Genomic DNA, 57,018 nt, shown 5'->3' with positions numbered 1-57,018 from the left:
GTTCTTCGGCGCGAAGTTCGCCCGTCACGTCGAGGAATTGCTGGTTTCGCCCATGCCCAACTGGCTGATCATCGTTGGCTACGTCGCCGGCGGCGTGGCGCGCGGACTCACGGTCGGTGGGGCAGTGACGCTGGTCGCGCTGCTGTTCGCCGAGTTGTCGGTCCACAGTGTGCTGAACCTGTTCGGCGTGGCGTTGATGACCTCGATCCTGTTCGCCTTGGGCGGGCTGATCAATGCCGTCTACGCGACGCACTTCGATCACATCTCGATCGTGCCGACCTTCGTGCTGACACCGCTGACCTATCTGGGTGGGGTGTTCTACTCGATCAACATGCTGTCCGAGTTCTGGCAGCAGGCCTCGCTCTACAACCCGGTGCTCTACATCATCAATGGCTTCCGTTACGCGATGCTCGGTATCAGCGACGTGCCGGTGTGGAGCACCTATGCCATCCTCGCCGTCGGCATCCTGCTCGCCTACCTTTACGCCCTGCGCCTGTTCCGCAAGGGCATCGGCTTGCGCGGCTGAGGCGCTCTCAGGCAAGGCGCTTTTCCCTCACTCGCTGAGGTAATCGGCCAGCACGATGGCGTGGTTATGCTCCTGGTCCTTCGCCGCGTAAAGCAGCGTGACCGTCCGCTCGGCGGCAATCTGGGCCAGGCGCTCGGCTTCCTGGTTGCCCTCCAATTCCTTGCGGTAGCGGCGGGCAAATTCATCGAAGCGCTCGGGGTCGTGCCCGAACCAACGCCGTAGGGCACCGGACGGGGCGACGTGCTTGAGCCACTCGTCGTGCTCCAGGTCGGTCTTCTTCACGCCCCGGGGCCAGAGCCGATCGACCAGTACCCGGTAGCCATCCCCGCGCTCGGCCGGGTCGTAGACCCGTTTCGTGCGCACCTTGCTCATGGCGTCACCCCCGGATCGTCACCCCTTTGGACCGAACAACCACCAGATGATCAGGCCGAGGACCGGCAGGAACAGGATGATCACGATCCACAGCGCCTTCATGCCCGCCGAGGCCGAACTCTGCGCCACCTTGATGATCGCGTAGATATCCAGGAACAGGATGATCAGGCCGAGCAGGCCGCCAAAGGGAAGTTCGAGCATCGCGTTCTCCTTGCGTGTCGATGGGTGAAGGTCAGAGCGCGCCGGCGCGCCGCTTCTCGAGGTAACGCTGGTGATAGTCCTCGGCCGGCCAGAAGGCCGAGGCCGGGGTGATTTCCGTGACGATCGGCCGGTCGATGGTTGTCTGTGCCTCGTCGCGCACCCGTTCGGCGATCGCGCGTTGTTCATCGCCGTGGGTGAAGATTGCCGAGCGATACTGCGTGCCCACGTCCGGCCCCTGTCGGTTGGGCGTGGTCGGGTCGTGCATGGCAAAGAAGGCGCGCACCAGGGTCTCGTAATCGACCCGGTCGGGGGCGAAGCATACCTCCACCGCCTCGGCATGCCCGGTTTCACCGCTGCAGACCGCCCGATAGTCCGGGTGGTCGACGTGCCCGCCGGTGTAACCCGAGATCACGTCGATCACGCCGGCTACCTGGCGAAAGCGGTCTTCCACTCCCCAGAAACAGCCGGCGGCGAAGGTGGCGACATCGGTTTGCATGATCACGGCCCTGTCCTCGAAATGGGTACCATGCCCAGACGATAGCGCATCCAATCGTGCCGCGCGCATCGAGTCGTGCAGAGTTTCCCAATAGGAGAGCCACGTGCCCGAGCCGACGTTTGATTCACTCGCCGACTGCCTCGACTGGGTCGAGCCACGATTGCTCGAGGCCCACCAAAATAAGCTCGAGCGGGGCCAGCCTGCCGAAATGCCCACGGATATGCCGTGGTGGCCAGCGGGTTACGCGCACGACGCCGAAGCGCGCGCCTTCGAGATTGCCGTCGGTGCCGTGCTAACGCAAAACACCAACTGGAACAACGTCGAGAAGGCGCTGGCCAACCTGCATGCCGCCGAGGTACTGGCCGCCGATCGCATCCTGGCCCTCGACGACGAAACCCTCTCCGACTTGATCCGACCCTCCGGGTTCTTTCGTATCAAGACCCGCCGGCTGCGCGCCATGACCGAGGCCTGGCAGGACGCCGGTGGACGGGTCGGCCTGCAGGCCCGTCCCACCAACGAATTGCGGGAGTGGCTGCTCGGCATCCACGGCGTCGGTCATGAGACCGCCGACGACATCCTCCTCTACGCGCTGGAACGTCCCGTCTGGGTAATCGACACCTACACCCGCCGCTTGTTCCACCGGCTCGGCTTTCCCGAGACCGCCACGAAAAAATACGACCGGTTGGCGGATGACTTGCTGACGCACACCCTTGAGCCAACCGCCCCGCGCCTTGCCCGCTGGCACGGCCTGATCGTCGAGCACGCCAAGGCGCATTGCCGGGTCAAGCCGGTTTGTGGGGACTGCCCGCTGATCGAGCGGTGCGCTTATGGGAGCGGGTTGGAAAAAGGCGAATGACTCCCGCGTGGCGGTTCGAGTCGGACTGACGTCGTGCCTTTGGCAACGAACGGGGGTTCTTGCGGTGTTTGCTGCAGCCGTTGAGTCTTCTGGATTCGCGCGAAGACGGGAGTCCAGCGACTGAATCGGCCGTAGCGTACCTAGAGCCGATACGAATCAAGCGGACCCGGTCCGCCCATCCCCCGCTACAACCAAACCATCCGACCCAACTCGTAGGGATGCAGCAAGGTCTCGTGCGTCGGGACAATCCGCAGCCAATAATCGACTTCGCCGGCCAGATCCTCCGGCAACTGGATTCGATGTCGTCCGCGTATCGGCTCGTCGGTCGATTCGATCAGCTCGCCCACAACGATGCGTCGAAACGCCCCATCACCCAATACCGCCTCACAGCGAAGCGACTGGGGCGGCAGGCCCGGGCTCGTGGTCTCGATCTCTATGGTCAATGAATCGCCTTGCCGCATGATCGATCCGGGCGCGCTGATTACCTTCCCCTCCACACCCGCCCAGTGGGTGGCAAGTCGCTGTTCGACGTCGGCACGCGCTCTAGCGGCCCGATAGCCGTCTTGCGCCAGCAATCGCCCCGCGTCGATGGCCCGTCGGTAGTGACGTTCGGCGTAATCGCGCACCATGCGCGAGGCATTGAACCGCGGCAGGATGGTGGCGATGGCATGTCGCTGCCAGGCAATCCATTCCAGCGGCAGTCCTTCGGGGACATTATCGGCAGGCGCCTCTCGGCGATCGAACAGCGGGATCACCTCGGTCTCGAGCAGCGTCAGCAGGTCATCGGCCTCGCGCACGTCGCGGTCGGCCGCCCCCGGCGTCGGTGAAATGGACCAGCCATTGGCAACCCCCTCGCGGTGATCATGGCCCTCGGCCCACCAACCATCGGCCACGGACAGGTTCAGCACGCCGTTGATACCCGCCTTCTGCCCGGAGGTGCCGGAGGCCTCCATGGGAAATTCCGGCGTGTTCAGCCAGACATCGCAACCGGCTACCAGCCGGCGCGCCAGCCCCATGTCGTAGCCCTCGATCAACAGCACGTGCCCGGCAAAGCGCGGATCAGCGCTTAGTTCATGGACCTCCTTCAACAGCGCCTGGCCCGGCTCGTCGGCGGGGTGGGCCTTGCCGGCAAAGACGAAGACCAGCGGCCGCGGGCTGGTCTCGATCAGGCGGGCAAGCCGTTCGCGCTGCCGAAAGAGCAGGCCGGCCCGCTTGTAGGTGGCGAACCGCCGCGCGAATCCCACCATCAGGAAATCGTCGACCGGCTGCTCCAGTACACGGCAACGTTGCTTGAGGCGCACGTGAGCCTCGCCGAACCGTTCCGATTGGCGCTGCAGACGTGCCTTCAGGTCATCGACCAGATGCGCCTTGGCCGACAGGTGCATGGACCAGAGGCGCGCAGGATCGATGCGCTCGACCAGCTCGCCGATGCCTGCCTCGTGCAGATGGTTTCGCCAGTCGCGGCGGGTGGCATCGAACAGGCGGGTCAGGTCCCGGTTGAGGAAGGTCTCGACGTGAACGCCATTGGTCACGTGCGTGAGGGGATTCTCTTCGGCTGGCACCTCGGGCCAGAAGGCCTGGCTCATCTGCGCGGCAACCGTGCCATGCACCCGGGAAACGCCGTTGTGCTGACGTGAGCCACGCAGGGCCAGGGCGGTCATATTGAAGTGCTTGCCATCATGGGCCGGGTCGGTGCCCAACGACAGCACGGTGGGTGCATCGACACCCAGATCGGCCAGAAACGGTTGGACATGCGCCTCGATCAGATCCGGGGCGAATGTGTCGTGCCCGGCGGGTACCGGCGTGTGGGTGGTGAACAGGGTCGCGGCGGCCACGGCGTGACGGGCCGGATCAAACGCCAATCCGTCCCGTGTGAGCTCCCGCACCCGCTCGAGAATCGAGAAGGCGGCATGCCCCTCGTTGATATGCCAGGCCGACGGCATGATGCCCAGCGCCCGCAAGGCGCGCACGCCGCCCACACCCAGCAGCATCTCCTGCTCGAGCCGACGGCGGCGGTCACCGCCGTAGAGTCGGTGGGTGATCTCCCGGTCCGCGGCCGTGTTGTCGGCCACATCGGTATCCAGCAGGTACACGACCACCCGCCCGACCCGCACTTCCCAGACCTGCGCCGTCACCATCCGTCCCGGGAATTCCACACGCACCTCGACGGGCGCGCTGCCCCGAGTGGCTGGCCGAATCGGCAGGTGGGAGAACTCCAGGTCCTCGAAGCGCGGGTGCTGGCGGCCCTCGGCATCGATGCACTGCTGGAAATAGCCCTGCCGGTACAAGAGCCCCACGCCGACCAACGGCACGCCCAGGTCCGACGCCGCCTTGCAGTGATCTCCCGCCAGAATCCCCAGTCCGCCCGAATAGATGGGCAACGACTCGTGAAAGCCGAATTCCGCGCAGAAATACGCCACCGTCGCGTCCGCGCCGATCACCGAGTCCAGCGCACCGACCCGCTGATCGGCGCAGTGCTCCTCGAACCCCCGCCAGGCCGCCGCCAATTCCGCCAGAAACGCCGAATCGTCCGCCGCTCGATCCAGAGAGGCTTGCGGCACCAATTGCAGGAACCGCACCGGATTACCTTCCACCTGCGCCCAGGTGACCGCATCTACGCGATCGAACAGGTCTCGCACCGCCCGTGAGCGGCTGTAGTGGAGATTGCCTGCCAACTCGTTCAAATGCGTGAGCGCAGGCGGAAGGGAAGGACGAACTTCCATGTGGCGAATGGTGGGCACGGCACGCGTTCTCGATGTGGTGGTTGGCAGAGTGTAGTGCGGCTTTATGACGCCTCGGTAGCGGTCGTCGACGTGGTCGCGGCAAGGAGGGAGAGGTCGGCTGGATGACGAAGCTAAAGTTTCCGCGAGTGGCGCCGATACCTTCCACGGATGCCAGATCCGGGAGTCGAGACCAACCGGCCCGAAGCCCGAGAAAAGCCGAAAAGGCATCCAGCGAAGATCGGATGAAAATCGAGGCTAAAGTTTCTCGCAACTCAGCCGATAAGCTCAGCAAGGCGACCTGAAAGGCGTCTTGTCCAACAAAGGCCAAGGGCCGGAATTTACGCAACGTCGTAAGGGGTTATCATCATGGCAAGTGTCATTAACACCAACATCTTCTCGCTGCAGGGTCAGAACGCACTGCGCGACACCAACAACCAGCTGCAGACTTCCCTGGAGCGTCTGTCCACCGGCCTGCGCATCAACAGTGCCAAGGACGACGCCGCCGGTCTGGCAATCACCAGCCGATTGACCACTCAGATCCGTGGCTCCGAAGTCGCCGCTCGCAACGCGAACGACGGCATCTCCATGGCGCAGACCGCGGAAGGTGCACTGGGTGCACTGACCGACACCATGCAGCGCATGCGTGACCTCGCTGTTCAGGCGGCCAACTCCACCAACAGCGCGAGTGACCGTGAGAACCTCCAGTCGGAGTTCAAGCAGCTCCAGGACGAGCTGGGCCGTATCGTTACCAACACCGAGTTCAACGGTCAGAAGGTTCTGAACGGTGCGATCTCCAACGGCGCAACCTTCCAGGTCGGCGCGAACACTTCGGCCAACAACCAGATCGTGTTCAGCCTTGCCAACGTCTCCACCACCATCGGTGCAGCCCTGTCCACCGCGGCTGCCATCGGCTCGGGTGCCAGCTTCGGCGACATCATGTCCACCATGAGCGCCCTGGACGCGTCGATCACCGCGGTCGACACCACTCGTGCCCAGCTTGGTGCGATCCAGAACCGCTTCGAAGTCACGATCGACAACCTGAACAACTTCATCGTGAACGAGTCGGCTGCCCGCTCGCGGATTCAGGACGCGGACTTCGCCAAGGAAACTGCCAACCTGTCCAAGGCGCAGATCCTGCAGCAGGCCGGTACTTCGGTACTGACCCAGGCCAACCAGGCGCCGCAGTCGGCACTGAGCCTCCTCGGCTAAGATCCGATAGGGAATGGGATGGGCCGGTGACCCTTAAGGGAGCCGGCCTTTTCATCAAAGCGGTGGGATCCTCCGGATTCCCGACAGTCACACCGGAACCCAAGTCGAGAAAATTTGAGTTTGTGTATGCTGTAGCCGCTTGATGCTTGAGGACGAACCCATGAGTTCGATCAACCAGATTTCCATGACGGGCATCCCGTCCGCGATGAGCGGACCGGATGCCTTTTTGTCTTCAGAAAGGGCAAAATCGACCCCGATGGAGTCGAAGGCGCCGACGGCAGCTCCATCGGAGCTGCCGAAGCCCTCGTCCGACCCATCACCTGTCGAGGTCGCGCGCACCAAAAGTGCCGATACTCAGGCAGAAGGGGAAAGAGACAAGTTAAGAGAGGCCATCGAGGCCATACAGGAGAAGCTCAAGCCTGGACCCAGGGCCCTGGACTTTTCCGTTAACGACAAACTGGGGGACGTGGTGGTCAAGGTGGTCGACCCGTCCAACAAGCAGGTGATCCGGGAAATCCCTCCCGAAGAGATCATCGCGATGCGTGAACGTCTCCGCGAGTTCAGCGAGTTGAATCTTTCGGACGTTCTGCCGGCAGGCAGCCTGCTGTCAGACATTTCTTGATTTGAGGTACGACCATGGCAAGTTCCAGCGGTCTTTCCATTTCCGGCGTTGGTAGTGGCCTGGACATCCAGGGCATCGTCAGCCAGCTCGTTCAGGCAGAGGGTGCTCCTCGACGCAATTTGCTCGCCAGCCGCGAGGCCTCCTATGAGGCCACGCTGTCGGGGCTGTCGAAGCTGAAGAGTGCAGCCTCCGAGCTGAGCTCCGCTGCCTTCGATCTGCGCAGCCTGGACACCTTCCGCTCCCGCGCGGTGACGTCCAGCAACGAGGACATCCTGACGGCCACGGCCTCGCCGGGAACGGCGCTGGGGAAATACCAGGTCGAGGTAGGGCAGCTTGCGACGGCGCAGAAGCAGGCCTCGGCCGGCTTTGCCGATTCGACTGCAACGGTGGGTTCGGGGCAGCTGACATTCGATACCAGCAGCAGCTCGTTCAGTGTGGCCGTGGCGGCAGGCGACTCTCTGGCCACCATTCGCGACAAGATCAACGGCGCGAGTGGCAATGACTCGGTGCAGGCCTCGATCCTGAATGTCGACGACGGTGCCGGCGGCACCGAGGCTCGGCTGGTGTTCTCCGCGCGGGAGACGGGTACGGCCAATGCGGTGACCGTCACGGCGACCGATGACGACGGCAACAACACCGATGCCGCCGGTCTCTCGCGGCTGGCATCGGCCAACCTGACCGAGCTTACCGCTGCGCAGGATGCCCAGGTGACGATCGACGGGCTGTCGGTCACCAGCTCCACCAACCAGGTGGACGGGGTGATCGAGGGCATGACCCTGAACCTCAACCAAGCCCAGCCCGGCACCAAGGTGGAAGTGGCCGTCGAGGGTGACAACGGTCCGGTGCTCGAGGCGCTGAACAGCTTTGTCGAGAAGTACAACGCCCTGAACAGTACCTACCGGAATCTGACCGCCTACAACGCGGAGACCGAGCAGGGTGGCGTGTTGCAGGGCGATGCGACCGCGAATGGCATCAACCGTGGCTTGCGGTCGTTGCTGGGCGGTAATATCGGAACGGGCACTATCGATAATCTGGCCGAGATCGGTATTCAGATCGACTCGGAAGGGAAAATGACCCTGGACGAAGCGAAGGCCGAGGAAGCCCTCAACAGCGACAGCCAGGCGGTCAAGGACTTCTTGACGGATCCGACCAACGGTCTCTCGCAGCAGGTGGACGAGCTGCTGCAGCCGTATCTGAGTTTCGACGGCATCATCGACAACCGGACCGACAGTCTCAACCGCTCGATCGACCGTATTGAAGATCAGCGGGCCGCGCTGGACCGTCGTATGGAGAACTATCGAGACAGCCTGACCACGCAGTTCACCGCGATGGATAAGATCGTACAGAACATGCAGTCGTCGGCCAGCTACCTGAGCCGGATCGGCATCAACGTTGGCTCCTGATGCCGATTGATCTTTGCCTGGACCGGCTCAAGTTTTCGCGTCGGTGGCCGATTAACTTGGGTAGAGCGAGGAACGGTAGTCACCCGTTTTCACGCTCGGCGCGACCAGCCAGATAAAAGATATTGCAGGAGACAGTCATGCGAGCCAATCCCTACGCGCAGTACCAGTCCATCGATCTCGAGGCGAAGGTCGAGTCGGCATCGCCGCACGGTCTGATTGGCATGTTGTATGAAGGATTTCTCACGCGGGTCGCTCAGGCTAAGGCCGCGATGCTTGCCGGAAACTTCGAGCAGAAGGGCATCAACGTGACCAAGGCGCACAATATCCTCGGTGGACTCAAAGACGGCTTGAACCCGGAACACAGCCCAGAACTGGCCGAGCGTCTCGGCGAGCTGTACGACTACTGTCAGCGCCGTCTGCTCGACGCCAGTGCCCAGCGCGATGCCGAAGGGTTCGACGAAGTGGCATCGCTGATCCGCGATATCAAGGAAGCTTGGGATGCCATCGAGCCCGAGGTCGCCCAGATGGCCCAGGCCAGCTGAAAGGACCGGGTCGACTAGTCGGGTGCATCCCGGTACGGTCCGGTGAAACTGGGTCCACGCTGATCCGAGGACGGGGCTTGTATGACGAACGCAGTGTCGATTGACTCATTCATCGACGAGCTCGATGGGCTCGGGCGTTCTTTGGACCAGATCGCCTCGCTTCTCGAGGCGGGGCACCAGGAAGAGGCATTGAGCGAGATGGCCGACGGCCTCGATCGGGCCGAGTCGCAGATTGCCGAATTGGTGCTTGAGGCGGAATCGCGCCAACAGCTTGGCGACCCGAGGCTTATTGCCCTGAAGTCGGACTGGCTCGGCCGGTTCGAACGCTTCTTCAGCCTGGTCGAACGAACCCGGCATCAGTTGGACGGTGAAGCCGAGTTACGCTTGTCACGCCACCGCGCAGCAGATGCCTATCTGAAGAACCAGGCTTCCTAACCGGCGCCGCCGGCCGTGCCGCACTTGCACGAGCCGCCGTCCTGCGAGGACGGCGGCTTTTTTGTCTCAGCTTGACTCGCCGGGTGATTCCAGAGCGTTTCGGGCGTCTTTCAGGAATGCCTCGAGTTCGAGCCGGGCGGCCGGCGCGCAGTAGGGCAGATACTGCTCGCAGAACGGGACCCCGTCAGGGATTTCCAGCGCCACGAACAGGCGCACCATCTGCTTGACCCGCTCCACGTCGCCCGGGAACTGCTCGAGGTGGCGCGTCAGGGCGGTGATGCCGGTTTCTGCATCATTTTCCAGCAGGGCCAGTCGAGCCACGAGTCGCCAGTGGCCCGGATTGATACTGGCGGCGGTTTGCAAGACCGTCAGTGCCGTGGCGGGGTCGTTTGCCTCGAGGTTGATATGCGTCAGGCGTAGCAGCGCGTGCTCCAGCAGGACGATGTCGTGCTGCGTGTCCACCTGATCGATCACGCGAGCATGTTGTTCGGCCGCCTCGGGCAGTTCCCCGTCCAGCTCGTGCTTCAAACCGTGCGCATAGTGTGCGTAGGGTCGGGCCGTTTCAGCGTCCTGGTGTCGATCCAATGATTCCGCCAGCGACCGCAACCCTTCCGCTTTTCTACTCGAAAACAGGCGTTCGATCTGTCGCAGGGAGGCTCTTGGCGAACGCTTTTCCCAGTTACGTTGTCGATCCTTCTCGAGCAAACCGTCGATAAGAGTGGCGTAGCTCGACTGCGCTTGTTCGATAGCCGAGGATGCGACCGTGGCTCGATTGGCTTCAAGCCAACGAACACGCTCGGGTTCGTCGTGTTCGACGTATCGGCGGGCGATTTCGTCCGCGGATGCGTTCTGGTCATGCTCCAGCAAGCGGGTGGCCACCCGTTCACGGGCAAGTGCTATTGTGCCGGTCAGGCGGCGCGCTTGCTCCCGAATCGCATCGTAGTACTGGCTGGCGAGGCTCTCGGCCTGGTGGCGGTCGAGTGCAAAGAAGTCGTGTGGCAGCGCGGTTCGCATGATGGCTCGTTTGGCCGCCTGCTGGGCCAAGCGCGCCGCACGCCTGAACCGGCCTTCGAAAAGCCGGTCGATGGCTTGCATGCGGCGTTTGTGGCGTTTCTGCCGGTCAGGGTGGGTGAGGTTGAAGTACGCCTGGTTTGATTCGAGACCCAGTTGGGCGAGGTTGGCCACCTTGCCTAGGTCATTTTCGATGGTCTCCAGGCTTTCGGCCAGCGCGTTCAGGTGGCGTTTGCGTGCCTCGTTGTCCGTGTCTTGCCGCATGCGGTCCAACGGATCACGGTCGAAAGCGGTTGTCGGGACGGCGATGCGGTCCAGCGGGACGTGTTCGATGCCATCGATCACGGCAGCATTGGTGCTCGGATTGATGAATCGGACGGTGTTGGATTGTTCGGCAATTTCCGACATGGCCTGGATGCCGGCAAAGTAGTCCGGCGTGGTCCAGGCCGACTCACCGCTGTTGGTCACGACCGGGAGAGCGCTGAATTCCATGATGGGCCCGGCGGAGGCCTCGCTGCTTCCCGCCGCGTGGGTGCGTCCGTCCGGCGTGTGGCACAGGTCTAGCCCGCAGAAGATGACTTCCCTGAACCCCATGTAGCCGGCGAGCTGGGCGGCCATGTGGGTCACCGTCGGGCCGGCCGAGGAAAGGGCATCCCGGTCGTTGACGGAGTCGTCCGGCCAGGGGACCAACGGCCCCGTGCAGAACAGGGAGTGTGGCCAGCGATTCGTAATGCGGGGGTAGGGATGGCTGCTGGCCATCAGAACGGTCTGTTCCGGGAAGTCAAACATTTGACGACTGACCGTTAGGCTGATCGGGAACGGGTCCACGGTGACCACGATATCCGGCGTGATGCCGACATCCTGCAGTCGGCCGCTGACCCGGGAAACGGCAATAATGAACAGGGTGTCTCGATGCTCGAGCAGCCAGTCGATCTGGTCGTCAAGTGACGGGCCGCCGGCGATGATGACGGCACGTTGGCCGGCAAACAGGTTCTTGAATCGGTCGATACCCCCGTGGAAATTCGGTGCCGAGAGGATGTTGGGCTCGATGAAGGGAGCCAGGTTGAGTTCGGCTGTCTTGCGGAAACGCTCGGCCGTCAGGTGCGCATCGAGATGGGCGGTCAGCTCGATATATTGTGGATCGGTGCCGTCGAGCGCCCCCAGCGAGCGCTCGAGTCTGACGCCGTCGATACGGAAGTAGGCCGGCAGTTGCAGCAGGGCGGCCTGTTCCTGCCATTCGTTGAAGCCGACCAGCTGGACGAAATCATCACAGAGCGCACTGATGGCGGGGTTCTGGCGCAGCGTCTGGAGAATGTCCTCGGGTTCGATGATCAGCCAGCGACTCCCCCGCGGCATGGGGGCGTGTTCGCGGATATAGCGCAGCAGCTGGCCGGAATCGCTGCCGATGATGACGTACAGTCGATCTTCCTGGTGCAGTCGGTCGCCGAAGTGTTCCGCCAGAACCAACTGGGCATGGCTCTTGCTTCTCTTGTCACCGGTCTCCGGCGTGGCACCTTGCTGTGCACCGAAGTGGCGGGCATTGATGGACGGCAATATCCAGTCGCCCTGCTGCGTCTGGAGCCATTCACGGGAGGACGTCAGGCTGCCCCGGTAGTCGGGAGTTGTTGTCGACGAGCGTTCGGCGGTCGTCATGTATGGTTGTCCCTGTGCTGATCGTTCAGTGCGGCCGGACGCCGGCCGAGACGGGCCATGTCCGCGGCCCGGTCCAAGGTCAAGGATACATAACCCGCCGTTGGGCAAGGGAACACTTAAGGAACACGACGAGCGATGTTTGAGGATAAATCGATTTTGATCACCGGGGGCACCGGCTCCTTCGGCCAGCTCATGGTCTCCACGCTGCTGGAGCAGCACAGTCCACGTCGTGTGATCGTCTATTCGCGGGACGAACTCAAGCAGTTCGAGATGCAGCAGCGCTTTACCGACTCGCGCATGCGTTTCTTCCTCGGCGACGTGCGCGATCGCGAGCGCTTGCAGCAGGCGATGCAGGGGGTGGACTACGTCATCCATGCCGCCGCCCTCAAGCAGGTGCCGGCGGCCGAGTACAACCCGACCGAATGCATCAAGACCAACGTGCACGGCGCGGAGAACGTGATTCAGGCTGCCCTGCAGAACGATGTTCGCCGGGTGGTCGCCCTGTCGACCGACAAGGCGGCAAACCCGATCAACCTCTACGGCGCGACCAAGCTGGCCTCGGACAAGCTGTTCGTCGCCGCGAACAACATGGCCGGCGGCCACCCGACGCGCTTCTCGGTGGTCCGGTACGGCAATGTCGTGGGCTCGCGCGGTTCGGTGGTACCGTTCTTCCGTCGCCTGATCGCCGAGGGTGCCGATCACCTGCCGATCACGCACGAGGACATGACCCGCTTCTGGATCACGCTGCAGGAGGGTGTCGATCTGGTCATCGATGCATTCCGGCGCATGCACGGTGGGGAGATTTACGTCCCCAAGCTGCCGTCGGTGCGCATCACGGATCTCGCCCGTGCGTTGGCACCCGACTTGCCGCAGCGAATCGTGGGCATCCGCCCCGGCGAGAAGCTCCACGAGATCATGTGCCCGGCGGACGACTCGCACCTGACCCTCGAGTTCGACGACCACTTCGTCATCCGGCCGACGATCACCTTCACCGGACGTAACAACGATTTCGAAACCAATGCGGTAGGCGAGACCGGGCGCCCGGTCGAGATCGGCTTCGAGTACAACTCGGGCAGCAACGATCACTTTCTCGACGAGGACGAGATTCTCGCCTTCAACGAGAGGGCGGGCGTGTGATCCCCTACGGCCGTCAGGATATCCGCCAGGAGGACGTCGACGCGGTCGTGGAGGTGCTCCACTCGGATTTTCTCACCCAGGGGCTGGTGGTGCCGCGCTTCGAAGAGGCGGTGGCCCGGCGGGTGGACGCCCGTTACGGGCTGGCGGTCAACAGTGCCACCTCAGCGTTGCATGTCGCCTGCCTGGCGCTCGGGCTGGGCGAGGGCGACTGGCTGTGGACCACGCCCGTGACCTTCGTGGCCTCGGCCAACTGCGGTCTCTATTGCGGGGCGAAGGTCGACTTCGTCGACATCGATCCGGCCACCCACAACCTCTCTCCGCAAGCGCTGGCGGTCAAGCTCGAGGCCGCCGAGCGTGAGGGGTGCCTGCCGAAGGTGCTGGTGGCCGTGCACCTCAGCGGCCAGCCATGCGACATGGCGACAATTCACGAGCTGTCCCGGCAGTACGGTTTCCGCATCATCGAGGATGCCTCGCATGCCATCGGCGGCCGGTACCGTGACGAACCGATCGGCAACGGTCGTTACAGCGATGTCAGTGTGTTCAGTTTCCATCCGGTCAAGATCGTCACCACCGGCGAGGGCGGCATGGCCGTCACCAACGACGAGGCGCTTGCCGAGCGCATGGCCCTGCTGCGCAGCCACGGCGTGACCCGGGATCCGGATCGCATGACGCACGCGCCGGACGGTCCCTGGTACTACCAGCAGGTCGAGCTGGGCTTCAACTACCGCATGACCGAAATGCAGGCCGCATTGGGACTGTCGCAGATGGAGCGGCTGGATGCGTACGTGGCCCGTCGTCACGAGCTGGCCGAGCGCTACGACCGCCTGCTTGCCGGCCTGCCGGTGATCACGCCATGGCAGCACCCGGACGGTTATTCGGGTCGGCACCTTTACGTCATCCGCCTGGAGCTCGATCGCATCGAACCCGGTCATCGGGCGGTGTTCGACTCACTACGGGAGCAGGGTGTCGGCGTCAACCTGCACTACATCCCGATCCACCTGCAGCCGTGGTATCGGCAGTTCGGCTTCGAGCCGGGCGATTTCCCGCAAGCCGAGCGCCATTACGCCGAAGCGATCAGTCTGCCGTTGTTCCCGACCATGACCGAGACGCAGCAGGACCAGGTGGTCGCTGCGCTCAAGAAGGCGCTCGCCGCATGAGAGTGGCCGTCATTCCCGCGCGCGGCGGCAGCAAGCGCATCCCGCGCAAGAACATCCGACCGTTCTGCGGCAGGCCGATGATTGCCTGGTCGATCGAGGCGGCGCTGTCCAGTTGCTGTTTCGATCGGGTGATTGTTTCCACCGACGATGACGAGATCACCGCGATGGCCGAGCGCCATGGGGCGGAGGTGCCGTTCCGGCGTCCACAAGCCTTGGCCGACGACTACACCGGCACTGTCCCGGTGGTCGCTCACGCGGTCGAATGGCTGCAGGAAAACGGCTCGGCACCCGATGCGGTCTGCTGCCTTTATGCCACGGCTCCCTTTGTCCGTGCGACCGATTTGCGACGGGGGCAGAAGGCCCTGGAACAGTCGGGTGGCGATTACGCCTTTTCCGTGACCAGTTACGCTTTCCCCATCCAGCGCGCCCTGCGGATTACCGACGCCGGTCGAGTCGCCATGTTCCAGCCCGAATACGCCACGACCCGTTCCCAGGACCTCGAGGAGGCCTGGCACGACGCCGGTCAGTTCTACTGGGGGCGAAGCGAGGCGTGGCTCGCGAACAGGGCGATCATGACAGCCGATGCCGTCCCGGTTGTCCTGCCGCGGGAGCGCGTGCAGGACATCGATACCCCCGAGGACTGGCGCCGGGCTGAATGGCTGTTCAACGCGATGCAGGCCGAGTCGGGCGAGGGGCGATGACCGATCGGGAGGCCATCGTCTTTCGCACCGATGCCTCGGTGCAGATCGGTACCGGACACGTGATGCGCTGCCTCACGCTGGCTGACGCACTCCGCGATCAGGGGCGGGAGTGCCACTTCATTTGTCGGGAACATCCCGGCCACCTGATCGAGTCCATCCGATCGCGCGGTTTTCCGGTGCATGTCCTGCCGGTTTCCAACGAGACGCGTGAGCAAGACGTGACACTAGGGACTGCCCATGCCATGTGGCTGGGTGTCCCTTGGGATATCGATGCCGAACAAACCGCCGACGTCGTCCGTCGGCTCCATCCGCGCTGGGTGGTGGTTGACCACTATGCGCTCGACGCTCGTTGGGAGGCGTTGGTGGTCCCACAGGGCAGTCGGCTGATGGTGCTGGACGATCTGGCCGACCGTTCTCACCAGGCCGACGTGCTGCTCGACCAAAACCTGGGCCGCCAAGCGGATGATTATGCCGATCTCGTGCCCGAGCGCTGCCGGCCCCTGATCGGGCCGCGCTATGCGCTGTTGCGCCCGGAGTTCGCCCGTCTGCGCGAGGACAGCCTGCGGCGCCGGCGGTCGCCTCGGCTGAAGCGGCTACTGGTCAGCATGGGCGGTATGGACAAGGACAACGTCACCGGCAAGGTCCTCGACGCGCTTCGCGCCGCGCCCCTGTCGGCTGATTTACAGATCGACGTGGTGATGGGCGGTAACGCCCCGTGGTTACGACAGGTTCGGGATCAGGCTACCGCCATGCCGTGGCCGACACGGGTGATGGCCGATATCCCCGACATGGCGCAGCGGATGGTCGAGGCGGACCTGGCCATCGGTGCGGCGGGCAGCACCTCCTGGGAGCGTTGTTGTCTTGGCCTGCCGGCCGTGATGGTGGTGCTGGCCGAAAATCAGCGGGGTATCGCTGCGGCATTGGCCGCAACCGGTGCCTGCATCTGCCTGGATGATGCAGGCGCGTTGACGGAGCTTCCCGAGCGCTGGAGCGCATGGGCCCAGCCGGGCACGCTGCGCGCCATGTCCCGGGCCAGTGCCTCGGTTACCGACGGCGAGGGAGCGGCAAGAGTGTGTCAGCAGCTGAACCAGGAGGCGTGATGTCGAGCGAATCGGGTAGTGGTGGTCTGAGGCGCATGCATGCCGGGGATCTGGACCGGGTCCTCGCGTGGAGGAATCACCCCGAGGTCCGTCGATACATGTACACCCAGCATGTCATCGGCCGGGACGAGCACCAGGCGTGGTTCGAGCGTGCCCATGCCGACCCGAGCAAGCACCTGCTGGTCTTCGAACGAGAGGGGCAGCCCGGCGGGTTCGTCAACGTGACGATCGTGGACGAGATCGCCCGGCGGGCGGAATGGGGTTTCTACCTGGCGCCGGACGCTCGCCGGGGGAGCGGCAGCCGGCTCGGAGAACAGACGTTGGCTTACGTGTTTGGTGACCTGAAGCTGCACAAGCTCTGTGGCGAGGCGCTGGCCTACAATGAGCGCTCGGTTCGCTTTCACGAACGCCTCGGCTTCCGGCAGGAGGCCCGGCTGCGTGATCACCATTTCGACGGCAGCCGCTATCACGATGTGATCGGTTTCGGGTTGCTGGCAGCGGAATGGTTACGGGGATCAGGATCTGAGGTCCGATGAGAATGCCAAGTATTGAAATCGCCGGTCGCCGCATTGCGGTGGACGAACCGCCCTATGTCATCGCCGAGCTCTCGGCTAACCACAACGGTCGCCTCGACACCGCTCTCCGGATCATCGACGAGGCCAAGGCGGCCGGGGCCGATGCGATCAAGTTGCAGACCTACCGCCCGGATACCATCACGCTCGACAGTGACAGTGCCGACTTTCGCATCGAGGGAGGTCTGTGGGACGGACGCACCCTCTACGAGCTGTACGAAGAGGCCCACATGCCCTGGGAGTGGCACCAGCCGCTGTTCGAGCACGCCCGCAAGCTCGGGATTACCATTTTCAGTTCGCCGTTCGACGCCACAGCGGTCGACCTGCTGGAGGATCTCGGTGCGCCGGCCTACAAGATCGCCTCGTTCGAAGCCGTCGATCTGCCGCTGATCGACTATGTCGCGCGCACCGGCAAGCCGATGATCATTTCCACGGGCATGGCCGATGCAGAGGAAATCCGGGAGGCGATCGATGCTGCCCGTTGCGCGGGCTGCGAGCAGCTAGCCATCCTGCACTGCGTGAGCGGCTATCCCGCTCCGCCGGGAGACTACAATCTGCGCACCATCCCCGACATGATCGAGCGTTTCGGTCTGGTCACTGGCCTGTCCGATCACACCATCGCCAATACCACCGCCATTACCAGCGTCGCACTTGGTGCCTCGATCATCGAAAAGCATTTCACCCTGGACAGGAACGGCGGTGGTCCGGATGACAGCTTCTCCCTGGAGCCTGCCGAGCTCAACGCCCTGTGTCGGGATGCGCGGATCGCGTGGGAAGCATTGGGAGAAATCGACTATGGCAGGAAGTCCAGCGAGCAGGGCAACGCGCAGTTCCGCCGCTCGCTCTACTTCACACAGGACCTGCGTGCCGGGGATACGGTGTCAGCCAATGCCGTGGCAAGCGTGCGGCCGGGCTTCGGCCTCGCGCCCAAGCACCTCCACAAGGTGATTGGCTGCCGGGTGGACCAGGACGTGCAGCGGGCCACCCCGGTGGACTGGGCGGTACTGGACGACGGCGAGCGGGAGTAATTCCGGTCCATCGGATCCCCGGCCGGGGATCGTAGCGACTCAGCCGGCCTGTTTCGCTGCTACGTCGGCAATGTGAGGCATGGCCACATTCAGCTTCCTGGCCTGCGACAGCGCCCTCTCCATCCGCTGCGGCGCGGACCGGCCCATGCACTGGTGCCGTGGGTCGCCGTCGAAGCCTTTCACCATGCCCTTGATCAGGCGCTCGTGGTCGAAGGTCTTGCCTACCTTCGCTTCCTGCAGGGCGATGACGTCCGCCGCGATGTCGCGGGCCAGTTGCTGGTGGTTGGTCCACAGGTCCTCGACGTCGCCGCCGGTCTCGAGTCCGGCGATGTTGGTGGTCAGGATGTAGACGTTCTTGATCACCAGTTCCTCAAGCATGTCGCTGCTGTCATCAACGCGATGGGCGGGGATGTCGAGCGATTGCATCGCGGCGACCAGCGCGTCGGCCCTGGAGCCGTGGACCGGCGAGGAGATCAGCGGCTTGACTGGTTTGCCGGGCTTTTTCTCGAACCAGATCGAGGCGACGGTGGGCGTCTCGATGCCGTGCTTGCGCCAGTCGTCGGGCAAGAGTTCGTTCTGGATCAGCACCAGGCGGTCGTACCACGCGTGGGGTATCTGTTCGAGCACCGAATCGAGGTCTTTTTCGCCGACGGCGACCAGCAGGCCATCGAGGAACGGGCGGGCGGAGAGTGCGGCCTGGATGTTGAAGTCGCGACCGATCGGGAAGACCGGGTGACCGGTTTTCAGCAGACCGTGGGCGAGCACGCCGCCGATCTCGCCGGCGCCGATCAGACCCCATTCGGTGGCAAACGACTGGGTCATGGAAGTCTCCTTTTAGTCTTGTTCGTCTTCGTCGGGGATCAGTAGCTGCCCCGCGGTCAGGATCTTTTCCAGCAGGATGCGTGCGCTGGCGTTGCTGGCGCGCTCGGCGAGTGCCTCGCCGGAGACGTGGACGTGTTGAGTCAGCAGGCGGGCGAGTGGCAGGGACTCGGCGTCGAGTTCGTGACTCTGCCCGTCGATGCACAGGTGGCCCGGGTCGTCGCCCCCGGAATCGGCCACGGGTTCGAGCAGCAGCCAGCGCGAGGCCGGGGTGCGCTGCAGCTCGCTGATCTCGTGCAGGTGGTCGAGGATGCCGACGATCTCCTCCTCGTGATAGCGCGGATAGAGGTCGGCGTGATCGACGGGGCGCTCGGTCAGCGTCTCCGCGATCAGGCGGTCAAGCTGGTTGGCATCGGCCGTCATCGCCTCGAGCACCCACTCGCGCAGTCGCTGGCGCGTGGCCGGATCGAGTTCGCCGGGGTTGTCGCTCGGCGACAGATCGGGGTCACGGTAGCGAACCTCGGGGGCAAGCGTCGCCAGTCGGTCGCAGACGCCGCCGACGAGGTCGGCCTGGGTGGGGGCACGGAATCCGATCGACCAGGTCATGCAGTCGTCGAGCGCGACGCCGTGATGGGGGATGCCGGGTGGCAGGTAGAGCATGTCGCCTGGTTCGAGCACCCATTCGTCCGTCGGGGTGAAGTCGGTCAGGATTCGTACGTCCAGTCCTTCGCGGTAGGCGGTGTGGACCGGCGGGTTCTCGATTTGCCAGCGGCGACGGCCGTGGGCCTGAAGCAGGAACACGTCGTAGTCGTCGATATGCGCGCCCACCGAGCCGCCCGGCGGGGCATAGGAGATCATCAGGTCGTCGATGCGCCAGTCGGGGACGAAGCGGAACCGCTCGACGACCTCCATCAGCTCGGGGACCAGCTTTTCGCAGTCGGTGACCAGCAGGGAATAGCCGTCGTCGGGGAGGGCGCGGAAGTCGTCCTCGGTGAACGGGCCCATTTTCATTCGCCAGTCGCGCTCGTCGCCGTGTTCCAGGATCAGGCGCGAGGGGGCGTCCGCCTCGCAGGCCAGTCCGGCCAGTTCCTCCGGAGAGATCGGGGTCTCGAAGTCGGGGAAGGCGCCGCGGATCAGCACCGGCTTTTTCTGCCAGTAATCCCGCAGGAACGTCTCGATGCTGAGGTCGCCGAGGACGTGATTGCTGGAGTCGTGCGTCGATGCGGACATGGCCATTTCCCTGCGAGTGGGTGGGTGTGCGCAAGTCTAACGGATAACGCTGGCCGTTGAGAGCATGCGCCCATGGCGGGCGCGGCTTTTGGGGCTGAGCCGTTGTGTGGCAAGAAAAAGGCGCGCTCGAGGCGCGCCGTTGGTGAAGTCGCATCGGCTCCTCGATCAGACCGATCGTTACTTCTCCAGCCGGTTCAACCCGATCGCCCGCATGATGTACTTCTCGTACAGCGGCTCGGAGGTGCCCTTCTTCATCTTGCGGATAAAGTATTTCTCGAAGGCGATCTTCGCCAGGTGCACCCAGCGGCCGGCGGCGAACCAGTTGACGTTGCGCGGCGGGATCTGGGGCAGGGCGATGAAGGCCGCGCCTCGGTCACCGAAGTCGGCCAGGCAGATGGCCTGCCAGGAGCCCTTGGAGTTGGGCTCGCCCTCGCCGGTCAGTTCCGCCTTTATGTTGTGAACGATGGCCGTCACCATCGACTCGATCATGTAGCCGGTCTTGGGCGCGCCGGTGGGCACGGTGGTCTTCTCCACCGGCGGGATGGCGATGGCGACCCCGGCGGCGAAAATGTTCTTGTGGTTCGGGTTGCGCTGGTAGTCGTCGACCTGCACGAAGCCACGCGGGTTACACAGCCCCTCGACGTTCGCTACGCAGTCGACGCCCTTGAAGGCGGGCAGCATCATCGAGTGGTGGAACGGCAGGGCATGGGTCTGCCTGACCTCGCCGTCCTCGTTGAGCTCCTCGACGTGCATGGTGCCGTCTTCGACCCGCGTGGTGCGAGCGTTGGTGATCCACTTGATGTCGTGGGAGCGCATCTCCGATTCGAGCATGCCCTTCGAGTCGCCCACGCCACCGAGCCCCAGATGCCCGATGTAGGGTTCGGCGGTGACGAAGGTGATCGGCACCTTGTGGCGCAGCTTTTTCTTGCGCAGCGCCGAATCGAGGATGAAGGCGTACTCGTAGGCCGGCCCGAAGCAGCTCGCACCCGGCATGGCACCGACGATCACCGGGCCGGGGTTTTCCACCAGTCGCTTGAAGTCATCGTAGGCCTGCTCGGCGTGATCGATGGTGCAGACCGATTCGGTGTGCCCGCCATGCGGGCCGGCGCCCTCGACCTCGTCGAACATCAGCTTGGCGCCGGTGGTGATGATGAGGTAGTCGTAATCCACCGTCTCGCCGTCGGCCAGCTCCAGGCGGTTTTCCTCGGCATCGATGCGCTCGACCGACTGGGCGATGAAGCCGATGTGCTTGCGTTCGAGATAGGGCGCGATCGGGAAGGTGATGTCGTCGCGGTTGCGCCAGCCGACCGCCACCCAGGGGTTTGACGGCACGAACTGGAAGTAGGGTTCGGCGTTGATGACCGTGATGCGATGTTCGTCGCCCAGTGCCTCGCGGGCCTCGTAGGCGGCGGGCAGGCCACCGATGCCGGCGCCCAGAATGACGATATGTGCCATGACGTGCTCTCCCTGTTCGTGACGATCTTTTTGCGATCGATACCGTTGTCCCGATTGTTCCCCCGTGGCCCGGGAAAAACAAGGGTTGGTCTACAAGGATTGCAATTTGGGCTGGTCGGATGATTGCAACGTCATGTATCTGCGCTGGTTTTCTGCCCCGACCGAATATTAGTATTCAATAATTAGGTGGTTTCCTCGCCGCGCCACTGGCCGAGCTGTTCGCGCTTGAAGGCGACGATCGACGACGGCGCCGGTGAGAGGTCCACCCAAAGTCCGTGGTGTCCGGGCCAGCGCTGGTCGAACCAGTGCCGGCCGTTGCCCATCTCGATGAAGATCCAGCCGCCGGGGGAAAGGTGGTCGGCGGCCTGGTCGAGCAGGCGTTCGACCAGTGCCAGGCCCTGGTCGGGGGCGAACAGGGCGCCGGCCGGTTCGTGATGGTATTCGTCGGGCAGGTCCTCGGCCTCGTCGGAGTCGACGTAGGGCGGGTTGCTGACGATCAGGTCGAACACCAGCGGCTTGTCGTCGGCATCCAGCAGCTGGTCGAAGCCGTCGGACTGGATCAGCTCGACCCGGTCGGCGAGCTGGTAGTCGGCGACGTTGTGCGAGGCGACCGCCAGGGCGCCGAAGTCGATGTCGCTGCCCACCACATCGGCTTGCGGAAAATGCTCGGCCAGCGCAATGGCGATGCAACCCGAGCCGGTGCCGATATCGAGCAACCGTTGCGGTGCGGGGTTGCGGGTCAGCAGTCCCTTGAAGTCGTCGCGGATCAGGTCGCCGAAGGGCGAACGCGGGATCAGCACGCGCTCGTCGACGTAGTAGGGCCGGCCCAGAAACCACGCCCGGTTGAGCAGATAGGCGGTGGGTGTGTGGTCGAGGCAGCGCCGGCGGATCAGTTCGACCACGGCGCTGCGCTCCTCGCTGGTCAGGCGCGCCTGCCACCAGTCATGCCCCAGATCCGGCGGTAACCGCAGCCCCTCCAGTACCAGCCAGGCGGATTCGTCCAGGTAGCTGTGGGTGCCGTGGCCGAGGAACACGCCGTGTTCGTCCATGCGGCTGGCGGCCCAGCGGACGAAATCGAGGATGGTCTCGAGGTGGTCGTGGTTGCCGAGTGCTTCGGGCGCATCGGAGGGGGCGTGGGCGTGGCTCATGCGGTGGCTCATCGGAAAGGCGTGTTGAAGGGCGTATGGTGCAATCGCTGCTCTGGCACAATAGTACCTTCACCGCGACCGAGGCCGGGAGAGCCCGGCCCGTATCCAGGCCAACACGAGGCAACATGACAAGCCCAAGCAATACCGTGAAATGGCAATCGCGCCTGTGGGCGCGTGTCCAGTACGTCCTGCCGCACCACCTGATCTCCGGGCTGGTGTTCCGGGTGACGCGTTGGCGCGCGCCCTGGACGACCTGGCTGATCCGGCGCTTCGTCAAGGCCTTCGGGGTGAACCTCGGCGAGGCGGCCAAGACCGACCCGGCCGATTACCCGACCTTCAATGCCTTCTTCACCCGGGCGCTGGCGGAGGGCGCCCGGCCCATCGAGGGCGAAGCGCAGGCGTGGATCAGCCCGGTCGACGGGCGGATCAGCCAGATCGGTCACATCCAGTCGGGCAATATCTTCCAGGCCAAGGGCCGGGCCTACACCGCCACCGAATTGCTGGGCGGCGACGAGGCGCTGGCCGAACCGTTCAAGGACGGCTCGTTCGCCACACTCTACCTCTCGCCCTCGGACTACCACCGCATCCATATGCCGGTGACCGGCACGTTGCGCGAAATGATCCACGTGCCGGGCCGATTGTTCTCGGTTTCGACCGGTACGGTGGCCGAGGTGCCGCGCCTGTTTGCCCGCAACGAACGCCTGGTCTGCCTGTTCGACACCGACGACGGGCCCATGGCAATGGTGCTGGTCGGGGCGATCAACGTCTCGGCCATCGAGACCGTCTGGGCCGGGCTGGTCACGCCGACACCGCAGCGCCAGATCGGCCGCTGGACGTATGGCGGGGAGACCGGGCTGACGATCCGCCTCGAGCGCGGGGCCGAGATGGGACGCTTCAACATGGGCTCGACGGTGATCCTGCTGACCGCCAAGGGCGTGGAATTCGATGCCGCCTGGCAGGCGGAGATGCCGATCAAGCTGGGGCAGCGGTTGCAAGCGAGCGAGATTGCCGGTGAGGGCGAGGTGAAGGCCGAAGGCTAGGGTGCGCCTGTCATTTCTGGCCGAAGAGCGTCAGGGCTACTTGGTTAGGCGGCTGCTCCACGTGTCGTGCCGTGGTTCCCTGGATTCCCGCGTTCGCGGGAATGACGGTTTTTTTCGGGCTTGTTGGTTAACCGTTGGTGACGTTCGGTCGCGGTGGTGACGCACGCTGCCGTGAATGGATGGCAGCGGGGGCAAAGGTAGCCGTCAAACGTCGAAAGCCCCCCACCCGGCGTCATTCCCGCGAACGCGGGAATCCAGTCATCGGAGCCGCCTGGCCCTGCTGTGATCGACGTGCCTCTTTGGTTCCCCTAAACCCGTCTTGCCGAAAACGGCAGCACGGCGTCGATATCCTCCGCGCCCGTCAGCCACATCAGCAGGCGATCCACGCCCATGGCCACGCCGCTGCACTCGGGCAGGCCGTGGACCAGCGCGGCGAGGAAGCGTTGTTGGCTGGGTGACGGCTGCCGTGAGCCGGCCGAATCCAATCGGCGGGCCTGCTCGTCGGGATCGACGAGTTCGTGGTAGCCGTTGGCCAGTTCCAGCCCGCCGCCGTAGACCTCGAAACGAGCCGCGGTGGTGATCGCCTGCCCCTCGAACGAGCCGGTCTCGAGGCGGGCCATCGCGGCCTGGCTGGCCGGGTAGCCCGTCACCACGGTCAGTGCCGCCGGGTCGAGCCGCGGTTCGATCACCAGGCTCATCAGCAGGTCCAGCCAGTCGTCGCGGGCCATGTCGGCGGGGTCGGCGACATCGATACCGTGATGCGCGGCTGCTTGAGCCAGGGTGTCGGTATCGGCGTGGTAGGGATCGAGGGCGCCGTGACGGCGAAACAGCGCGCCGTAATCCTGGCGCTCGACCGGCGCGGGCGACAGGCCGAGCGCCTCTCGGGCCGACTGGATCAGCGCGAGTGTGGTCGCGATGGCCGACTCGAGCGTGGCGCCGTTGTCGTACCACTCGAGCATGGTGAACTCGGGATTGTGCCGCCGACCGGCCTCATTGGCGCGGAAGACCGGGCCGAGGTAGTAGGCCCCGGGCAGGTCGGGGCAGGCGGCGAGCAGGCGCTTCATCGTCAGCTCGGGCGAGCTGTGCAGGGAGCCGGCTGGAGTGCCGTCGGGAAGGGTCGCCCGGAAGAGGGCGATGTTGGGTTCGAAATCGGGGCTGTCGATCAGGACGGGGGCGTCGATCTCCAGCCAGTCACGCGCATCCAGCGTCTCGCGCAGCAGGCGCTTGAGCCGGGCGCGCTGGCGGAGCGTGTCGGCACTGGCGCCGGGACGCCAGTCCACCTGCTCCGGGTCGGTCACGTCGTGGATCAGTTCTTGACGCGCGAGAGGTATTCGCCGGTGCGGGTGTCGCAGCGCAGCACCTCGCCTTCCTCGATGAACAGCGGCACCTTGACCACGGCGCCAGTCTCGAGGGTGGCCGGCTTGGTGCCGCCGGTGGCGGTATCACCGCGCAGGCCCGGGTCGGTCTCGACCACCTTGAGCTCGACGTGGTTGGGCGGCAGAACCTGGATCGGCGCGCCGTTGAACAGGGTGACCTGGCACATGTCCTGTTCCTTGAGCCACTGGGCCGAGTCGCCCACGGCGTCCTTGGTCGCCATGATTTGCTCGAAGGACTCGGGATCCATAAAGTGCCACTCCTCGCCGTCGGAGAAGAGATACTGCATTTCCTGCTCGTGGATGTCGGCCGCCTCGAGCGAGTCGCCCGACTTGAAGGTGCGCTCGATGGTCTTGCCGGTCTTGAGGTTCTTGAGCTTGGTCCGGTTGAACGCCTGGCCCTTGCCGGGCTTGACGAACTCGTTCTCGACGATGGTGGCCGGATCGCCGTCGAGCATGACCTTGAGACCGGCGCGGAATTCGTTGGTGCTGTAACTAGCCATGGGAACCTGCAAGTTAATCGAAGTCGGTGGAAATGGCCGCGATCATACCTGATAACCCCTCATCGTCCCAGCATGCCGCGCGTCCCCGTCGCGATGCCGACTTCGTCGAGCTGACCACGTCGACGGTCGAGGCACAGATCGATGCCGCCGACCCGGACGATCCCGTGGCGCGCCAGTTCCGGCTCGATCCGCGCGAATCGCTCGAGGTGCCCGGTTTCGATGCCGATCCGGTCGGCGATCTCGCCGCCAACGCCGTGCCCGGCGTGCTGCACAAGTACCGCGGTCGGGCCTTGCTGGTGCTGACCGGCGCCTGTGCCGTGCACTGTCGTTACTGCTTTCGCCGCCACTTTCCCTACGGCGACCAGCGGCTCGACGAGGACGCGCTCGAGCGGGCGCTGGATTACCTCGCCGCCGATCCGGAGATGACCGAGGTGATCCTCTCCGGCGGTGATCCGCTGGTCTTGGGCCCCCGGCGCCTGGCGGCCGTCATCGAGCGGCTCGCCGCCTTGCCCCAGCTGCGCCGGCTGCGTATCCACAGCCGCATCCCCACGGTGTCGCCCGAGCGGATCGACGAGTCGTTGTGCCAACGGCTGGCGAGCTTTCCCGGCCAGGTGGTGCTGGTCGCGCACGTCAATCACCCGCGGGAGCTGGGGCCGCAGAGCGCCGCGGCGTTCGGCCGGTTGCGCGAGGCCGGGGTCACGCTGCTCAACCAGGCGGTATTGCTCGAGGGGGTGAACAACGACACCGATGTGCTTGCCGAGCTCTCCGAGGCGCTGTTCGCCCAGGGGGTGCTGCCGTACTACCTGCACCAACTCGACCCGGTCGCCGGTGCCGCCCACTTTGCGGTCGACGCCGCGGTGGGGCGAGAACGGATCGAGGCCTTGCGCGCCCGCCTGCCCGGCTATCTCGTGCCGCGGTTCGTGGTCGAGCAGGCCGGCGAGCCGAGCAAGACGCCGATTGCCTGACCCGATCTCGTCCGACGGTTTCCGCCCCGCCAGGCGCCGGCCAGCGGGCGTCAGGCGTAGATTGGGGCGGTCACATTGAATACAGTATGATCGTACGCCCCCGACGTCCGGGTGCACGGAAGCAAGATCCCGTTCGGGATGCGATAAGGAGTTCGTCGATGGCCGATTCGTCTCAGCCACCCCAGTCCCATGCCGTGGATGATCTCGAGACCCTGCTCGAGCGGGTCCCGATCGTGGGTCCCACCGAGGCGGCCAGCCTGCTGGCCGGCTTTCTCGGCCGGACCGATCTCGAGGAGATCAGCGACGAGGCGCTCGATGGCCTGATCGCGCGGCTCGAGCCACAGGTCGAGCGCACGGCCAAGGCACTGCGGCGCAGCCTGAGGCAAAGCCCGCTGCCGATGTCGAGCCAGGCGCGCGAGCAGTTGTCGGCACTCTTTACCCTGTATCGCGCGGCCCAGTCGCTTGCCAACCTGCGCCTGGGGCTGGTCGAGGCCGGCGATGCCCGCCAGGCACGCGCGACCGCCCATCGCCAACGGGTCGAGTGGGCGGCGCGCCTGATCCTCGATTGTTACCAGCTCTACGTCGGCGTGCCGCAGCCGCTGTACGCCGACCTGCATCAGTTCGCCCGTGCGGCCTGCCGCGACCTCGAGTCGGCGCAGCCCGAGGCCTGGGGCGAGGTGCGCGACGTCTACGTGGCCGTGCTGCTGCTCGCGATGGTCAATCCGTACGCCCTGACGGTCGAGGAGATGGCGGTGCTCTACCCCTGCCTGCGCGAAGTGGGGCGGGTGGTCGAGATCACCGCCGACCGGCCCGGCGGATCGGCGCGCTTCGTCGACATGACCGGGCGACTCGCCCCGCATATCGCCATCAGCGGCGGCAAGGCGAACCCCGACGGGGCCGTGTACGTCGGCGTCGATGCCCTGTATCGGCAGGAGACCATCGAGGGCCTCGATGCGGAGTGCCGTCTGGCCCTGCGCGGCTTTCTGCGCCGGTTGCAGTTTTTCCTGAATTCGCGCGAGGCGCGTCGCCACGACCACCTCGAACGGAAGATCGGCGAGCGCTCGCTGATCACCATCGGCTTTCACAGCGTGCACCACCGGCTGCTCGATGACATGCTCTACAGCCTGCGCGCCTCGCAGCACCTGACCTTTTCCGGTCTCGACTGGGAGGGCCTGGAACGCCCGGTGCACGGCCAGGTCAAGGACGGCCCGAGCATTCACGACTTCAAGCTCGAGATCGACTCGGGCGCGCGCGACGACGTCGACTGGGAGGCGATGCCCGACGCCAACGGCCGTCCCGCGACCCCGCGGCTCAACGAGCCGGCGACCTGGGACGTGGTCAATCTCTCCGAGCGGGGGTTGCGACTGCACTGGCGACTGGCCGACAACAGTCGCGCGGCGGTCGACGAGCTGATCCTGATCGAACGTGACCCGATGGAGGAGGTCGGGGGGCTGGCCGCCGTCGTCGGGGTGGGTATCATCCGCTGGGTACGTCACCTCGACGAGGGCAATCGCACCATCGACATGGGCGTCGAGCGACTGCCGGGCGACTGGATGGCGTATTTCGCCCACCCGGCCGACGAGTCGCCGCACGCCGCTGGCACCTGGCCGGTGCTCGCGCGCCTCGAGGGGGATCGGATCGATCAACTGATCCTGCCGCCGGATCTGGCCGATCGCGGCCGTCGCGTGACGGTGATCCGCGAGCGGGGCCAGGACGTGCCCCTGAACCTCGAACGCATCGTGATGGTGGGCTCCCACCTGGTCGTGATGGAAACCAGCCCCGACAAGGGAGGCAATAAGTGACGCCCGTCGAAACCGTCGAGAACACCCCGTTTTCCATCCTGCACGTGATCGGGTCGGTCAACGACTCGATTGCCCTGCGTGGCGAGTTGCGCAACGCCGGGCTCCAGGCCTCGGTGCACAATGCCGCCGATTTCGATGCCGCGCGCCACGAGATCACCGCCACCCCGATCGACGTCGTCTACATCGAGTACGGTGCGAATGCCCTGGAGATGCTGACCGCCCTGCACGAGCTCGCCGCGCGCGAGCCGGCGCTGGCCGGCGTGCCGATGGTGGTCTACGACGACATCGGCGGCGTCGAGGAGATCGAGGCCTACCTCGAGGCCGGCGCGTTTTCCGTGATTACCCACGAGTCGCTGGTCGAGCCGATCCTGATGCGGGCCGTGGCCTTCGCGTTGCTCTACCAGGATCGTGAGCGCAAGGCCGCCCAGCTGTCGAAGTCCGAGCTGCGCTGCCAGAAGCTGATCGACGGCTCCTCCGAGGCGGTGGCCTACCTGCAGGACGGGCTGCACATCTACGCCAACCAGGCCTACCTCGACCTGCTCGGCTTTGCCAGCATCGACGAGTTGCGCGAGGAGCCCATCCTGGACCTCGCCGCCGGCGATTCCGCCCAGCGCCTGAAGGCCTTCCTCAAGACCGAGGACGCGGAGGACACCTTCACCCTCAGGACCAACGGCGGCCACGAGATCGAGGTGCGGATCCACAGCACCGCGGCCTCCTTCGACGGCGAGCCCTGCCTGCAGGTCTTCGCGACGCAGGTGAAGGAGGACGTGGCCGACATTTCCGAGCAGCTCGAGTACTTCGCGCGTCGCGATCTGCTCACCGGCTTGTATAACCGCAACTACCTGTTCGAGCAGATCGAGGCCCGCCGGGCGGAGATCGTCAGCGGCGACGAGGAGGAGACCGGCGCGCTGCTGCTGCTCGAGATCCTCAACCACGACGAGATCAAGCGCCACATCGGCACCACCGGCATGGACAATCTGCTGACCGAGTTCGGCAAGAAGGTTGAGGAGCGGGTCGGTGGTCAGGGGCTGGTCGCGCGCCACGGCGCGTTCTCCTTCCTGATCCTGCTGGGACGGCTCGACCGCCACGGCACCGCCGAGTTGGCCGAGGTGCTCAACGAGCTCGCCCGCGATTACGTCTACACCCAGGGCACCACCTCGGTGACCGTCTCCACCTCGGCGGGTTATCTCGTGCTCGACGAGAACTCCCCGCCCAATGCCGCCGAGCTGGTCGACCGGGTCGAACGCGCATCCAACCGCGCCGCGCAGGAAGGCAAGTACCAGGCCCGTCTGTACGAGCCGGATCTCAAGACCGCCTCGGAGCGCGAGCAGGACGAGGCCTGGGCGCGCAAGATCAAGACGGCCCTGCGCGAAAGCCGATTCTCGCTGGTGTTCCAGCCGATCGTTTCGTTGACCGGCGATCGCGAGATCAGTCGCTACGAGGTGTTCGTGCGCATGCTCGACGAGGACGGCAGCCTGATCTCGCCGGCCGAGTTCCTCTCGCAGGCCGAGCGCGGCGACCTGATCCAGTCGATCGACCGTTGGGTGGTGCTTTCGGCGGTCAAGCAGATCCACAACGGCGTCAAGAACGGCGAGAAGCCCAAGCTCTACATTCGCATCAGCGACGCCTCCCTGCATGACCCCGAGTTCACCAAGTGGCTGACCCAGCGTCTGCAGATGACCCGTCTGCCGGACACCTTGCTCGCCATCCAGGTGTCGGTCGACAAGGCCGGCCACGCCTTGCGTCACCTGGCGGACATGCAGCAGGCGCTGCATCCGCTGGGCGGCGAGCTCATCCTCGACGGCTTCGGTTCCGGCGACGACGGTTTCCGCATCCTCGACCACCTGCCGGTCTCGACCATCAAGATCGCCCGGCCGCTGTTGGAGCATTTCGCCCAGGAGAGCGCCAACCAGGATCGCGTCGGCGAGGTGGTCAGGCACGCCAAGGACGCGGAGATGGCGGTGATCGTGCCCAACGTGGAGAACGCAGCCAGCCTGCAGATCCTCTGGCCGATGGGCGTGGATTTCGTGCAGGGCGACTTCATCCAGGCGCCGCAGGAAAGCCTCGAGTTCGACTTCGCGCAGTTCTGACCCTCGCCGCGCCGCCCTGCAAAAGGGGGTGGATCCGGGCTACCATTGGCGCCGCCCGGCACGCGCCCGGGTGCCCCATCCACACCCGAGAGCCGACGCCGTGACGGACGCCGACCAGCCGCTTGCCCCGCCCCTGCCGACCACGCTGCCCACCGACCGTATCCTGGTGCAGGGCCTCGAGTTCGAGACCATCATCGGCATCCTGCCCGCCGAGCGGGAGACCCCGCAGCCGGTGCGCATCGATCTCGTCCTCGAGGTCGAGTCGTTCCGGCAGGCGGTGCTCAGCGAACACATCGACCAGACGGTCGACTACGCGGCCGTCTCCCGGCGCGTCACCGAGATCGCGCGCGAGGGACGCTTCCAGCTGGTCGAGACCCTGGCCGAGCGCTGCTGCGAGGTGCTGCTGACCGAATTCCCCATTCGCCGTGTCACGATGCGCGCGATCAAGCCGCACGCCCTGGCCGAGGCGGCCGGCGTGGGGGTCGAGATTACCCGTGAAATGACGCCGGAGGCGGCGGCCGGGGAGGGCGCATGAGCGCCGGATCTCGCCACGAAGGGTTCGAGCTGCCGGCACCGTCACCGGCCGACCAGGCCAAGAGCCTCGCGTTGATTGAGCCGCTGGTCGAGCGGATGCATGAGGGCCCCATCCCGTTCGCCGAGTACATGGCCACCGTGCTCTATCACCCGACGCTGGGCTACTACGGCAGCGGCCAGGTCGCCTTCGGCGTGGGCGGCGATTTCATTACCGCCCCGGAACGCTCGCGTTTCTTCACCCACGGGCTGGCCTACGAGTGGCACCAGGCGCAGGCCGCCGGGCTGGGCGGCGAGATCCTCGAAATCGGCGCGGGGTCGGGGCGTCTGGCCATCGATCTCCTCGACCGGCTGGCCGCGGACGAGGCGCTGCCCGCGCGCTACACCATCCTCGAGATCTCCCCGGCACTGGCCGAACGCCAGGCCGAGAACCTGCGCGCGTCATTGCCACCGGCGGTGGCCGAACGCGTGCGCTGGATCGATTCGTGGTCGGATCTGGGGTGGTCGGGCGGCATCGTGATCGCCAACGAAGTGCTCGATGCCATGCCGATGGAGCGCTTTCGCTGGTGGCCGGGCAAACCGGAAACGGCCGAGCGCCTGTTGGTGGGCTTCGACGGCCAGCGATTCGTCTGGGAGGAACGGCCCGCCGACGAGGCGTTGCGGGCCACGGTCGAGGCGATCGGCGCGCGCATCGAACGCCCCATCGTCACGCCGCGCGAGACCGTGCTGGCCGAATACAACCCGGATCTTGCCGGCTGGCTGGGCGAGATGCACGCGTCACTCGACGCCGGTGGCGAGACCTGGATCTACCTGTTCGACTACGGCAGCCACACCGCCGATATCTACCGAGCCGATCGCGACGAGGGCACGCTCAAGTGCCACTACCGGCACCTGGCCCACGAGGATCCGTTCGTCTACCCGGGGCTGCAGGACATCACCGCCTGGGTGGATTTCCAGGCCGTCGAGCAGGCCGCGCGACAGGCGGGGTTCGCGATCGACGGCGAGCGCAGTCAGGCGCAGTGGCTGCTGGGCACCGACGTGCCACAACGGGTCGAGCGCGAACTGCAGTCCCGCGATTCCCTCGCGGATCAGGCGCGTCTCGCACAGGAATTCCGCGAATTGGTCATGCCCACCGAGATGGGCGAGCGGTTCCGGGTGATGCGGCTGCGTCTGGATCAGGCCGAGGCAGGCGCCTCGTCGAGGCGTTGAATCGCCCCCGATTCGCCGTGTTCCAGCCAGTCGAGCAGGGCGGGCATCACCGCGCAGGGCGGCTGGCGGTCCTGGGTGAGCTCGCCGGGGAAGCGCGCGTGGCGCAGGCGGCTGTTGACCGCGCCCGGATCGAAGCCGGTGATCCACACCCTCGGCGTCTCCGCGGCCCACTGGCGGATCATCCGCTCGATGCCGGCGTGGGCGATGTCATGCGCGCTGCCGTAGGCATCGGTGCCGCGATCGGTGAAGAACAGCACGCGCGGCCGACTGGCGCGCTCCAGCAGTGGCCATGCGCTGCGGGTGAGGGCAAACGGCGCGGTGAGGTTCACGTGTAGGCTTTCCTGGAACTTCATCAGGTCGGCCTGGGCGAGCGGGGCGAGTTCGCCGGCCGTGCCCATGGCATGCACCAGCAGGTCCAGGCGGCCGAAGGCCCGCTCGATTCCCTCGACCAGCGTGGCGTAGTCCTCTGGCGCGGCCCCGGAAAAGTCCACCGGCTGGATTACCGGCGGTTCGCCGCGGACCTCGGCAGGCACCTCGGGCAGCACCCGTTGGTTGATGTCGTCGGCCAGCCGGTCGAGCTGATCGAGCTTGCGTCCCAGCAGGATCACGGTCGCGCCGCGGGCGGCCAGCGTCTGTGCGGTGGCGGTGCCCAGCGCGCCGGTCGCGCCGTTGATTAGCACGACCTGCCCGGCAAACGAGGTATCGATCGGCGTGTCGGTGGAAGGGGAGTCGGTCATCGGGATGTCTCGGCAAGGTGAGCCCGCCATCATTGCCATGATCGGGCCGGAAAGGGTCGGGTTAGCCGTTGGGGTTACCAGGAGGCGCGCCAGGCAAGCCACCACTGGCGCACGGGACTGATTTCAACGCGGCCGCCGGTGAGTTCCGCGGGTGTTTCCTGCATCAGGCGCAGGTGCTCGAGGTCGACGGCGCGCAGAATGCGGAACAGACGCGGCGGTCGGCCACTCGCCGGCCAGTCGCTCAAGCCGGCGCGAATGCGGTCGAGTTCCTCGCGGAACAGGGCCTCGCGATCGGCCGGCGCCGGTTCGCGATAAAGGTCGGCCTCGTCCAGGCCGAAGCGATTCAGCGTGTCCTGTGGCAGGTAGACGCGGCCGATGCGCGCATGCCGCCCCAGCAGCCGCGCGCGGTCGAGCCGACCATGCCAGCGCCCCAGCCGTGCCGCGGCCTCGATCTGCTCGGCGGGCAGGGCCAGCAGGCGGCCGTACAGGGCGAACAGGCTGGCGTAGCGCGCGTCGAGAAAGGCCTCGAGGTCCGCCTCGCCGGCAAAGCCCTCGTATTCGAGCTCGATGCGCGCTGCCCCCAGACGCTCCTCCAGCCGGCCGACCAGCGGCGAGTCCTCGCGACGGGCCTCTTCGCCCAGGCCGACCTCGTCGAGCCCCGCGGCGAGCGACTGGATGACCGGGTGCTCGGCCCGCCCCTGGGTCATGCCCAGCAGCGCCTCGCGCCACCAATCGAGCTTGGCCATCGCGACCTGCGGTTCGCTGACCGTCTCCGGGATCTCGGCCAGCGAGACGTCCAGCGCGCGCAGGGCCGTCACCGCCCGCTGTCGGGCCGGGGATAGCTTGAGGCTGGCCAGCCGGAAGGCGCTGCCTACCGGACGGGCGAGTCGCTCGCATTCGGCGGCAGCCAGGTGGGGCTCGACCGAGGGGCGGGTGGATTCGGCGTTCATGGGCGCCGATTCTACCAGTTCCCTGCCTTCTGCCCGGGATCGCCCGGCGCGAACCGTCCCCCCGGATCGGCCAGCGATGGCCCCTCAAGAAATCGTCCCACTGACCGATAACCGATCAGGCGTCTATCCTGTTGCGCCATCCACTTCGAGCCAGGTGCCATCCAATCATGAGTCAGCCCAGCATCCTGCGTCGCCTGAAATGGTCCTTTGTCGGCATGGGCGTTGTCATGGGAGCGATCTTCCCGGTATTCGCGTCGTTCTTCGTCGAGTTCCGCGAGGGCATGCTGGGCTGGTTCGTGGTCGGTTGCCTGGGCGCCGGACTGACCGTGGGCTTCGTCAACTACGGGCTGGCCCACCTGATCCTGTTGCGCCGCATGGGCGCGCTGGCGCGTCTGGCCGGGGCCGTGCGCGACGGCAACCTCACCGAGAAATGCCAGATCGTCAGCCATGACTCGCTCGGCGAGATTGTCGCCAGCGTCAACGGCATGATCGACCAGCTGCATGCCCAGATGGGGAACCTCAACCGCAGCAGCGAATCGCTGTCCGCCGCCGCCGGCAGTCTGGATGAGAGCGTGTCCAGCGTGATGACCGCGCAGGGGCGGGTCCAGGCGCAGCGTGAGCGCACGCTCGGCGAGGCGCGCGAAGTGGCCGACGGCGGCGGGCGACTGGTCGAGGCAATCCTCGAGGCCGGTCACCAGGCCGGCGAGATGCAGTCGCGGGCCGAGCAGACCCGCCACGAGGTAGGCGAGAGCGTCGCCTCGATCAGCCGTTCGCAGCAACGCGTCGAGGAAACCGCGGCCCTGATCACGTCGCTGGTCGCTGCCCGCGACCGCATCAGCGGCATGACCGCGACCATCGATGCCGTGGCCGAGCAGACCAATCTCCTGGCCCTGAACGCCGCCATCGAGTCGGCCCGGGCGGGCGAGCATGGTCGCGGTTTTGCCGTGGTTGCCGACGAGGTGCGCAAGCTCGCCGGGCGCAGCGCCGAGGCGGCCCGCGAGATCGGCCTGGTGATGGAATCGCTGGGGCGTGACGTGACGGCCGCCGACGAGAAGATGCAGGAGGCCAGCCACTACTCCGCGGATGCCGAACGCTCCCTGCAGACCGCTTCCGGCGGGCTCTCCGAGATGCTCGGGGCGGTGGCCGACACGGTCAAGCTCACCGACGAGGCGGCCAGCCACGGCCAGCGTCACCAGGCGGCGATCGAGCGGCTCACCGAGGACCTGAATTCGCTGATCGAGGTGGTCGAGCGCAATGCCGAGACCATGCAGTCCGCGAACCAGGCGGTCGACTCGGTCAATCGCGAGGCCGAGCGCCTCGCCGGCCAGGTCGCCCGTTTCCGGCTCTAACCCGGGATCGGTCCGGTCCGGGTGCTTGTCACCCGACCGGCGTGGCGGCATGCTGCCGATTGAGCCGGCATGACGCGGCCGAGTGGCGTTCTGCCAAGGTGGCCGGTTGCCGATGCCGTTGGAGACCCCGAACCGATGATAGGCCCATGAATCGACGTGACGTGCTCAAGGCCGGTGGGGCGGGCTTGCTGCTGGGCGGGGCCGGCTTCCCGGCGATCGTGCGCGCCCTGGATCGCAAGCCGACCTTGCGGGTGATGGGAACGCACGTCACCCTCCAGGAGCCGATCCGCCGTCGCGCCGAGGCCGAGCTGGGATTCAACATCGAGTTCCACCCCGGCGGCAGCGCCGAGGTGCTGCAACGGGCGGCCACCGATCCGGGGTCGTTCGATCTCTACGAGCAGTGGTCGAACAGCATCCGGGTGCTCTGGCAGGCCAACGCCATCCAGTCGATTGACGTCGAGCGCCTGACGTACTGGGACGAGATCAACGATCTCCCCAAGACCGGCCGCATCACCCCGGATTCGCCCATCGGTCGGGGTGATGCGCCCCACAAGCTGTTGTTCGTCCAGGAGGATGGCCGGCTCGGCGCCACGCCCTCCGGCCGGCTCAGCTTCCTGCCCTACGTTCACAACGCCGACTCCTTCGGCTATGACACGCGCGCGATCGCGCCGGGCATTCCCTACGAGACCGAGAGTTGGGGGTGGTTGCTCGACCCGGCGCATCGCGGACGCGTGGCGGTTGTGAATGCGCCCAGTATCGGCTTGTTCGATCTCGCCCTCGCCGCCGAGGCGAACGGGTTGATGCGCTTTGGCGAGATCGGCCGGATGACCCGCGAGGAGATCGACGACCTGTTCGCGCTCCTGGTGGACTTCAAGCGCCGTGGGCATTTTCGCGGCGTGTGGTTTTCCGTGCCGCATTCGGTCGATCTGATGGCGCGTGGTGAGGTGGTGATCCAGAGCATGTTCTCGCCCGCTGCGGCCCAGCTGCAGGGCATGGGCATCCCTTGCCTCTACGCGGCGCCACGGGAAGGCTACCGCGCCTGGTTCGGCGTAATGTGCCTGTCCTCGGCCGTGGACAGCGAGCGCCAGGCGATGGCCTATGCCTTCATGAACTGGTGGCTGTCGGGCTGGCCGGGGGCATTCATTGCCCGACAGGGCTACTACATCGCCAACCCGCAGCGTTCGCGCCCCTTCATGACCCCGGCCGAGTGGGACTACTGGTACGCCGGCAAGCCGGCCGCCCACGCCTTGACCGGCGTTGACGGCCACCGGGTCGCCGCGGCGGGCGAGGTCCGTCGCGGCGGCAGTTACGAAACCCGTTTCGCCAACATCGCGGTGTGGAACACGGTCATGGATACCTACGAGTACACCCTGACCAAGTGGCAGGAATTCCTGCTCGCATGAGCCGTCGACGTTCGGCTCCGCGGCGTCGGCTCAAGGCGCGCATCTTCGGCAGCTTCGGCGCGATCGGGCTGGCCGGCTTTCTGATCAGCCTAGTACTCGCGCTGACGATCACCCGCATCTACGCCGACTTCCAGCGCCTGACCGACATCAGTGAACGGGTCGAGATGGGCGGCGAGGTCGCCCTGCAGATGGTCGAACTCCAGCGGCTGTCGGGCGAGTTCGTCCAGTCGGGGCGCTCGTTTCCCGCCGACCAGGCCGGGATCGTGTTCGAGCGTGCGCGCGGGCTGCTCGAGCAACTCGGCGAGGGGGCGAGCGAGGCGGTGAGCGACCGCGTCGAGCGGATGGAGGAATACCTTTACGGTTTCCGCGAGGCCTTCGTCGAGGTCAAGCGGCTCCACGACCGCCAGAGCTGGCTGATCGACCAGGGTATCGACTCGCAGGCCCGCCGCTACCAGGACCTGCTGGGCGCCTTTGAGGCCACGCTTCCTGCCAGTCGGGCAGAGACCATATCCGGCCTCGAGCGACTGCGCGGCGCGGCCCTGCGGATCGACAGCCTGACGCGCAACTACTTCGACTCGCTCGACAACGCGCGTATCCGCGAGGTCAATGTCGAGGTGCGCGAGTCCCGCCGGCGACTCGACCGGCTGGCCGAGTCGAGCGAGGACCCGGCGGATGGTGCGGTGTTTCGCGAGATGGGCAGTGCCCTGGATGACTATCAGGAGGCCATCCTCGACGCCGTGCAACTGACGCGCGGTTATCTCTACCTGGTCAACGTCGTCATGGCCGGCGAGACCTACGAGGTGCTCTACCAGTCCGACCAGCTTTCCGCGGGCTTGCACAAGGAGATGGAGCAGATCGAGGCGCAGACCGCCGAGACGATTCGCCAGGCCGTGTGGACGGTTCTCGTCGGTATCGCCCTGACCCTGGCCCTGATGGTGTTTCTGCCCTATCGGCTGGGGCGCAGCGTGGTCGCGCCGATCGAGACCCTCACGCAGACCTTCCGGCGGTTGTCTCGCGGTCAGGATGCCGCCGACCTTGACCTAACCGAGGCGGGTTACGAGTTTCACGAGCTGACCCGTGCGGCGCATGTCTTCCGGGAAAAGAACGAGGAAACCGAGCGCCTGCTGCGCGAATACCAGGAGCTCAACGAGGTGCTCGAGCAGCGCGTCGAGGAACGCACCGAGGCCTTGCAGGCGGCCAACGCCCAGCTGGAGACACTCTCGCGCACCGACGGCTTGACTGATCTCGCCAACCGGCGCGCGTTCGAGGAGGTGCTGGAACGGGAATGGGCCGTGGCCGTGCGCACCAAGATGGCCCTGAGCATGGTCATGCTCGATGTCGACCACTTCAAGCCGTTCAACGATCGTTACGGGCACCCGGCCGGCGACGAGTGCCTGCGGCGTATCGCCCGGGTGCTGGAGGGGCCGGTGCGGCGCAGCAACGACCTGGCGGCCCGTTACGGCGGCGAGGAATTCGTACTGATCCTGCAGGACAGCGACCGGGACGGCGCCTTGACGGTCGCCGAAGGGCTGCAGCGCGCCGTGCGCGAGCTGGCCATCCCGAACGCCGACTCCTCGGTGGGCGTGGTGACGGTCAGCGTCGGTGTCGCCACCCGGCTCCCGGATGACGCCGGGCAAACGCCTGCCGATCTGGTGCGACGCGCCGACGAGGCGCTCTACCTGGCCAAGCGCGAGGGGCGGGACCAGGTCCGCTTCATGCCGTGAGCCCTGGCGTTGGCCGATGGCGGCGCCGGGGGTCAGCCGCGGCCGGTGAGTACCCGCCAGAGGATGCGCAGCGAGGCCGTTCCCCACGCCACCGGCGAGCGCCGGGGCTCGTGATCGAACCATAGCGCCGGGTCGACCTGCCGTTCGCGCAGGATCTGCTCGACCCGGGCGATGGTCAGCCGATAACGCCAGCCGGCCAGCCACGGGCGACCCAGCGGGGCCGCTCCCTGCAGGATGCCCCGGATGCGCCCGGCGAAGCGTTCGTTGAAGCGCCGGAAGGCGAAGTCCACCTGCTGCTCCCGCCAGTGGGCATCGGTGACTCCCAGTTGCGCCAACTCGTTGGCCGGCAGGCGCATTGCCTGGCCGGCCTCGCGATCGGCCGCGGCGTCCAGCCACCCGTCGACCAGCAGCACCGCCGTGATCAGCCCGTCGACGCGGGCCTGGTCGGTCTCGGACAGACGTTCGAACGCGGACGGACGGAAGGCATCCAGGCGCTCGCGGTAGAAGGTGATCAGCTCGCCCATGTCGGTGGGCGTCTCGACCGGCGAGAGCGGTGCGTTGCGCAAGCGGGCCTCGACCGGCCAGGCGAGCAGCGAGGTGACGCGCGGAATCATTTGGCGTCCACCGTTTCGGTGTGCGTGGCGTCTTGGTCCGCCCGGCTCAACAGATGCGCGATGTCCTCGGGGTTATCGATCACGACCGTCGCCCCCCAGGACTCGATCGGCCGCTCGCCGTCGAGGTAGCCCCAGCGCCCGGCGACGGTGGGCATGTGGGCGGCATTGCCGGCGACGACGTCACGCTCGTGATCGCCGATGTACCAGATGGCATTGGGCGGCAGGCGCAGCTTGCCGGCCGCGAACAACAGCGGGTCCGGGTGGGGCTTGGCCCGGCGGAGGTCGTCACCGCAGACCACCACCGCCGGGGTGATCTCCAGCGCCTCGAGCAGGCGTCGTGTCAGCTCGCCGGGCTTGTTGGTCACCACGCCCCAGGGCAGGGCGCGTTGCTCGAGTGACTCGACCAGTGCCTCCAGGCCCGGAAACAGGCAGGTGTGTACCGCCAGGTCCTCGGCGTAGAGCGCGAGAAAGCGCTCGCGCAACCCCTCATAGCCCGAGTCGTCCGGCGTGATGCCCAGCCCGATCCCCAGCAGCCCGCGCGCCCCGTTGGAAACATGCGGGCGGATCGCCTCGAACGGCATGGGCTCGAGGCCCTGCTCGGCGCGCACGCGATTAAGCGCGGCGGCCATGTCGGGGGCGGTGTCGAGCAGGGTACCGTCGAGGTCGAATAGGATTGCCTTGGGGGCGGGCAGCATCAGGACTCCTTTAGGAAAATCTGCATGATTCGATGGCATCTCTGGCTCGCGGGTTTGTTCGCAATCAAGGCGCCGGCCCGAAGGCGGGCTTGTTGCCCGCCGAGGGGCGGCAACGCCGAGTGCGGGCAAACCCGCGAGCCCCGTCCGGGCGGGTCTCCAAGGGCCCATCTGCGGCGTTGCAGCCCTTGCAAAGGGCGACGGCCCTTCACGGCGGACTGCGCCTTGCATCTGGACCCTTGGAGTCCCGCAGAGACGTCATCGAATCATGCAGAGTTTCCTTTACGAACGCCATCAGGTAATTGACGTCGAGATCGCGGTCGTTGAGCGAGAACTCGCGGGTGAGCGGGTTGTAGACGATGCCGGTCGAGGCGATCGGCTTGAGCCCGGCGGCACGACCCATCCGGGCGAGTTCGCCGGGGCGAATGAACTGGCGGTGGTCGTGCGTGCCGCGTGGCACCATGTTCAGCAGGTACTCCGCGGCGACGATCCCCAGCAGCCACGACTTGGCGTTGCGGTTGAGCGTCGAGAGGAACACGTGCCCACCGGGGCGCACCGCCGTGGCCAGGGCCTCGATGATGCGAGCGGGGTCCTCGACGTGCTCGAGCATCTCCATGCAGGTGACCACGTCGTACGTGCCGGCGTGCTCGGGGGCGAAGCGGGTGACGTCGGCGACCCGGTAGTCGATCCCGAGTGTGTCCGGCGCATGGTCGCGGGCGACCGCAATGACGTCCTCGGCGAGATCCAGCGCGGTGACGGCAGCACCGCTGCGGGCCAGTGCCTCGGCCAGTATCCCGCCACCGCAGCCGACGTCGAGCACGCGGCTGTCGCCGGCGTCGCTGTGGGTCTCGATAAAGGCCATGCGCAACGGGTTGATCGCGTGCAGCGAGGCGAACGGGCCGTCGCTGTCCCACCACTGCTTTGCCAGCCGATTGAAGTGGGCCAGCTCGTCGGGCGAGGCGCTGGAGGCGTTGTCGGCAGTGTCGTGGGTCGGGGTCATCGCGGCGTGGCCAGGTAAGGGCGAATGGACGGTGAACGTGTCAGACGGCGGGCTTGGCCCGCCGGATCGGCTCGCGCCAAGTGTTTGCCCGCTCGATGATCGCCCGGCTGTCGAGCCCACGCAACTGCCCGTGGCGCAGCAGGGCGCGCCCGTCGACCCAGACATCGCTCACCTGGGCGCGCGAGGCGCTGTAGACCAGGGTCGAGACGGCATCGTAGACCGGCTGGGTCTCCGGGGCATCGAGATCGACCGCGACGAGGTCCGCCTGCTTGCCCGGCTCGATCGAGCCGATACGGTCGTCCAGGCCGAAGGCGCGCGCACTCCCCAGGGTTGCCATGTGCAGGGCCTGGTGGGCGCTGACCGCCGCGGCATCATTGGCCACAGGCTTGGCGATGAGCGCGGCGGTGCGCATCTCGTCGAGCATGTCGAGATCGTTGTTGCTGGCGGCCCCGTCCGTGCCCAGCCCGACGTTCACGCCGGCCTCGAGGAGCTTGGCCACCGGGCAGAAGCCGGAGGCGAGCTTGAGGTTCGATTGCGGCGAGTGCAGCACGTGGGTGCCGGTGACGGCCAGGCGGGCGATCTCCGCCTCAGTCAGCTGGGTCATGTGCACGGCGACCAGGCGTTCGTTGAGGAGCCCCAGCCGATCGAGGCGGGCCAGTGGCCGCTCGCCGGTGGCGGCGAGGGTCGACTTGACCTCGTGGGCGGTCTCGTGGACGTGCATGTGGACCGGCAGGTCGAGCTGGTCGCTCATGGTGCGCACCCGTTCGAGCGCCGCATCGCCGACCGTGTAGGGGGCGTGCGGGGCGAGCGTGAACTCGATGCGTGAATGATGGCGCCAGTCGTTGACCAGCTCGACGCCCTTGGCCAGTGCCTCCTCGGCGTTCGCCGACCAGGGATTGGGGTTGTCGATCACCACGATGCCGAAGATCCCGCGCAGGCCGGCGGCCTGCACGGCCTCGATCGCCGCCTCGGGGAAGAAGTACATGTCCGAGAGCGTGGTCGTGCCGCTGCGGATCATCTCGACGGCGGCGAGCATCGTGCCGTCGCGAACGAAGTCGTGACCCAGCATCTGTCCCTCGACCGGCCAGATGTGCTCCTCGAGCCAGGTCATCAGCGGCAGGTCGTCGGCCAGCCCGCGCATCAGGCTCATCGCCGCGTGGGTGTGGCCGTTGACCAGCCCGGGAATCAGGGCGTGGCTGGGCAGGTCGACCCAGTCGACGGGTTCCTCGGTTGCCCGCTGGCGCTCGCGGGCCTGCTCGCGGGTCAGGATGGCCTCGATGCGGCCATCGCGAATCCACACGGCGTGGTCTTCCAGCACCTCGTCGCGCGGGGCGACGGGGATCAGCCAGCGGGGGGCGAGAATCTGGTTGGGATGGTCGTTTGCCATGGAAATTGCAGTGGTCCGGTTGAGAAGGGCAATGGCGGCAAAAAGGCTTGCGGAAGCCTAGGGAAACTCTGCCCGAATGCCATGCCACTCTGGCTTGGCGAGTCGTTCGTGATCAAGGCGCGATGTCGCCGGCGTGCCGGTGGCCACGTCAAGACATCGTAACGCGGAGCACGTGCAACTCGCCAGGCCCCGCAGGGCGCGCCTTGAGCCGGGCATCTGCTGCGTTGCCGTCCTTGGAAAGGGAGTCACCCTTCCGCGGCGGACGGACGCCTTGCACCTGCCCGGCTCAAGGCGCGCAGAGCGGTATGGCATTCGTGCAGAGTTTCCCTGGCATGCCGCGCCGTGCGGCCCTTTGTCGAAATCGATTCGATTCGTGATATGCTCCATGACTTGCCCCTCCGAACTCGCGCCAACTGTGTTGGCCAGGCATATCGTTGTTCGTCGAGGGGCACAAAACGCAATGGATTCAATGCGCTCGTCGTTCCGGGGAGCGCTTTTTTGGTTTTGTGTCGCCCGGAAATGCCGGGCGAAATCGGTTTTCGAGGAACGCCGTGAGCGACTTTCTGCTGCCCACCTACAATCGTCAGCCCGTCCGTTTCGTCCGGGGCGAAGGCCCGTACCTCTGGGACGAGGCGGGCGTGCAATACCTCGACGCGGTCAGCGGCATTGCGGTGACCGGTCTGGGGCACGCCCACCCGGACATCGCCGAGGCCCTTTGCGATCAGGCCCGGACCCTGGTCCACACCTCCAACCTCTACGGCATTCCGTGGCAGGAGCGTCTGGGTGAGCGGCTGGCGACGCTCTCCGGCATGGACAAGGTGTTCTTCGCCAACTCCGGTGCCGAGGCCAACGAGGCGGCGATCAAGCTTGCCCGCCTGCACGGCCGCCGCCGCGAGATCGACAACCCGAAGATCGCGGTGATGGAGCACAGCTTCCATGGCCGCACGCTCGCCGCGCTGGCCGCGACCGGTAACGCCGCCATCCAGAAGGGCTTCGAGCCGCTGCTCGATGGCTTCGTGCGCGTGCCCTACGGCGATATCGAGACGCTCGAGCGCGTCGCTTCGGACGAGACCATCGTCGCCGTGCTGCTCGAGCCGGTGCAGGGCGAGGGCGGTGTCCGCCCGGCGCCGACCGGCTACCTGGCCGCGGTACGCGCGCTGTGCGACGACCACGACTGGCTGATGATGGTCGACGAGGTACAGACCGGCATCGCGCGCACCGGGCGCTGGTTCGGCTTCCAGCACGAGACCGGGGTGTTGCCCGACGTGATGAGCCTCGCGAAGGGGCTGGGCAACGGCGTGCCGATCGGCGCCTGCCTGACGGCCGGCCGGGCCACCGACCTGTTCGGCCCGGGCAGCCACGGTTCGACCTTCGGCGGCAACCCGCTGGTCTGCCGCGCGGCGGCGACCGTGCTCGAGGTGATCGAGCGCGACGGGCTGGTCACGCGGGCCGAGAAACTGGGCCGGTCGATCGCCGATCGTATCCGCGACGGTCTGTCCGACCTGGCCGGCTGTCGCGAGGTGCGCGGTCGCGGGCTGATGATTGGCATCGAGCTGGATCGTCCGGCCGGCGAGCTGGTCGGTCGGGCGCTGGAGCAGGGCCTGCTGATCAACGTCACCGCCGGCTCCGTGGTACGCCTGCTGCCGCCGCTGATCCTGAGCGAATCGCAGGCCGACCTGATCGCCGACCGGGTAATCGGCGTCATCCGCGACTGGTACGCGGCCAACTGAGTTTCCGGGGCTCGTGCCGGGCGTTTGCCCGTGCGCTCCCCTCAACCGACAGAACCGATATCGTTATGTCCACACGTCACTTCCTGAGCCTGTTCGATCTCACCGCGGACGAGTACCGCGCCCTGTTCGAGCGCGCGGGGCAGCTGCAGGCCGCCCGCGAGCGCGGCGAGCGCCCCAACACGCTTGAGCGTCGCGTGCTGGGCATGATCTTCGAAAAGGCCTCGACCCGCACCCGGCTGTCGTTCGAGTCGGGCATGGCGCAGTTGGGCGGCTCGGCGATCTTCCTCTCGCCGCGCGACACGCAGCTCGGCCGCGGCGAGCCGGTCGAGGATTCCGCGCGCGTCATGTCGCGGATGGTTGACGCCATCATGATCCGCGCCAACGACCACGGCATGGTCGAGACCTTCGCCGCGAACAGCCGCGTGCCGGTGATCAACGCGCTGACCGATCGCAGTCACCCCTGCCAGCTGCTGGCCGATATCTACACCTACCAGCGTCACCGCGGCTCGATCGCCGGCAAGCGGGTCGCCTGGGTAGGCGACGGCTTCAACATGTGCCACTCCTACATCAATGCCGCGCGCACCTTCGACTTCGACCTGGTCGTCGCCGCCCCGCGTGGCTACGAGCCGGACCCGGACGTGGTCGCCGCGGCCAAGGATCGCGTCGAGCTGGTCGGTACGGCGGCCGAGGCGGTCGAGGGCGCCGATCTGGTGGTCACCGACGTCTGGGCCTCGATGGGCCAGGAAGAGGAGCGCCTGCGCCGCCTGCGCGACTTCCACGACTACCAGATCAACGACGAGCTGATGGGCCGCGCCAAGGATGACGCCCTGTTCATGCACTGCCTGCCGGCGCACCGCGGCGAGGAAGTCACCGCCGGCGTCATCGACGGCCCGCAGAGCGTGGTCTGGGACGAGGCCGAGGCGCGCATGTATACCCAGCAAGCGCTGGTCGAGTTCCTGATGCTGGGGGAGTTTCCCGGCGTTTCCTGATTCTCGCCGGTCGTAACCGCCTCGGAGCAGAGGCCCGGTCCCGGTTTGAACGGGGCTGGGCCTCGTTGAGTCGTGGCCTGCTGATTTCCCCCGAACCGGCGCGACGGTTATCCTCACGTCAGATAACACCGGCCCAGCCAACGCCGTAGGGAGGTTACGCGTTGACCGACAGCAAGGAACAAGCCTCGAACGTTACCTGCCAGCCAAGCGGCGAGGCGCGGGTGCTGGTGCAGGGGCTGCGTGACGCCGTGCCCTACATCCGCGAGCACGAGGATCACGTCTTCGTGCTCGCCTTCGGCGGCGAGGCGCTCGACGAGCCGGCCAGCTTCGAGCGGCTGATTCGTGACATCGTCCTGATCGCGGATCTCGGCGTGCGCCTGGTGCTGGTGCCGGGCGCCCGCCCGCAGATCAACCGCCGCTTCCAGGCGGCGGGTTTCGAGGAGCGTTTCCACGGCGGCCTGCGCGTGACCGAGCCCGAGATGATCGATCCGCTCACCGAGGCGGTCGGCGCGGTGCAGTTCGACGTGATTTCCTGGCTGTCCGCGCGCCTGAGCCTGGCCTCGGGCTCGGGGCTGGCCCAGCGGGTGCTGACCGGCAATTTCGTCACCGCGCGGCCCATGGGCGTGATCGACGGGGTCGATCTGGGGCATACCGGCGCGGTACGCCGGGTGGATGTCGAGGGCGTGCGCGACGCGCTCGGCGACGGCTCGATCGTGGTCCAGTCGAACATCGGCTACTCGCCCACCGGCGAGCTGTTCAACCTGCGCGCCGAGGACGTCGCCGAAAGCATGGCCGTCGCCCTGGGGGCCGACAAGCTGATCTTTCTCACCGATCCGCTCGACGATCTGCCCACCGCCATGAGCCTTTCCGAGGTGGAGGGGCTGCTCGACCGGGAGGGCGAAAAGCTCTCGACCGAGTTCCAGTTACACCTGCACAGCGCCGTGCGCGCCTGCTCCAAGGGCGTGGACCGCATCCACCTGGTCGATCGCGAGGTCGACGGGGCGCTGTTGGTGGAGCTCTACACCCGCGATGGCTGCGGCACGCTGATTACCAGCGAGCCCTACGAGCGCATCCGCCCGGCGACGCTGGACGACATCGGCGGGATTCTCGCCCTGATCGAGCCGATGGAGCAGGCCGGCGTGCTGGTGCGCCGCTCGCGCGAGCAGCTGGAGCTGGAGACCGACCGCTTCGTCGTGATTGACCGCGACGGCGACATCATCGCCTGCGCCGCGCTCTACCCCTTCCCCGAGGACGGTACCGCCGAACTGGCCGCCCTGGTGGTGCACCCCTCCTACCAGGGCGGCGGTCGGGCGGCGCGCCTGCTTGGCTTCATGGAAAGTCGGGCGCGTTCGCTGGGCCTGAAATCCCTGTTTCTGCTGTCGACCCAGACCATGGCCTTCTTCCGCGAGCGGGGCTATGCCGACGAAAGCCTGGACCGGTTGCCCGCCGAACGCCGCGCGCTCTACAACCTCAAGCGCAATTCGCGGATCTTCCGCAAGTGGCTATAGGACAACTCGCTGTAGCCTCGCTGCCGGTGGTCGCCTGTCGCCCCGAGGTGGATGGGGCTGCGGCCGGGCGCCTGCAGGCGTTTGTCGCGACCCGGGGGCTCGACTGGGTGGAGGCGCCCGGCGACTCGCCGGCCCGCTTCACGCTCGCCATCGATCAGGGCCGCATCGGCCTGATTCCCCCCCGCGACCATCCCGACCTGGGTTCGCACCCGCTGGTGATCGATTTTGCCGCCGACCCACGGTTTGCCCGGCCATTGGCGCGCAAGGATGCCCTGGCGCGGGCGACCGGCTGGAAGGGCGGCTATCGGCCGCCGGTGGTGGATCTGACCACCGGGCTGGGTCGGGATGCCTGGGCGTTGGCGAGCGGCGGTTGCGAGGTGACGGCCGTCGAGCGCCACCCGGTGGTCTGGCTGCTGTTGACCGATGCGATCGAGCGAGCGGCGGATGATCCGGCGCTGGCAGCGATTGCCGCACGGATCGAACCGGTGTTCGGCGACGTGCTGGGCGCCGAGCCGCCGGCACTTCGCGCCAGCGAGGAGACGGTCTGGTACCTCGACCCGATGTTCCCGGAGCGCAAGAAATCGGCGCTGGTGAAAAAGCCCATGCGTATCTTCCACCAGCTGGTGGGCGAGGACCCGGACGCCGCGGCCCTGTTTGCCTGGGCCCGAACCCAGCCCGGTGCCCGCTGGGTGGTCAAGCGCCCGCCGGGCGCCCCCACCATCGATGCGACCACCCCGGACATCGACTATCGCTCCGGGCGACTGCGCTTCGACGTCTACCTGGGTTGATCAGGCCCGGGGCGACTCCCGGAAGAGTCAGGCCTCGGTGCCGGTTGCCGGGCTGTCGAGGTTGAGCGTCAGGTGCTCGTCGGGGATGCGATCGGCGCCCCAGGTGCGGTGCACCATCGCGATCACGCGGTCGAGCGATTCCTGCGGTACCGAGGCGAGTTCGCCGTGCTCGAGCGGGTCGTAGTGGAAGATGTACAGGCGCGAGGCGAATTCCTCGAACGGCAGGGAGGACTCGCCGAAGCGCTCGCCGCAGCCGGCCGTGCTCACCTCGACGCCATCCCCCCAGTTCTGGCCGCTGTCGTTGTTGGGGTTGTAGAAATACGCCCGCATGACGTCCTGCGGGTCGAGTGACACCCGCAACAGGGTGATCGCGTGCCAGCCGATGAAGCGCGCGGCGCTGTCGGTCGCGGCGATGCCGATCGGCTGCGGGTGGATCAGCGGCTGGTTGCCGTTGAAGTAGGGGTGGTAGCTCGCGTAGAAGTGCCGCAGGAAGTCCTCCAGCGACTCGAGCTTGCCGGTGGCGACGTCCACGTTGATGCGAAAGCCGCGCCCGGACCACCAACCGTGGAACTCCGGGTTGATCCAGCGGTGCGGGTCGCCCTCCCGACCGATGCAGCGACGCCCCATCTCGGCGTAGATGCGGTCCAGGTGCGGTACGACCAGCAGGGACACCGGATCGAGGTCGATCGGCAGGGTGGTGGCGACGCCGCTGAGCGAGGCCATCGAGGAGATCGGCTGGCCCTCGAAGTGGATGATGATCTCGTCGTCGCGCGCCGCCCAGGCCACCATCTGCAGCAGGTAGTCGGGGTCGTTGTAGGCCCACATCGACAGGGCGCGGGCCGACTGGCAGGTGGGGTTGTTGCCCTGGCCCACGCCCAGCGGCTGGCCCAGCATGCAGAGCACACCCTCCAGCAGGCGGGTCCGTGGCGGCACCGTCTCGCCGAAGGCGATCGCCAGACGCTCGCGTGACCAGGCCGACAGTGGCAGGCTCAGCTGGCGCCAGAGGGCCGGGGCCACCGGTGGCTGGTAGAGGATGCCGCGCTCGAGCATCAGTGCCATCCCGTAGATGGCCTGGGCCGTCTCCGGGAACACCGACTGATCGATCAGCGCGTGCACCAGCTCGCTGTAGCACAGCAGGCAGTCCCGGCCGGTCGACGACAGCCCCATGGCCTCGGACAGCAGGTGATCGCCGTGATCGGCCAGATGGCGGAGCAGCACGGCGTGGTAGGGCGAGACCAGCCCGGTATCGTGCATGGCCCGCGCGAACCCGGTCGCCTCGTTCTGCAGGGCCACGCCGTCCATGCGTTCCAGCCGGTCGCGGTAGATCTCGACACCGGGGTCCTCGCGGCAGGCCTGGGTGGGGCCGAACAGGCTGCTGACCAGGCGGTCGGCACCCTGGCCGCTGCTGCCGAGGTCGATGTCGGGGTTGGCCTGGCAGATCGCGATCTGCGTGATCATCTGCTTGACCGGCTCGGTCTGGATCGGCCGTTGCTGCAGGATCCGCCAGATCTCCTCGATCAACTGGTCGACGATGTGCTCGTAGCCGATCCGCTCAGCCAGGTGGCCGAGCAGGGCGCGAGCGAGCTGGGCGAGCCGTCCCTGGCTCTCGCGCTCGGCCTCGCTGGGCGGCATGAACAGCCGTTGCAGGTTAATCGCCAGCACCTGGGTGAGGTGATGGTGGGCGTTCTCCGCCGAGAGCGTGGGATGGAGGTAGGCGCCCCGGGCTACCGCGAGGATGCGCAGGTCGCTCAGGGCCTCGATCACCACGGTATCCGCATCATGGCTACCCAGCGCATGCGCGGAGAGCGACGGGATCAGGATCTCGGGCCAGGCCCAGTCCGAGCCGGTGAAGGTGCCGGCGGCCTCGATGGCCTGGGCACGTGCCTCGATGGCCGCCGGGCCGCCTTCCTGCAGCAGCACCCGCTTGGCCCCGTCCAACACCCGACGAAGCCGCGTGGGCTTGGAGAAATCGGGCGCGGAGTCGAGGGCTTCGATCGCCTCGTCGAGTCGTTGCAGAAGGCCGGGCAGGAGGGCCCCGGGCGCTTGGTCGTCGACGTCGCTGGTCACGTAGGCTCCTGGTGCCCGGGAATTGCCGCGGAATTATACATAGAAGTCCAGGTCCTCCTGGCGCTTGAGCAGGTCGCGCATCGTGTGCGGATCGTCGCCGAAGAAGTAGATCAGGCCCCAGTGCGTGCCGAAGGCCGTGCGTTTGGTGACGGTTTCTTCGATCGGCGGGGTCAGTTCATGCGACTCGAAGTAGGGGTGGTCCTCGGTCTCGGCCGGCATCTCGAGCTTGCTGACCACGCGCCGACGCGGGTAGACACCGAAACAGCCGGCCACGCCCTTGGCGTCCACGACTTCCTTGGGGAAGAACGCGGTGATTTCCTCCTCGGTGGTCTTGGGGTCGAACGACAGGATCAGGCCCTGGTAGGCGTTGAAACCGTAGGCCCGCTCGAGCAGTTCGAAGACCTTGAAGCCCGGCGGGCGGTAGGCGACCTCGCCGAAGTACATCTCGCCGTCGTTGGTGACGAAGTACTCCGGGTGGACGAAGCCGAACTCGATGTCGAAGGTCTTGATCAGCTTCTCGATCTGGGCCGTGATCTGCTCGCGGTACTTCTCCAGCTCCGGGGTGGCCGGCACGAACACCGAATAGCCCAGCGTGACGTACTCGGAGATATTGAGAAAGCGGATCTTGCCGTTGTGCACCCAGGCCTCGACCGCGAACTCCCAGCCGTCGAGGTGGGATTCCATCAATACCGGGAATTCCTCGTCCGGGATGGTGTCGACCTCGTCGGGCGTGCGGATCACGCGATGACCCAGGCAGCCGGCCTTGTCGAAGGCCTTGAGGTGGATGGGGTCGTTGGGGTCGCCGTCGAGCTTGAGCAGAGTCTGGTTGACCCGCTTGAGGAAACGCACCACGTCTTCCTTGTCGTGGGCCTCCTCGAAGATGCCCACGCGAATCCCGCCCAGCTGGGCACGGCGCTTCATCAGTGCCTTGTCGCGCAACAGCATGGCCTGGCCGAACAACTTGGGCTTGTCGAGCAGCACGGAGTTGATCGCCCCGGCCCATTCGACCGTCTCCTCGTAGAGCGGGATCGCCACGTCGACGCCCTTTTCCTGCAGGGTGTGCGCGATCTCCATCGAGCGGTCGTTCAGCCGCTCGAAGTTCCACGGGATGTAGGGAATGTCGTGCTTCTCGCAATATTCCTCGGCCCAGTCGGGGGCGACCACGACGTAGCGGCGATCGAAGGTCTCGGCGGCCTCGACCGCGTTGAGCGACCAGCCGAGCAGCGCGACAAAACCTTTGTCGGGATTCTTCTCCATGGGGTACCTCTGATTCGTGCGAAATGGAATGTCGAGCCGACACGGGCTTACCGGCACGTCCATTTGTGCCGCGCGAATCGGTGGAGCTAGCCATAAAGCCTAGTCGACAAGGCATGGCTACGCGGACCGGATATCGAGTGGCCCGCCGATATTGGCGCCCCGGAACCCCTGTACCCGGGACTTGTTGCCGCCAAGACGGTCGGCGGGTTCAGGTCTACCCTCGTTACCTGATCCAGTACGCCGGAGCCTCCATGACTCGAACCAGCCGGACCGTTCCTCTGCTCGCCGTTCTCGCCACCGCCCTGAGCGTCGTGGCCCCCTCTGCCTGGGCCGGTGACTACTGGGAGGAACTCGCGTGGCAGGTGCGCCCGCTCGTGCTCGTCGACGGGGACGGGTCTGCCGATGATTGGGCCGAGCGGCTGCTGGCGGCGCGTTGCGCGATGGCCGAACGACGTATCCACTGGCTGACGATCGGCGCGGATGGCCGGGTGTGGCGCCGATTCGGCGGGACCGACGAGGCCCAGGTCGAGCGGACGCGGCTGGACGAGAGCGCAGCGGGGGATGTCCGCGACCAGGTGGGATGGTCGGCCGGGGACAAGACCGCCTTGGTGCTGTTCGGGCTGGACGGGCAAGAAAAGTACCGCGGCCGTCCCGACTCGCTCGAGACGATCTGGTCGCTGATCGACCGCATGCCGATGCGGCGGGCCGAGATGGCGCGCGAACCGGACGACTGCGCCGACTGAGACCGGCATATCGCTCGACATGACCGGAATCAGAAAATTCGATTGAGCGGATATTGATTCGAGTGACGCATCGCGCAAGGATGACAGGTGAGGCTAATCGTTTGCCGGCTTGGTTTTGTCGGCCCCATCAATCGGCCCCATCAAGGAGGAATCCCATGATCCGTCGTGTCACCCGTCTTCTTCGGGCCGCCGGTCTCGCCATGGCCGCGCTTGCGCTCGCGCCGACCGTGGCCGCCGAGAACTTGCACAACCGCGCCGCCATCGGTGGTCTGGAGAACATCAAGGCCGTCTACGACGTGCGCAAGTCCAACCCCAATGCGCTCGACATGTACCTCAAGGCCATCATCACCAATGTCGAGAACCTGGAGAAGGAGGGCGTGCAGGCCGATCTGGTCATGGTGTTCATCTCCCACTCGGTGAAGTTCATCAACACCGAGCCGACCATGGAGACCGAGGCCGACTATGGCGACGCGCTGGCCAGCATCGCCCGGAGCATCGAGACCTTGCAGGACCTGGGGGTGCGCATCGAGGCCTGCAATGGCGCCACGCGGGCGTTCAACGTCGACAACGACACCCTGCTGCCGGGCATCGAGCCGGTGCGTTCCGGCTTCATCTCGCTGATGGGCTATCAGAACAACGGCTACGCCCTGATCCCCGTGTACGATTAAGGGAACGCAAGCCGTTCCCGGGGACGGCTCGTCTTGGCTGTTGTGCCACCCGCCTTCAGGGCGGGTTTTTCGATGGAACGAGAGGAACGAAACCATGACCGACGGCAAACCGACGATCGGCCTGGCACTGGGCAGCGGGGCGGCCCGTGGCTGGGCGCACATCGGCGTGATCCAGGCATTGGAAGCGGCCGGCATCCGTCCGGCGATGGTGGCCGGTTGCTCGATCGGCGCGTTGGTCGGGGCCGGGTACGCCGGCGAGTCGATGGACAAGCTCGAGGCGTGGGCGCGCGGCATTCGGTCCTGGGACGTGATGCGCCTGCTCGACGTGCGCCTCGGTGGCGGGCTGATCGAAGGCGACAACCTGATGCGTTCGCTGGCCAAGCAGGTCGAGCCGGTCGATATCGAGACGCTACGCGTGCCATTCGCGGCGGTCGCCACGGACCTCGAGGCCGGCCGCGAGGTCTGGTTGCGCGAGGGCAGCCTGATGGATGCCGTGCGCGCCTCGATCGCGGTGCCCGGGCTGATGTCGCCGGTGCGAAACGAGGGCCGCTGGCTGGTCGACGGCGGGCTGACCGACCCGGTGCCGGTCTCGTTGTGCCGCGCGCTGGGTGCGGACGTGGTGATCGCGGTGAACCTCAACAGCGACCTGGTAGGCCGTCACATCCGCGACATCCGCGGGGCGGCGCGCCACGACACCGACAACGACAGCGGGCTGCGCAAGTGGGTCGACGGCCTGGACGAGCGCTTCCTCGACGGCCGGATCGGCAAGTGGCTGGAAGAGCGCGGCAAGGACGAGCCGACCCCCGGCATGCTCGACGTGATGGCCGGCGCGATCAACATCATGCAGGACCGCATCACGCGCAGCCGCATGGCCGGCGACCCGCCTGAACTACTGATCTCGCCCAAGCTCTCGCACATCGGCCTGCTCGAGTTCGAGCGGGCGGCCGAGACCATCGAGGTCGGCCGCAAGGCCGCCGAGCGGGCGCTGGAGGGGAGTGATCTCGTGCCCGACCCGGAGGGGTCGGGAGACTGAAGAGGTCAGGCGGAAGAAGTCAGAGCGAAGAGGTGGCAAATCAGAACGCGTGTGGGCGTGTGCCCTTCTTCTGACCTCTTGTCTCTGATTTCTCACCTCTTTTCGTTTGCTACCAAACGAGGTCGTCCGGCACCTGGTGCTCGGCGTAGGCCGCGTCGCGGATCTCGCCGCCCGAGGGCAGGGCGACCAGGAAGGCCGGGTCGCGCTGGGCGATCTTCTCGGCGGTCTGCGCCGACACGATGTAGTAGCGCTTGTCCCAGGTGGCCAGTCGCAGCTTGCGGGTGGCCAGGCCGCGACGCAGGCGGGCGTTGACCGGCAGGCTCAGTACGCGGAACTGGTCGGCGAAGTGGAACGGCTCGCCGTGGCTGGGCAGTTTCTCGGCGTGATCGAGGATGAGCTGGCGTATCTCGGCGCGCTGGGCGCGGCGCTGCTCGGCCTCGCGCTGGCGCGCCCCGGCTTCGCGCGCCTGGCGGCGCTCACGCTCGAGCTTCTCGGCGGCGGCCTTCTTGGCCGCCTCGATCTCGGCAGGCGGTTTGGTGTTCGCGTCCTTGTCGTGGCGACTGACGCGTCCCCAGGCGGATTTCTTCTGCTTGGGTTGCTTGCCGCCCTTCTTGGCCAGGCCTGCCTTGAGTAACTGATCCTGAAGCGATGCCTTGCTCATGATGGTTCGCGATGCCGGTCGGTGAAACGGGTCGGCAGTCTACCAGCACGCCCGCTTCGGGAAACTCTGCACGAATGCCATGCCACTCTGGCTTGGCGAGTCGTTCGTGATCAAGGCGCGATGTCGCCGGCGTGCCGGTGGCCACGTCCAGACATCGCAATGCAGAGCACGGGCGACTCGCCAGGCCACGCAGGGCGCACCTTGAGCCGGACATCGGCTGCGTTGTCGTCCGAGGATGCGGGAACAACCCTTCCGCGGCGGACGAGCGCCTTGCATCGGCCCGGCTCAAGGCGCGCTTCAGCGGTATGGCATTCGTGCAGAGTTTCCCTCGCAGGGATCACGGCGCGGCGCGTTCGGCGGGGTCGTCCGGCCGGATCAGGCATTGCAGCGGCGCAAGCTGCGCGGTCTTCTTGTGCTGATGACGGTGCATGCGCTGCACGATCTCGACCAGGATGCGTACGGCCCGTTCGATGTAGGGCCCCTTGTTGAGCATGATGCATTCGGCCCGTTCGGCCATCGCGGCGTCGGTGAGTTCGGGGCGCGAGATGCTGCCCTTCTTTGCCAACGTCTCCAGCACCTGGGTGGCCCAGATCACCGGCGTGCGTGCCGCCTCGGTCAACCAGAGCAGGGTTTCCTGAGCCTCGATCATCGCCTCGGGGCCCAGTTCCACGGCCAGGTCGCCGCGGGCGATCATGATGCCTAGCGGTCGCCGGTCGAGAGCGGCGAGCATGATTTCCGGCAAGTTGGACACGGCTCGGCGGGTCTCGATCTTGGCGACGATCGGCATCCCCGCGGCTCCTCGCGCGTCCAGTTCGGCCATGAGCACTCGCATGTCGTCGCCGGATTCGACGAAGGAGAATCCCACCATGTCGGCGTGCCGGACCACGAAATCGAGATCGGCGAGATCCTTGTCGCTCAAGGCGGGCAGATTGAGCGGGGTGTCGGGGAAGTTGAGCCCCTTGTCGGGCTTTATCGACCGGCCCTGCGGGCCGGCATGCTCGATGGTGAGAAGGGCGCCGTCGGTATCCACCTGGCTGACACGTGCGCCGATCTTGCCGTCGTCGATCCAGACCATGTCGCCGTCCGTGAGGCGTTCGAATACGCGCGGCTCGGCGCAAGGCACCCGCGCGGGCTCCAGGATGTTGCCGGTCGGGTCGATGCGGGCAGGCTCGCCCGGCGTCGGGTCGGCGGAGAGTCGCAGCGGGTCGCCCTCGAAGACGCGCACCTTGGCCGGGCGGGTGTCGAATCCCCGCGCGACGAACTGTTCGCCGGTGGCCGGGTCGTGGAACACGGTTGTCTGGTCGATGTGCGCCGGGCCGTCGAGCGCGGCGCGGAAGAAGCGCGTCGTGCCCGACGCGGCGAGGCGCATGCGCCGTTCCCGGCCCAGCGCGTCGACGAAGTACAGTTCCTGGTGATCGTGGAGTCGGTCGATCACGGCGGAATCCAGCGCCAGGTGCCAGTTGCGCCTGCGTCCCTTGCCCACGGCCTCCGAGCGCAGAAAGCCGTCGCTGATCTCGACCACCGGGGCCCGGTTGCCTTCCCAGTCGATCTCGAGCGCCTTGTGGCGACGACGGATGTCGCCGGTGCGTACCTTGTGCCCGGCGAGGTCCATGAATACCCGGCATTCCCGCCCACAACGTTCGCGGGCCGCCTTCAGATTGGCGATCATGCGGCTCCATTCGCGGGCGCTGTCATGCGCGCAGTTGATCCGGGCGCAGGTCATGCCGGCGCACAGCAGATCCTCGATCAGGTCCGCGTCATCGGCGGCCTGGGTGGGCAACGTGACCATGATGCGCACCCCGTGTGGGGGCTCGATGCCGAACAGGCGCCGGGTGTTGCTCTCGAGCGTTCGCTCCCCGGCGAGGAAGCGCGTCGCCGAGCCGGCTTCGGCATTGACGTCCCGGCCAGAGGCGAGACCGAGGAGGTGGATGATCGCGTCAAGCGTCGCCACGACGTGGGATTCGCTGCGCCCCAGGGAGGACAAGCCGTGCTCCGCCAGCAGCGGTTGCAGCTCGCGCAGGTCTTCGGAGCGCAGGGCAAGATAGCAGGCCAGGTTCCAGCTGCTCTCGCTGGCGAGAACCGGATCGCCCAGTTCGCGTTCGAGCCACCGGCGGGCCTGGTCGAGCACCCGTTCGCGCAGGCCGATGAGCTGGTCGAGCAGCCAGTCGATGGAGCATTCGGATATCGGGGATCGGGTGGCGATACACATGAGCGGCACCTCCTGCCTGGGAGGTCCATCGATACCATCCCGATATGACGGGTAGATGGCAGCGACGACTCCCACGAGAAAAAGCGTTGACCCCGCCGCGAACGTGCTAGTATGCGCCGCCTCGGTCTGACCAGTCCTGCCGATTTCATCATCGATGCCCTGTCCGACGACACGTCATCACCCCGCGTTTTCCTTGCCGACTGGCGTGCGCTCCCTCCCCGGGACCGTGTGACGGGAAACGCCACGCCATTCGAGACGCCATTTTTGCCATGGCCTCCATGCGCCCAGCGTTCTCGTTCCCAAGGAAAAACACTCTATGTTGTTCTCTGAACTGGGCCTTCGCCCGGAACTCCAGCGCGCCATCGAAGAGCGCGGCTACACCACGCCGACCCCGATCCAGGCCAAGGCCATTCCGGAAGTCCTCTCCGGCGGTGACCTGCTCGCCGCCGCGCAGACCGGCACCGGCAAGACCGCCGGCTTTACCCTGCCGTTGCTCGAGCGCCTGATGGCCACCCACCCGGAAGGCGGGCAGAAGGGGGGCAAGCGTCCGATCCGCGCGCTGATCCTCACCCCGACGCGCGAACTGGCTGCCCAGGTCGAGCAGAGCGTGCTCGACTACGGCCATCACCTGCCGCTCAAATCGATGGTCATGTTCGGCGGCGTGGGCATCAACCCGCAGATCGACAAGCTGAAGAAGGGCGTCGACATCCTCGTGGCCACGCCGGGCCGCCTGCTCGATCACCAGAACCAGGGCACCGTCGATCTGTCGAAGGTCGAGATCCTGGTGCTGGACGAAGCCGACCGCATGCTCGACATGGGCTTCATCCACGACATCAAGAAGATCCTCAAGATCGTCCCGGAACAGCGCCAGAACCTGCTGTTCTCGGCGACCTTCTCCGACGAGATCCGCGCGCTGGCCAACAAGCTGCTCGACAACCCGGCGGAAATCTCGGTCACGCCGCGCAACACCACCGTCGAGGCGGTCAGTCAGTCGGTCTACGAAGTCGATCGCGACAAGAAGCGCGAGCTGCTCGCCGAATTGCTGATCGACCAGGACTGGCAGCAGGTGCTGGTGTTCACCCGCACCAAGCACGGCGCCAACCGCCTGGCCGAGTACCTGTCCAAGCGCGACATCCCGGCGATGGCGATCCACGGCAACAAGAGCCAGACGGCCCGCACCAAGGCGCTGGAGTCGTTCAAGAACGGCTCGATTCGCGTGCTGGTCGCCACCGACATCGCCGCGCGCGGCATCGACATCGCCCAGCTGCCCTACGTGGTCAACTTCGATCTGCCGAACGTGGCCGAGGACTACGTCCACCGCATCGGCCGCACCGGCCGCGCGGGCGAATCCGGCGAGGCGATCTCGCTGGTCTGCATCGACGAGCACAAGCTCCTGGCCGGCATCGAGCGCCTGACCAAGCAGAAATTCACCCGCCACGTCGTGCCGGGCTTCGAGCCGGACCCGAACGCCAAGCCCGAGCCGATCCCGAACGGTCGCAACAATGCCGGCGGTGGTCGCCGTGGCGGCGGTGGCCGTCCCGGTGGTGGCCAGGGTGCCCCGCGCGGTCGCGGGGGGCCGGGTGGTGGCCAGGGGCGTGGC

51 protein-coding genes (1 of these 51 only partly in view) are annotated in these 57,018 nt (G+C 66.3%); 30 read left to right on the top strand and 21 right to left on the bottom strand.

The features are described from left to right. Positions 1-526 carry the 3' portion of an ABC transporter permease gene (locus FAZ79_RS03515; protein ID WP_197039217.1) on the top strand. It extends 311 nt beyond the left edge of the window, so the window shows 526 of its 837 coding nt (coding positions 312-837); its start codon lies off the left edge, out of view; it ends in the stop codon at positions 524-526. Between the two features lie 27 nt (positions 527-553). On the opposite strand, the gene FAZ79_RS03510 is transcribed toward FAZ79_RS03515, so the two are convergent. Genes FAZ79_RS03510 through msrA form a run of 3 tightly spaced genes read right to left on the bottom strand, consistent with a single transcriptional unit; the run spans position 554 to position 1,595 of the window. Continuing rightward, on the bottom strand, positions 554-898 hold the full coding sequence (locus FAZ79_RS03510) for a DUF488 domain-containing protein (protein WP_136866601.1): 345 nt from the start codon (positions 896-898) through the stop codon (positions 554-556). Between the two features lie 18 nt (positions 899-916). Further along, positions 917-1,099, bottom strand: a complete 183-nt coding sequence (locus FAZ79_RS03505; protein ID WP_136866600.1) for a PLD nuclease N-terminal domain-containing protein — start codon at positions 1,097-1,099, stop codon at positions 917-919. 31 nt (positions 1,100-1,130) lie between these two features. After that, positions 1,131-1,595, bottom strand: coding sequence for a peptide-methionine (S)-S-oxide reductase MsrA (gene msrA / locus FAZ79_RS03500; RefSeq protein WP_136866669.1), 465 nt, complete (start codon positions 1,593-1,595; stop codon positions 1,131-1,133). A 103-nt stretch (positions 1,596-1,698) separates the two neighbouring features. Between msrA and FAZ79_RS03495 the strand changes: the two genes are divergently transcribed. Further along, positions 1,699-2,451, top strand: a complete 753-nt coding sequence (locus FAZ79_RS03495; RefSeq protein WP_136866599.1) for an endonuclease — start codon at positions 1,699-1,701, stop codon at positions 2,449-2,451. Between the two features lie 185 nt (positions 2,452-2,636). On the opposite strand, the gene glgP is transcribed toward FAZ79_RS03495, so the two are convergent. Continuing rightward, the gene (gene glgP, locus FAZ79_RS03490) at positions 2,637-5,174 is read right to left on the bottom strand and encodes an alpha-glucan family phosphorylase (RefSeq protein ID WP_136866598.1); all 2,538 of its coding nucleotides are present in this window, start codon (positions 5,172-5,174) and stop codon (positions 2,637-2,639) included. Positions 5,175-5,540: 366 nt separating this feature from the next. Here glgP and FAZ79_RS03485 point away from each other — a divergent pair, with 366 nt between their 5' ends. From FAZ79_RS03485 to FAZ79_RS03465, 5 genes are all read left to right on the top strand, one after another. Beyond that, positions 5,541-6,383 carry a flagellin gene (locus FAZ79_RS03485; protein WP_136866597.1) on the top strand — a complete coding sequence of 281 codons (843 nt, stop codon included), beginning with the start codon at positions 5,541-5,543 and terminating at the stop codon, positions 6,381-6,383. Positions 6,384-6,543: 160 nt separating this feature from the next. Next, positions 6,544-7,005: a flagellar protein FlaG gene (locus FAZ79_RS03480; RefSeq protein WP_169303552.1), complete on the top strand. Its 462-nt coding sequence runs from the start codon at positions 6,544-6,546 to the stop codon at positions 7,003-7,005. A 14-nt stretch (positions 7,006-7,019) separates the two neighbouring features. Further along, complete coding sequence (gene fliD / locus FAZ79_RS03475; RefSeq protein WP_136866595.1) at positions 7,020-8,408, top strand: flagellar filament capping protein FliD; 1,389 nt, start codon at positions 7,020-7,022, stop codon at positions 8,406-8,408. 137 nt (positions 8,409-8,545) lie between these two features. Then, positions 8,546-8,950, top strand: a complete 405-nt coding sequence (gene fliS / locus FAZ79_RS03470; protein WP_136866594.1) for a flagellar export chaperone FliS — start codon at positions 8,546-8,548, stop codon at positions 8,948-8,950. An 81-nt stretch (positions 8,951-9,031) separates the two neighbouring features. Beyond that, a complete protein-coding gene (locus FAZ79_RS03465; protein ID WP_136866593.1) occupies positions 9,032-9,385 on the top strand; it encodes a hypothetical protein in 354 nt (117 codons plus the stop codon). A 66-nt stretch (positions 9,386-9,451) separates the two neighbouring features. On the opposite strand, the gene FAZ79_RS03460 is transcribed toward FAZ79_RS03465, so the two are convergent. Beyond that, positions 9,452-12,049: a 6-hydroxymethylpterin diphosphokinase MptE-like protein gene (locus FAZ79_RS03460; RefSeq protein WP_136866592.1), complete on the bottom strand. Its 2,598-nt coding sequence runs from the start codon at positions 12,047-12,049 to the stop codon at positions 9,452-9,454. A gap of 135 nt (positions 12,050-12,184) precedes the next feature. Between FAZ79_RS03460 and pseB the strand changes: the two genes are divergently transcribed. From pseB to pseI, 6 genes are read left to right on the top strand one after another with little or no spacing between them, the layout of a single operon-like run. Further along, positions 12,185-13,186 carry a UDP-N-acetylglucosamine 4,6-dehydratase (inverting) gene (gene pseB / locus FAZ79_RS03455; RefSeq protein ID WP_136866591.1) on the top strand — a complete coding sequence of 334 codons (1,002 nt, stop codon included), beginning with the start codon at positions 12,185-12,187 and terminating at the stop codon, positions 13,184-13,186. Then, a complete protein-coding gene (gene pseC, locus FAZ79_RS03450) occupies positions 13,183-14,343 on the top strand; it encodes a UDP-4-amino-4,6-dideoxy-N-acetyl-beta-L-altrosamine transaminase (RefSeq protein ID WP_136866590.1) in 1,161 nt (386 codons plus the stop codon). Before pseB ends, pseC begins: the two co-directional genes overlap by 4 nt. Further along, on the top strand, positions 14,340-15,044 hold the full coding sequence (gene pseF / locus FAZ79_RS03445) for a pseudaminic acid cytidylyltransferase (RefSeq protein WP_136866589.1): 705 nt from the start codon (positions 14,340-14,342) through the stop codon (positions 15,042-15,044). The genes pseC and pseF overlap by 4 nt, the downstream gene beginning before the upstream one ends. Further along, on the top strand, positions 15,041-16,144 hold the full coding sequence (gene pseG, locus FAZ79_RS03440; protein WP_136866588.1) for a UDP-2,4-diacetamido-2,4,6-trideoxy-beta-L-altropyranose hydrolase: 1,104 nt from the start codon (positions 15,041-15,043) through the stop codon (positions 16,142-16,144). Before pseF ends, pseG begins: the two co-directional genes overlap by 4 nt. Then, the gene (gene pseH, locus FAZ79_RS03435) at positions 16,144-16,680 is read left to right on the top strand and encodes a UDP-4-amino-4,6-dideoxy-N-acetyl-beta-L-altrosamine N-acetyltransferase (RefSeq protein ID WP_211238786.1); all 537 of its coding nucleotides are present in this window, start codon (positions 16,144-16,146) and stop codon (positions 16,678-16,680) included. The genes pseG and pseH overlap by 1 nt, the downstream gene beginning before the upstream one ends. Before the next feature lie 2 nt (positions 16,681-16,682). Beyond that, positions 16,683-17,744 carry a pseudaminic acid synthase gene (gene pseI, locus FAZ79_RS03430; protein WP_136866587.1) on the top strand — a complete coding sequence of 354 codons (1,062 nt, stop codon included), beginning with the start codon at positions 16,683-16,685 and terminating at the stop codon, positions 17,742-17,744. Between the two features lie 39 nt (positions 17,745-17,783). On the opposite strand, the gene FAZ79_RS03425 is transcribed toward pseI, so the two are convergent. From FAZ79_RS03425 to prmB, 4 genes are all read right to left on the bottom strand, one after another. Continuing rightward, positions 17,784-18,566 carry a hypothetical protein gene (locus tag FAZ79_RS03425; protein WP_136866586.1) on the bottom strand — a complete coding sequence of 261 codons (783 nt, stop codon included), beginning with the start codon at positions 18,564-18,566 and terminating at the stop codon, positions 17,784-17,786. Between the two features lie 12 nt (positions 18,567-18,578). Next, complete coding sequence (locus tag FAZ79_RS03420; protein WP_169303550.1) at positions 18,579-19,793, bottom strand: cupin domain-containing protein; 1,215 nt, start codon at positions 19,791-19,793, stop codon at positions 18,579-18,581. 177 nt (positions 19,794-19,970) lie between these two features. Further along, entirely contained in the window at positions 19,971-21,248 is a 1,278-nt protein-coding gene (locus FAZ79_RS03415) for an FAD-dependent oxidoreductase (RefSeq protein ID WP_136866584.1), read from the bottom strand. Positions 21,249-21,430: 182 nt separating this feature from the next. Further along, positions 21,431-22,396, bottom strand: coding sequence for a 50S ribosomal protein L3 N(5)-glutamine methyltransferase (prmB, locus tag FAZ79_RS03410; protein WP_169303549.1), 966 nt, complete (start codon positions 22,394-22,396; stop codon positions 21,431-21,433). A gap of 125 nt (positions 22,397-22,521) precedes the next feature. Here prmB and asd point away from each other — a divergent pair, with 125 nt between their 5' ends. Continuing rightward, the gene (gene asd / locus FAZ79_RS03405; RefSeq protein WP_136866582.1) at positions 22,522-23,436 is read left to right on the top strand and encodes an archaetidylserine decarboxylase; all 915 of its coding nucleotides are present in this window, start codon (positions 22,522-22,524) and stop codon (positions 23,434-23,436) included. Positions 23,437-23,744: 308 nt separating this feature from the next. Here asd and FAZ79_RS03400 read toward each other — a convergent pair whose 3' ends face one another. Further along, complete coding sequence (locus FAZ79_RS03400; RefSeq protein ID WP_247709480.1) at positions 23,745-24,734, bottom strand: amino acid--tRNA ligase-related protein; 990 nt, start codon at positions 24,732-24,734, stop codon at positions 23,745-23,747. Between the two features lie 8 nt (positions 24,735-24,742). After that, positions 24,743-25,312 (bottom strand): elongation factor P, encoded by a 570-nt coding sequence (gene efp, locus FAZ79_RS03395; protein WP_136866581.1) that lies wholly within the window; start codon positions 25,310-25,312, stop codon positions 24,743-24,745. 32 nt (positions 25,313-25,344) lie between these two features. On the opposite strand from efp, the gene FAZ79_RS03390 reads away from it, so the two are divergent. The 5 genes from FAZ79_RS03390 (at position 25,345) to FAZ79_RS03370 (ending at position 31,909) form a co-directional block, all read left to right on the top strand. Further along, positions 25,345-26,277 (top strand): KamA family radical SAM protein, encoded by a 933-nt coding sequence (locus FAZ79_RS03390; RefSeq protein ID WP_136866580.1) that lies wholly within the window; start codon positions 25,345-25,347, stop codon positions 26,275-26,277. Positions 26,278-26,435: 158 nt separating this feature from the next. Further along, on the top strand, positions 26,436-28,079 hold the full coding sequence (locus FAZ79_RS03385; protein WP_136866579.1) for a hypothetical protein: 1,644 nt from the start codon (positions 26,436-26,438) through the stop codon (positions 28,077-28,079). Then, entirely contained in the window at positions 28,076-30,169 is a 2,094-nt protein-coding gene (locus tag FAZ79_RS03380) for an EAL domain-containing protein (RefSeq protein ID WP_136866578.1), read from the top strand. The genes FAZ79_RS03385 and FAZ79_RS03380 overlap by 4 nt, the downstream gene beginning before the upstream one ends. A 100-nt stretch (positions 30,170-30,269) precedes the next feature. Next, positions 30,270-30,704 carry a dihydroneopterin aldolase gene (gene folB / locus FAZ79_RS03375; protein ID WP_169303548.1) on the top strand — a complete coding sequence of 145 codons (435 nt, stop codon included), beginning with the start codon at positions 30,270-30,272 and terminating at the stop codon, positions 30,702-30,704. Next, entirely contained in the window at positions 30,701-31,909 is a 1,209-nt protein-coding gene (locus FAZ79_RS03370; protein WP_136866576.1) for an SAM-dependent methyltransferase, read from the top strand. Before folB ends, FAZ79_RS03370 begins: the two co-directional genes overlap by 4 nt. Here FAZ79_RS03370 and FAZ79_RS03365 read toward each other — a convergent pair. Both FAZ79_RS03365 and FAZ79_RS03360 read right to left on the bottom strand, forming a co-directional pair. Further along, a complete protein-coding gene (locus tag FAZ79_RS03365; RefSeq protein ID WP_169303547.1) occupies positions 31,876-32,646 on the bottom strand; it encodes an SDR family NAD(P)-dependent oxidoreductase in 771 nt (256 codons plus the stop codon). The two genes, FAZ79_RS03370 and FAZ79_RS03365, sit on opposite strands and share 34 nt — an antisense overlap. A gap of 74 nt (positions 32,647-32,720) precedes the next feature. Next, positions 32,721-33,596: a squalene/phytoene synthase family protein gene (locus FAZ79_RS03360; protein ID WP_136866574.1), complete on the bottom strand. Its 876-nt coding sequence runs from the start codon at positions 33,594-33,596 to the stop codon at positions 32,721-32,723. A 167-nt stretch (positions 33,597-33,763) separates the two neighbouring features. On the opposite strand from FAZ79_RS03360, the gene FAZ79_RS03355 reads away from it, so the two are divergent. The 3 genes from FAZ79_RS03355 (at position 33,764) to FAZ79_RS03345 (ending at position 38,072) form a co-directional block, all read left to right on the top strand. Further along, positions 33,764-34,945 (top strand): methyl-accepting chemotaxis protein, encoded by a 1,182-nt coding sequence (locus FAZ79_RS03355; RefSeq protein ID WP_136866573.1) that lies wholly within the window; start codon positions 33,764-33,766, stop codon positions 34,943-34,945. Positions 34,946-35,091: 146 nt separating this feature from the next. Then, positions 35,092-36,348, top strand: coding sequence for an extracellular solute-binding protein (locus FAZ79_RS03350; protein ID WP_136866572.1), 1,257 nt, complete (start codon positions 35,092-35,094; stop codon positions 36,346-36,348). Beyond that, positions 36,345-38,072 carry a GGDEF domain-containing protein gene (locus FAZ79_RS03345; protein WP_136866571.1) on the top strand — a complete coding sequence of 576 codons (1,728 nt, stop codon included), beginning with the start codon at positions 36,345-36,347 and terminating at the stop codon, positions 38,070-38,072. Before FAZ79_RS03350 ends, FAZ79_RS03345 begins: the two co-directional genes overlap by 4 nt. A gap of 32 nt (positions 38,073-38,104) precedes the next feature. Here FAZ79_RS03345 and FAZ79_RS03340 read toward each other — a convergent pair whose 3' ends face one another. The 4 genes from FAZ79_RS03340 to FAZ79_RS03325 all read right to left on the bottom strand — a co-directional run bounded on the left by FAZ79_RS03340 (position 38,105) and on the right by FAZ79_RS03325 (position 41,765). Beyond that, entirely contained in the window at positions 38,105-38,686 is a 582-nt protein-coding gene (locus FAZ79_RS03340) for a hypothetical protein (RefSeq protein WP_136866570.1), read from the bottom strand. Then, entirely contained in the window at positions 38,683-39,381 is a 699-nt protein-coding gene (locus FAZ79_RS03335; RefSeq protein WP_136866569.1) for an HAD-IA family hydrolase, read from the bottom strand. Before FAZ79_RS03335 ends, FAZ79_RS03340 begins: the two co-directional genes overlap by 4 nt. Before the next feature lie 205 nt (positions 39,382-39,586). After that, on the bottom strand, positions 39,587-40,378 hold the full coding sequence (ubiG, locus tag FAZ79_RS03330; protein WP_136866568.1) for a bifunctional 2-polyprenyl-6-hydroxyphenol methylase/3-demethylubiquinol 3-O-methyltransferase UbiG: 792 nt from the start codon (positions 40,376-40,378) through the stop codon (positions 39,587-39,589). A gap of 40 nt (positions 40,379-40,418) precedes the next feature. Continuing rightward, complete coding sequence (locus FAZ79_RS03325; protein ID WP_136866567.1) at positions 40,419-41,765, bottom strand: TRZ/ATZ family hydrolase; 1,347 nt, start codon at positions 41,763-41,765, stop codon at positions 40,419-40,421. A 551-nt stretch (positions 41,766-42,316) separates the two neighbouring features. Between FAZ79_RS03325 and FAZ79_RS03320 the strand changes: the two genes are divergently transcribed. From FAZ79_RS03320 to FAZ79_RS03305, 4 genes are all read left to right on the top strand, one after another. Further along, on the top strand, positions 42,317-43,495 hold the full coding sequence (locus tag FAZ79_RS03320; protein WP_136866566.1) for an aspartate aminotransferase family protein: 1,179 nt from the start codon (positions 42,317-42,319) through the stop codon (positions 43,493-43,495). A 65-nt stretch (positions 43,496-43,560) separates the two neighbouring features. Then, the gene (gene argF / locus FAZ79_RS03315) at positions 43,561-44,484 is read left to right on the top strand and encodes an ornithine carbamoyltransferase (protein WP_136866565.1); all 924 of its coding nucleotides are present in this window, start codon (positions 43,561-43,563) and stop codon (positions 44,482-44,484) included. A 161-nt stretch (positions 44,485-44,645) separates the two neighbouring features. Next, positions 44,646-45,992 carry an amino-acid N-acetyltransferase gene (argA, locus tag FAZ79_RS03310; RefSeq protein WP_247709479.1) on the top strand — a complete coding sequence of 449 codons (1,347 nt, stop codon included), beginning with the start codon at positions 44,646-44,648 and terminating at the stop codon, positions 45,990-45,992. Next, positions 45,983-46,780, top strand: coding sequence for a class I SAM-dependent methyltransferase (locus FAZ79_RS03305; protein ID WP_136866564.1), 798 nt, complete (start codon positions 45,983-45,985; stop codon positions 46,778-46,780). Before argA ends, FAZ79_RS03305 begins: the two co-directional genes overlap by 10 nt. 27 nt (positions 46,781-46,807) lie before the next feature. Here the strand turns inward: FAZ79_RS03305 and FAZ79_RS03300 are convergent, their stop codons facing one another. Both FAZ79_RS03300 and FAZ79_RS03295 read right to left on the bottom strand, forming a co-directional pair. Next, a complete protein-coding gene (locus tag FAZ79_RS03300; RefSeq protein WP_136866563.1) occupies positions 46,808-48,847 on the bottom strand; it encodes a hypothetical protein in 2,040 nt (679 codons plus the stop codon). A gap of 33 nt (positions 48,848-48,880) precedes the next feature. Further along, a complete protein-coding gene (locus FAZ79_RS03295) occupies positions 48,881-50,104 on the bottom strand; it encodes a carboxylate--amine ligase (RefSeq protein WP_136866562.1) in 1,224 nt (407 codons plus the stop codon). A 251-nt stretch (positions 50,105-50,355) separates the two neighbouring features. On the opposite strand from FAZ79_RS03295, the gene FAZ79_RS03290 reads away from it, so the two are divergent. The 3 genes from FAZ79_RS03290 (at position 50,356) to rssA (ending at position 52,548) form a co-directional block, all read left to right on the top strand. After that, positions 50,356-50,847 carry a DUF4174 domain-containing protein gene (locus FAZ79_RS03290; RefSeq protein WP_169303546.1) on the top strand — a complete coding sequence of 164 codons (492 nt, stop codon included), beginning with the start codon at positions 50,356-50,358 and terminating at the stop codon, positions 50,845-50,847. Between the two features lie 200 nt (positions 50,848-51,047). Next, the gene (locus FAZ79_RS03285) at positions 51,048-51,515 is read left to right on the top strand and encodes a DsrE family protein (protein WP_231505842.1); all 468 of its coding nucleotides are present in this window, start codon (positions 51,048-51,050) and stop codon (positions 51,513-51,515) included. A gap of 94 nt (positions 51,516-51,609) precedes the next feature. Continuing rightward, positions 51,610-52,548 carry a patatin-like phospholipase RssA gene (rssA, locus tag FAZ79_RS03280; protein WP_136866559.1) on the top strand — a complete coding sequence of 313 codons (939 nt, stop codon included), beginning with the start codon at positions 51,610-51,612 and terminating at the stop codon, positions 52,546-52,548. A gap of 109 nt (positions 52,549-52,657) precedes the next feature. Here the strand turns inward: rssA and FAZ79_RS03275 are convergent, their stop codons facing one another. Beyond that, positions 52,658-53,209: a DUF2058 family protein gene (locus FAZ79_RS03275; RefSeq protein WP_136866558.1), complete on the bottom strand. Its 552-nt coding sequence runs from the start codon at positions 53,207-53,209 to the stop codon at positions 52,658-52,660. Between the two features lie 337 nt (positions 53,210-53,546). Further along, positions 53,547-55,418: a pyruvate kinase gene (locus tag FAZ79_RS03270; protein WP_136866557.1), complete on the bottom strand. Its 1,872-nt coding sequence runs from the start codon at positions 55,416-55,418 to the stop codon at positions 53,547-53,549. Between the two features lie 316 nt (positions 55,419-55,734). Between FAZ79_RS03270 and FAZ79_RS03265 the strand changes: the two genes are divergently transcribed. Next, positions 55,735-57,018: DEAD/DEAH box helicase (locus tag FAZ79_RS03265; protein WP_136866556.1), on the top strand; the 1,284-nt coding region annotated here is incomplete at its 3' end.

The organism is Guyparkeria sp. SB14A, from assembly GCF_005096345.1.
GTDB classification, from domain to species: domain Bacteria; phylum Pseudomonadota; class Gammaproteobacteria; order Halothiobacillales; family Halothiobacillaceae; genus Guyparkeria; species Guyparkeria hydrothermalis.
The sequence above is the reverse complement of the archived record's forward strand: the minus strand, read 5'-3'. Positions and strand labels throughout refer to the sequence as shown.

Coding starts and splice junctions, on each gene's coding strand:
- FAZ79_RS03510 (WP_136866601.1), bottom strand. CDS start 898: ATGAGCAAGGTGCGCACGAAACGGGTCTACGACCCGGCCGAGCGCGGG.
- FAZ79_RS03505 (WP_136866600.1), bottom strand. CDS start 1,099: ATGCTCGAACTTCCCTTTGGCGGCCTGCTCGGCCTGATCATCCTGTTC.
- msrA (WP_136866669.1), bottom strand. CDS start 1,595: ATGCAAACCGATGTCGCCACCTTCGCCGCCGGCTGTTTCTGGGGAGTG.
- glgP (WP_136866598.1), bottom strand. CDS start 5,174: ATGGAAGTTCGTCCTTCCCTTCCGCCTGCGCTCACGCATTTGAACGAG.
- FAZ79_RS03485 (WP_136866597.1), top strand. CDS start 5,541: ATGGCAAGTGTCATTAACACCAACATCTTCTCGCTGCAGGGTCAGAAC.
- FAZ79_RS03480 (WP_169303552.1), top strand. CDS start 6,544: ATGAGTTCGATCAACCAGATTTCCATGACGGGCATCCCGTCCGCGATG.
- fliD (WP_136866595.1), top strand. CDS start 7,020: ATGGCAAGTTCCAGCGGTCTTTCCATTTCCGGCGTTGGTAGTGGCCTG.
- fliS (WP_136866594.1), top strand. CDS start 8,546: ATGCGAGCCAATCCCTACGCGCAGTACCAGTCCATCGATCTCGAGGCG.
- FAZ79_RS03465 (WP_136866593.1), top strand. CDS start 9,032: ATGACGAACGCAGTGTCGATTGACTCATTCATCGACGAGCTCGATGGG.
- FAZ79_RS03460 (WP_136866592.1), bottom strand. CDS start 12,049: ATGACGACCGCCGAACGCTCGTCGACAACAACTCCCGACTACCGGGGC.
- pseB (WP_136866591.1), top strand. CDS start 12,185: ATGTTTGAGGATAAATCGATTTTGATCACCGGGGGCACCGGCTCCTTC.
- pseF (WP_136866589.1), top strand. CDS start 14,340: ATGAGAGTGGCCGTCATTCCCGCGCGCGGCGGCAGCAAGCGCATCCCG.
- pseG (WP_136866588.1), top strand. CDS start 15,041: ATGACCGATCGGGAGGCCATCGTCTTTCGCACCGATGCCTCGGTGCAG.
- pseH (WP_211238786.1), top strand. CDS start 16,144: ATGTCGAGCGAATCGGGTAGTGGTGGTCTGAGGCGCATGCATGCCGGG.
- pseI (WP_136866587.1), top strand. CDS start 16,683: ATGCCAAGTATTGAAATCGCCGGTCGCCGCATTGCGGTGGACGAACCG.
- FAZ79_RS03425 (WP_136866586.1), bottom strand. CDS start 18,566: ATGACCCAGTCGTTTGCCACCGAATGGGGTCTGATCGGCGCCGGCGAG.
- FAZ79_RS03420 (WP_169303550.1), bottom strand. CDS start 19,793: ATGTCCGCATCGACGCACGACTCCAGCAATCACGTCCTCGGCGACCTC.
- FAZ79_RS03415 (WP_136866584.1), bottom strand. CDS start 21,248: ATGGCACATATCGTCATTCTGGGCGCCGGCATCGGTGGCCTGCCCGCC.
- prmB (WP_169303549.1), bottom strand. CDS start 22,396: ATGAGCCACGCCCACGCCCCCTCCGATGCGCCCGAAGCACTCGGCAAC.
- asd (WP_136866582.1), top strand. CDS start 22,522: ATGACAAGCCCAAGCAATACCGTGAAATGGCAATCGCGCCTGTGGGCG.
- efp (WP_136866581.1), bottom strand. CDS start 25,312: ATGGCTAGTTACAGCACCAACGAATTCCGCGCCGGTCTCAAGGTCATG.
- FAZ79_RS03390 (WP_136866580.1), top strand. CDS start 25,345: ATGGCCGCGATCATACCTGATAACCCCTCATCGTCCCAGCATGCCGCG.
- FAZ79_RS03385 (WP_136866579.1), top strand. CDS start 26,436: ATGGCCGATTCGTCTCAGCCACCCCAGTCCCATGCCGTGGATGATCTC.
- FAZ79_RS03370 (WP_136866576.1), top strand. CDS start 30,701: ATGAGCGCCGGATCTCGCCACGAAGGGTTCGAGCTGCCGGCACCGTCA.
- FAZ79_RS03365 (WP_169303547.1), bottom strand. CDS start 32,646: ATGACCGACTCCCCTTCCACCGACACGCCGATCGATACCTCGTTTGCC.
- FAZ79_RS03360 (WP_136866574.1), bottom strand. CDS start 33,596: ATGAACGCCGAATCCACCCGCCCCTCGGTCGAGCCCCACCTGGCTGCC.
- FAZ79_RS03355 (WP_136866573.1), top strand. CDS start 33,764: ATGAGTCAGCCCAGCATCCTGCGTCGCCTGAAATGGTCCTTTGTCGGC.
- FAZ79_RS03350 (WP_136866572.1), top strand. CDS start 35,092: ATGAATCGACGTGACGTGCTCAAGGCCGGTGGGGCGGGCTTGCTGCTG.
- FAZ79_RS03345 (WP_136866571.1), top strand. CDS start 36,345: ATGAGCCGTCGACGTTCGGCTCCGCGGCGTCGGCTCAAGGCGCGCATC.
- FAZ79_RS03340 (WP_136866570.1), bottom strand. CDS start 38,686: ATGATTCCGCGCGTCACCTCGCTGCTCGCCTGGCCGGTCGAGGCCCGC.
- FAZ79_RS03335 (WP_136866569.1), bottom strand. CDS start 39,381: ATGCTGCCCGCCCCCAAGGCAATCCTATTCGACCTCGACGGTACCCTG.
- ubiG (WP_136866568.1), bottom strand. CDS start 40,378: ATGACCCCGACCCACGACACTGCCGACAACGCCTCCAGCGCCTCGCCC.
- FAZ79_RS03325 (WP_136866567.1), bottom strand. CDS start 41,765: ATGGCAAACGACCATCCCAACCAGATTCTCGCCCCCCGCTGGCTGATC.
- argF (WP_136866565.1), top strand. CDS start 43,561: ATGTCCACACGTCACTTCCTGAGCCTGTTCGATCTCACCGCGGACGAG.
- FAZ79_RS03295 (WP_136866562.1), bottom strand. CDS start 50,104: ATGGAGAAGAATCCCGACAAAGGTTTTGTCGCGCTGCTCGGCTGGTCG.
- FAZ79_RS03290 (WP_169303546.1), top strand. CDS start 50,356: ATGACTCGAACCAGCCGGACCGTTCCTCTGCTCGCCGTTCTCGCCACC.
- FAZ79_RS03285 (WP_231505842.1), top strand. CDS start 51,048: ATGGCCGCGCTTGCGCTCGCGCCGACCGTGGCCGCCGAGAACTTGCAC.
- rssA (WP_136866559.1), top strand. CDS start 51,610: ATGACCGACGGCAAACCGACGATCGGCCTGGCACTGGGCAGCGGGGCG.
- FAZ79_RS03275 (WP_136866558.1), bottom strand. CDS start 53,209: ATGAGCAAGGCATCGCTTCAGGATCAGTTACTCAAGGCAGGCCTGGCC.
- FAZ79_RS03270 (WP_136866557.1), bottom strand. CDS start 55,418: ATGTGTATCGCCACCCGATCCCCGATATCCGAATGCTCCATCGACTGG.